General features: G+C 62.7%; 41 protein-coding genes (1 of these 41 running past the window's edge). 21 read left to right on the top strand and 20 right to left on the bottom strand.

Going from position 1 to position 42902, the window contains the following annotated elements; all coding sequences use genetic code 11:
- Nucleotides 1–647: 647 nt before the first annotated feature.
- From CEJ45_RS14275 to araD1, 10 genes are all read right to left on the bottom strand, one after another.
- A complete protein-coding gene (locus CEJ45_RS14275) occupies nt 648–1202 on the bottom strand; it encodes an acyloxyacyl hydrolase (RefSeq protein ID WP_088755739.1) in 555 nt (184 codons plus the stop codon).
- A gap of 159 nt (nt 1203–1361) precedes the next feature.
- On the bottom strand, nt 1362–2312 hold the full coding sequence (locus CEJ45_RS14270) for an SMP-30/gluconolactonase/LRE family protein (RefSeq protein WP_088755738.1): 951 nt from the start codon (nt 2310–2312) through the stop codon (nt 1362–1364).
- A 175-nt stretch (nt 2313–2487) separates the two neighbouring features.
- Nucleotides 2488–3252 (bottom strand): SDR family oxidoreductase, encoded by a 765-nt coding sequence (locus tag CEJ45_RS14265; RefSeq protein ID WP_088755737.1) that lies wholly within the window; start codon nt 3250–3252, stop codon nt 2488–2490.
- Nucleotides 3253–3268: 16 nt separating this feature from the next.
- A complete protein-coding gene (locus CEJ45_RS14260; RefSeq protein ID WP_088755736.1) occupies nt 3269–4444 on the bottom strand; it encodes a fumarylacetoacetate hydrolase family protein in 1176 nt (391 codons plus the stop codon).
- Nucleotides 4445–4692: 248 nt separating this feature from the next.
- Entirely contained in the window at nt 4693–6228 is a 1536-nt protein-coding gene (locus tag CEJ45_RS14255) for a UxaA family hydrolase (protein WP_088755735.1), read from the bottom strand.
- A 93-nt stretch (nt 6229–6321) separates the two neighbouring features.
- Complete coding sequence (locus tag CEJ45_RS14250; RefSeq protein WP_039786863.1) at nt 6322–7128, bottom strand: transporter substrate-binding domain-containing protein; 807 nt, start codon at nt 7126–7128, stop codon at nt 6322–6324.
- A 69-nt stretch (nt 7129–7197) separates the two neighbouring features.
- Nucleotides 7198–7932, bottom strand: coding sequence for an amino acid ABC transporter ATP-binding protein (locus CEJ45_RS14245; RefSeq protein WP_034333235.1), 735 nt, complete (start codon nt 7930–7932; stop codon nt 7198–7200).
- The gene (locus CEJ45_RS14240; protein WP_088755734.1) at nt 7916–8566 is read right to left on the bottom strand and encodes an amino acid ABC transporter permease; all 651 of its coding nucleotides are present in this window, start codon (nt 8564–8566) and stop codon (nt 7916–7918) included. The genes CEJ45_RS14245 and CEJ45_RS14240 overlap by 17 nt, the downstream gene beginning before the upstream one ends.
- 9 nt (nt 8567–8575) lie before the next feature.
- The gene (locus tag CEJ45_RS14235) at nt 8576–9259 is read right to left on the bottom strand and encodes an amino acid ABC transporter permease (RefSeq protein ID WP_088755733.1); all 684 of its coding nucleotides are present in this window, start codon (nt 9257–9259) and stop codon (nt 8576–8578) included.
- Nucleotides 9260–9431: 172 nt separating this feature from the next.
- Nucleotides 9432–10427, bottom strand: coding sequence for an AraD1 family protein (gene araD1 / locus CEJ45_RS14230; RefSeq protein ID WP_088755758.1), 996 nt, complete (start codon nt 10425–10427; stop codon nt 9432–9434).
- A 242-nt stretch (nt 10428–10669) separates the two neighbouring features.
- On the opposite strand from araD1, the gene CEJ45_RS14225 reads away from it, so the two are divergent.
- Together CEJ45_RS14225 and CEJ45_RS14220 are read left to right on the top strand one after the other, a co-directional pair.
- Entirely contained in the window at nt 10670–11653 is a 984-nt protein-coding gene (locus CEJ45_RS14225; protein ID WP_088755732.1) for a LysR family transcriptional regulator, read from the top strand.
- Between the two features lie 228 nt (nt 11654–11881).
- Nucleotides 11882–12667 carry a DUF3047 domain-containing protein gene (locus CEJ45_RS14220; protein WP_088755757.1) on the top strand — a complete coding sequence of 262 codons (786 nt, stop codon included), beginning with the start codon at nt 11882–11884 and terminating at the stop codon, nt 12665–12667.
- A 19-nt stretch (nt 12668–12686) separates the two neighbouring features.
- On the opposite strand, the gene CEJ45_RS14215 is transcribed toward CEJ45_RS14220, so the two are convergent.
- The 4 genes from CEJ45_RS14215 to CEJ45_RS14200 all read right to left on the bottom strand — a co-directional run bounded on the left by CEJ45_RS14215 (nt 12687) and on the right by CEJ45_RS14200 (nt 15778).
- Nucleotides 12687–13406 carry a DUF4088 domain-containing protein gene (locus CEJ45_RS14215; protein ID WP_088755731.1) on the bottom strand — a complete coding sequence of 240 codons (720 nt, stop codon included), beginning with the start codon at nt 13404–13406 and terminating at the stop codon, nt 12687–12689.
- Nucleotides 13407–13568: 162 nt separating this feature from the next.
- Entirely contained in the window at nt 13569–14087 is a 519-nt protein-coding gene (locus tag CEJ45_RS14210; protein ID WP_088755730.1) for a DUF695 domain-containing protein, read from the bottom strand.
- A 15-nt stretch (nt 14088–14102) separates the two neighbouring features.
- Nucleotides 14103–14453, bottom strand: coding sequence for a DUF1304 domain-containing protein (locus CEJ45_RS14205; protein WP_088755729.1), 351 nt, complete (start codon nt 14451–14453; stop codon nt 14103–14105).
- A 131-nt stretch (nt 14454–14584) separates the two neighbouring features.
- On the bottom strand, nt 14585–15778 hold the full coding sequence (locus tag CEJ45_RS14200) for a M20 aminoacylase family protein (RefSeq protein ID WP_088755756.1): 1194 nt from the start codon (nt 15776–15778) through the stop codon (nt 14585–14587).
- A 157-nt stretch (nt 15779–15935) separates the two neighbouring features.
- Between CEJ45_RS14200 and CEJ45_RS14195 the strand changes: the two genes are divergently transcribed.
- Complete coding sequence (locus CEJ45_RS14195) at nt 15936–16559, top strand: LysE family translocator (protein ID WP_088755755.1); 624 nt, start codon at nt 15936–15938, stop codon at nt 16557–16559.
- Here the strand turns inward: CEJ45_RS14195 and CEJ45_RS14190 are convergent.
- Nucleotides 16556–17365 carry an AraC family transcriptional regulator gene (locus CEJ45_RS14190; protein WP_088755728.1) on the bottom strand — a complete coding sequence of 270 codons (810 nt, stop codon included), beginning with the start codon at nt 17363–17365 and terminating at the stop codon, nt 16556–16558. The genes CEJ45_RS14195 and CEJ45_RS14190 overlap by 4 nt on opposite strands.
- Nucleotides 17366–17472: 107 nt before the next feature.
- Between CEJ45_RS14190 and CEJ45_RS14185 the strand changes: the two genes are divergently transcribed.
- The 3 genes from CEJ45_RS14185 to CEJ45_RS14175 all read left to right on the top strand — a co-directional run bounded on the left by CEJ45_RS14185 (nt 17473) and on the right by CEJ45_RS14175 (nt 22697).
- Nucleotides 17473–19575 (top strand): molybdopterin-containing oxidoreductase family protein, encoded by a 2103-nt coding sequence (locus tag CEJ45_RS14185; protein ID WP_088755727.1) that lies wholly within the window; start codon nt 17473–17475, stop codon nt 19573–19575.
- 9 nt (nt 19576–19584) lie between these two features.
- A complete protein-coding gene (locus CEJ45_RS14180; RefSeq protein ID WP_088755726.1) occupies nt 19585–20742 on the top strand; it encodes an aminopeptidase in 1158 nt (385 codons plus the stop codon).
- A 254-nt stretch (nt 20743–20996) separates the two neighbouring features.
- A complete protein-coding gene (locus CEJ45_RS14175; RefSeq protein ID WP_088755725.1) occupies nt 20997–22697 on the top strand; it encodes a long-chain fatty acid--CoA ligase in 1701 nt (566 codons plus the stop codon).
- A 731-nt stretch (nt 22698–23428) separates the two neighbouring features.
- On the opposite strand, the gene CEJ45_RS14165 is transcribed toward CEJ45_RS14175, so the two are convergent.
- Nucleotides 23429–24379, bottom strand: a complete 951-nt coding sequence (locus CEJ45_RS14165; protein ID WP_088755723.1) for a 2-hydroxyacid dehydrogenase — start codon at nt 24377–24379, stop codon at nt 23429–23431.
- A gap of 116 nt (nt 24380–24495) precedes the next feature.
- Entirely contained in the window at nt 24496–24930 is a 435-nt protein-coding gene (locus CEJ45_RS14160) for an acyl-CoA thioesterase (RefSeq protein ID WP_008331921.1), read from the bottom strand.
- A 167-nt stretch (nt 24931–25097) separates the two neighbouring features.
- Here CEJ45_RS14160 and CEJ45_RS14155 point away from each other — a divergent pair, with 167 nt between their 5' ends.
- The 9 genes from CEJ45_RS14155 to coq7 all read left to right on the top strand — a co-directional run bounded on the left by CEJ45_RS14155 (nt 25098) and on the right by coq7 (nt 36042).
- The gene (locus tag CEJ45_RS14155) at nt 25098–27002 is read left to right on the top strand and encodes an ABCB family ABC transporter ATP-binding protein/permease (RefSeq protein ID WP_088755722.1); all 1905 of its coding nucleotides are present in this window, start codon (nt 25098–25100) and stop codon (nt 27000–27002) included.
- A gap of 87 nt (nt 27003–27089) precedes the next feature.
- A complete protein-coding gene (locus CEJ45_RS14150) occupies nt 27090–28106 on the top strand; it encodes a LysR family transcriptional regulator (protein WP_088755721.1) in 1017 nt (338 codons plus the stop codon).
- A 329-nt stretch (nt 28107–28435) separates the two neighbouring features.
- Nucleotides 28436–29728, top strand: a complete 1293-nt coding sequence (locus tag CEJ45_RS14145) for a Glu/Leu/Phe/Val family dehydrogenase (protein WP_039786889.1) — start codon at nt 28436–28438, stop codon at nt 29726–29728.
- Between the two features lie 928 nt (nt 29729–30656).
- Nucleotides 30657–31604, top strand: coding sequence for an amino acid ABC transporter substrate-binding protein (locus CEJ45_RS14140; protein ID WP_088755720.1), 948 nt, complete (start codon nt 30657–30659; stop codon nt 31602–31604).
- A 187-nt stretch (nt 31605–31791) separates the two neighbouring features.
- Nucleotides 31792–32541 carry an amino acid ABC transporter permease gene (locus tag CEJ45_RS14135; RefSeq protein ID WP_088755719.1) on the top strand — a complete coding sequence of 250 codons (750 nt, stop codon included), beginning with the start codon at nt 31792–31794 and terminating at the stop codon, nt 32539–32541.
- A 3-nt stretch (nt 32542–32544) separates the two neighbouring features.
- Nucleotides 32545–33240 carry an amino acid ABC transporter permease gene (locus CEJ45_RS14130; RefSeq protein ID WP_006461962.1) on the top strand — a complete coding sequence of 232 codons (696 nt, stop codon included), beginning with the start codon at nt 32545–32547 and terminating at the stop codon, nt 33238–33240.
- An 85-nt stretch (nt 33241–33325) separates the two neighbouring features.
- Entirely contained in the window at nt 33326–34054 is a 729-nt protein-coding gene (locus CEJ45_RS14125; RefSeq protein ID WP_006461963.1) for an amino acid ABC transporter ATP-binding protein, read from the top strand.
- A gap of 230 nt (nt 34055–34284) precedes the next feature.
- Nucleotides 34285–35319 carry a dihydroorotase gene (gene pyrC / locus CEJ45_RS14120; RefSeq protein WP_088755718.1) on the top strand — a complete coding sequence of 345 codons (1035 nt, stop codon included), beginning with the start codon at nt 34285–34287 and terminating at the stop codon, nt 35317–35319.
- 96 nt (nt 35320–35415) lie between these two features.
- Nucleotides 35416–36042 carry a 2-polyprenyl-3-methyl-6-methoxy-1,4-benzoquinone monooxygenase gene (gene coq7 / locus CEJ45_RS14115; protein ID WP_039786897.1) on the top strand — a complete coding sequence of 209 codons (627 nt, stop codon included), beginning with the start codon at nt 35416–35418 and terminating at the stop codon, nt 36040–36042.
- 89 nt (nt 36043–36131) lie between these two features.
- Here coq7 and CEJ45_RS14110 read toward each other — a convergent pair whose 3' ends face one another.
- Nucleotides 36132–36590, bottom strand: a complete 459-nt coding sequence (locus CEJ45_RS14110) for an OsmC family protein (protein ID WP_034350979.1) — start codon at nt 36588–36590, stop codon at nt 36132–36134.
- A 633-nt stretch (nt 36591–37223) separates the two neighbouring features.
- On the opposite strand from CEJ45_RS14110, the gene rplM reads away from it, so the two are divergent.
- The 6 genes from rplM (at nt 37224) to erpA (ending at nt 40944) form a co-directional block, all read left to right on the top strand.
- Complete coding sequence (rplM, locus tag CEJ45_RS14105) at nt 37224–37652, top strand: 50S ribosomal protein L13 (RefSeq protein WP_013235788.1); 429 nt, start codon at nt 37224–37226, stop codon at nt 37650–37652.
- A gap of 9 nt (nt 37653–37661) precedes the next feature.
- Nucleotides 37662–38054: a 30S ribosomal protein S9 gene (rpsI, locus tag CEJ45_RS14100; protein WP_088755717.1), complete on the top strand. Its 393-nt coding sequence runs from the start codon at nt 37662–37664 to the stop codon at nt 38052–38054.
- A gap of 280 nt (nt 38055–38334) precedes the next feature.
- On the top strand, nt 38335–39372 hold the full coding sequence (gene argC / locus CEJ45_RS14095) for an N-acetyl-gamma-glutamyl-phosphate reductase (RefSeq protein WP_088755716.1): 1038 nt from the start codon (nt 38335–38337) through the stop codon (nt 39370–39372).
- 23 nt (nt 39373–39395) lie between these two features.
- Nucleotides 39396–40100, top strand: coding sequence for a DUF6776 family protein (locus CEJ45_RS14090; RefSeq protein ID WP_088755754.1), 705 nt, complete (start codon nt 39396–39398; stop codon nt 40098–40100).
- A gap of 9 nt (nt 40101–40109) precedes the next feature.
- Nucleotides 40110–40505 (top strand): bactofilin family protein, encoded by a 396-nt coding sequence (locus tag CEJ45_RS14085; RefSeq protein ID WP_088755715.1) that lies wholly within the window; start codon nt 40110–40112, stop codon nt 40503–40505.
- A gap of 73 nt (nt 40506–40578) precedes the next feature.
- Nucleotides 40579–40944, top strand: coding sequence for an iron-sulfur cluster insertion protein ErpA (gene erpA / locus CEJ45_RS14080; RefSeq protein ID WP_008331898.1), 366 nt, complete (start codon nt 40579–40581; stop codon nt 40942–40944).
- A gap of 164 nt (nt 40945–41108) precedes the next feature.
- Here erpA and hemL read toward each other — a convergent pair whose 3' ends face one another.
- Both hemL and thiD read right to left on the bottom strand, forming a co-directional pair.
- Nucleotides 41109–42392: a glutamate-1-semialdehyde 2,1-aminomutase gene (hemL, locus tag CEJ45_RS14075; protein ID WP_088755714.1), complete on the bottom strand. Its 1284-nt coding sequence runs from the start codon at nt 42390–42392 to the stop codon at nt 41109–41111.
- 34 nt (nt 42393–42426) lie between these two features.
- Nucleotides 42427–42902: the 3' portion of a bifunctional hydroxymethylpyrimidine kinase/phosphomethylpyrimidine kinase gene (gene thiD, locus CEJ45_RS14070; protein ID WP_088755713.1), read on the bottom strand. 373 nt of this gene lie beyond the right edge of the window; 476 of the gene's 849 nt are visible here — the last part of the coding sequence; its start codon lies beyond the right edge, outside the window; it ends in the stop codon at nt 42427–42429.

Genomic DNA, 42902 nt, shown 5'->3' with positions numbered 1-42902 from the left:
AGTGCTGCAACCAGTGTGAAAGTAGGTCATCGTCAGGCTTGTTATTCCCAAGAACCCTCGTTACGAAAGTAGCGAGGGTTTTTGCTTTGCGCGTTCGATTCTTTTTTTCTCTCCTAGCGGAGTGAATTCTGCTTTGTTGTGATTGCGGGCATTCGCGGCCAAGTGCGGTTCGGATGAGGGCAAAACAGGTTTGAACAGCACGAGAACCGATGCTCTGCGCTCATTCAGGCCGGTGCCAAGCGCAGTTCGCCCACCAACCAGCGCAGCGAGGACAGTTGCTACTGCCAACGCCTCCTGCTGACGAACAAGGTCTGTTCTTAGTTTTATTCACAGGCGAAAATGGTTTCCCTCGCCGCTGTGCAGTTTTTTATACACAGGCATTTAAGATTTGAAGCACTCAATCGGCCGCAAAACCGCGTGGCACACCACTGCTGGAAATCCAAACCTTAGATTTATGCACAGCCTGCGCCAACAGCGCCGGCAGCAGTTAATTTATGCACAGGTAAAAATCTAAGGATGGGAAGGAAGTCACACGCTGCTATGCAACAGCAGGCATTGGCAGTGCGCCCTCATCTTTCCCGAACAACAGACAATAAAAAAGCCGGCATAGCCGGCTTTTTTATTTTCAGCAGTACAAGCTCAGGTCATCAGAACTTGTAAGCCACACGTGCCACGGCAAAGTTCACGCCGCCGTTGGGCTGCTTGATGCCACCGTTGGAGAAGTGCTGCAGGCGGATGCCCAGGTCCAGGCCATTGCTGAACACATAGCCGGCGCCCACGTGGTCACCGAACTGGAAGGCAGTCGACAGCACCTTGTCGTTGTTGCGGTAGAGCTTGGAGAACAGGTGCACGCCGATGCCGGCTTCGCCGTAGAAGCCCTTGCCATCGTCACGCTGGAAGCGCAGCACCGGGGTCAGGCCCAGGTCGACCAGGTTGCCGCTGCTGCTGGTGTTGTTGTAGTGGTTCATGCGCCAGTTGGCCAGCGACAGATCCCAGTAGCCACCGATGTGGGTGCCGTTGGACTGCCAGAAATTCCAGTTCGGGCCCCAGTTGAACTGGGCGCCGATACGGGCCAGCTGGGTGCTGTTGCCGGTACCGTATTCCAGCGACATGCCGTCGATGGCATAGCTGGGCGACTGGATGGCAATGGCGGCGACGCCAGCAAAAGCGATCTTGGCGACCAGGCTCTTCATTTTAGTCATGGATTCTCTTTCAGCGCGTAAAGTGTTTTGAAGGATCTTTGCTTGTATTCGGCGCGGCGCCAGGGCATCCGCGAGGACGCGATATTCTCTCATAATCGTCACAAATGCATACTCGCGTGAAAGATTCTGCCGCGTCCTTACCACAGACAGCTTCCAGCCTCAGGGACGATAGCTGTACTCAAGTCTTCCCGGAACCGCCACACGGATGGCCAGCACATGGCCGGACAGGGGGTATTGCGCCAGCTCCGCATCGCTGCGGCCATTGCGCCCCGTGGTGATGAAGAGCGTGCGCAGGTCCTCGCCACCGAAAGCCACCATGGTCGGGCATCGCGCCGGCAGCCGGATCTCCTGCAGGATCTCCCCTTGCGGCGAGAGCCGCAACACCCGGCCCCCTTCAAACATTGCGCACCAGTAAGCGCCTTCACTATCGACCGCCGCACCATCGGGCCGGCCGCCATAGTCGGGCGCGCTCTTGTCGCTGTCGAACTGACGCAGCAGACGGCATTGGCTGGTCTGGCCCGTGGCGAGATCATAGTCATAGACATTGATGCGGTGTGCCGGCGTATTGGCGTGATACATGCGGCGCTGGTCCGGGCTGAAGGCCACGCCATTGGACGTCACCACCGCATGATGCGCATCGCGCAGCGCATTGCGCTCGAAGCTGTAGAGCGTGCCGCCATCGCGGTCACGCGGCTCATAGATGGTGCCGCACCAGAAGCGGCCGGCAGCATCGCAGCGGCCATCATTGAAACGAATGCGCGCCGTATCGTAGGGCGCCTCCAGCAGCAAGGACAGTGCGCCATTGCCGGTATTGAGATGGAACATGCCCGTGCGCAACGCCACCACCAGCCCGCCCTGGGCGTGCTTGACGATGCTGCCGGGTTCTTCCGGCATGTCCCAGCGCTGATGCTGCTGCGTACCCAACACCAGCTTGTGCACTGCCTTGCCTGGAATGTCGATCCAGTACAGCGCACCTTCCTCGGCGTGCCACAAGGGCGATTCACCGAGCAGCATCGGTTCGGAAGTCACGGGAGTGAGCGTGTCGGCAGAAAACGCCGGAGATGCCTGGGACATGAGCTTGCCTGTAAGCATGAATGAGGAAGCGCTCATTATGCCGCGAGCCTTCCTTTTGATAAACCTGATCCGCAACCGCGATGGAAGACGGACCGCTGCGATTCCGAAAAGAAAAAACGGCATGCGTGCAGCATGCCGTCCGACGTACCTGAGCGCTCGCTCCTCCGGGGCCGCGTGGCACCCGAACGGCAAACGCTGTTCAATCACCAGCTCAGTTGGACCATCCACCATCAATCATGTGGATCGATCCGGTGGTGAAGTTGGACTCGTCCGAGGCCAGGTACAGCGCCAAGGCCGCCACTTCCTCGGCCTTGCCGATGCGGCCCATGGGCTGGCGCGCCACGAAGGCGGCGCGTACTTCGTCTTCGCTCTTGCCGGTTTCCTTGGCTTGCGTGCTGATGCGCTGGTTCAGCGAGGGCGATTCGATGGTGCCCGGGCAGATCGCATTGCAACGGATGCCCTGTGCCACGAAGTCCGCCGCCACCGACTTGGTCACTCCCACCACGGCCGCCTTGGAGGCGCCATAGGCAAAGCGATTGGCCACGCCCTTCACGCTCGAGGCCGCCGAGGCGATGTTGACGATGGAGCCCGCCTTCTTGGCCAGCATGCCCGGCAGCACCGCGCGGATGGTGTGGAACATGGCCTTGGCATTGAGGTTGAAGGAAAAGTCCCAGGCCTTGTCATCGCACTCCAGGATGTTGCCCGCCGCCACATAACCGGCGCAGTTGAAGAGGACATCGACGCTGCCGACCTTGGCCACCAGCGCCTTGATGGCGGCGTCATCGGTCACATCCAGCAGATGTGTTTCCACACCGGCGATCGACGCCAGTTCATCCAGATGCGTCTTGCTGATGTCGGTAGCGATCACGCGCGCCCCTTCGCGCGCAAACAGTTCGGTCGAGGCGCGGCCAATGCCTTGGGCTGCAGCGGTGATGAGGACGGTCTTGCCGGCGAGGCGGCCAGTGGATGCGGACATGCTTGTTCCTTTGCGATTAAACGAGTTTGCGGTTGGCCAGGTTCTTGTACAGCGCGGTGAGCCCGAAGGTCCACGGTGCGGTCTGGTCGCTGAAGTTGACCGTGTTCACCAGCGCGCCCAGCTTCGGGGTGGAGATCGTCACGATATCGGCGACCTGGTGGGTGAAGCCCTGGCCGGGACCGAAACGGCCCTGGGTCGGAGCGAACATGGTCCCCAAAAACAGCACCAGACCATCCGGATACTGGTGATTGGGACCGATCGCATGTTCCACCAGCTGCAGCGGATCGCGGCTGATCATGGACATGGAGCTGCTGCCCTTGAGCGTGAAGCCTTCCGTGCCATCGACCCGCATTGTAAGTTCGGCGCGGCGCACGTCGTCAATTGAAAAGTTTGCGTCGAACAGGCGAATGAAAGGTCCGACCGCGCAAGACGCATTGTTGTCCTTGGCCTTGCCCAGCAGCAGGGCACTGCGGCCTTCGAAGTCGCGCAGGTTCACATCATTGCCCAGCGTCGCACCGACTACCTTGCCGCGGCTGTTGATGGCCAGCACGATTTCCGGCTCGGGATTGTTCCACGCCGACTTGGGGTGAATTCCCACCTCATCGCCCAGGCCCACAGACGACATCGGCTGTGCCTTGGTGAAGATTTCCGCATCCGGGCCGATGCCCACCTCCAGGTACTGCGACCACACGCCTTGCTCCAGCAGCACTTCCTTGAGGCGCGCAGCTTCCGGCGAGCCCGGCACCACGCTGGAGAGGTTGTCGCCGATCACGGCCGTGATCGCCTTGCGTACCGACTCGGCCTTGCCGGCGTCGCCGCGTGCCTGTTCCTCGATCACGCGTTCCAGCATGCTGGCCACGAAGGTCACGCCGCTGGCCTTGACGGCCTGCAGGTCGATGGGCGCGAGCAGCCAGGGCCGCGAGGTATCACGGCGGGCGGCGTCGGCATTGTCCAGCAACTCCTGCAAGGTGGCGATGCGGGTCATGTTGGTGGCCGCGCGCACGGCAGCGGCGGGGTCGTCCAGTTCCAGCAGTTCGCTGGAGGTGGCGGCGATGAGCGTGAGGTCATACGCACCGTCGGCATCGATCCTCACCAGCACCGGACCCACGCCGGGTTGCCAGAGCCGGCCGATCAGCGTGGCCTGCGCGTGGTCTTCAGGCAGGTGGGCCTGGAGCGAAAAAGTGTGTGCCATGTTCTTGGTTCCTTATGTTGGAGGCGGGCCCGGACTACACGGGAAGCGGGCATCGCCACGATCTTGGGTTCTGCAAGGGGAGACTGACTGCGGGCGAAACATCCTCCTCTTCGTGGATGCCCGAAGGCAAGGATGCTTGGCCGGCAGCCCGTATTACGTGAGCCGGGCCAGCGTAATACGGATCGGCATGGTTCGCTGCGGATGACATTAGCCCAGCCGCAGCCGGGCCTTGATGATCTGCATCAGCATCAGGTGTAGACGCCGATGTGCCAGGGCACGAATTCATCTTGCCCGTAGCCATGCAGCTCGCTCTTGGTCTTCTTGCCGGAGGCGGTATCGAGGATCATCTGGAAGAAGCGCTGGCCGATCTCCTGCGGGGTGACATTGCCGTCGGCAATTTCGCCGCAGTTGATATCCATGTCTTCTTCCTGGCGCTGCCACAGCGCCGTATTGGTGGCCAGCTTGAGCGAAGGCGCCGGTGCGCAGCCATAGGCCGAACCGCGGCCCGTGGTGAAGCAGATCATGTTGGCGCCGCCCGCGACCTGGCCGGTGGCCGAGATCGGGTCGTAGCCCGGCGTATCCATGAAGACGAAGCCGCGCGCGGTCACGGTTTCCGCATACTTGTAGACATCGACCAGGTTGGTGGTGCCACCCTTGGCGACCGCGCCCAGCGATTTTTCCAGGATGGTGGTCAAGCCACCGGCCTTGTTGCCCGCCGACGGATTGTTGTTCATCTCGGCATCATTCTTGGCGCAATACTCCTCCCACCAGGCGATGCGGGCCAGCAGCTTTTCACCGACTTCCGGCGAGACCGCACGGCGGGTGAGCAGGTGTTCGGCGCCATAGATTTCGGGTGTCTCCGAAAGAATGGCCGTACCGCCATGCCGCACCAGCAAGTCCACCGCAGCACCCAGTGCCGGGTTGGCGGTGATGCCCGAATAGCCATCCGAACCGCCGCACTGCAGGCCCAGCGTCAGGTGCTTGGCCGATACCGGCTCACGCTGGATGTCATTGGCCTTGGGCAGCATCTTCTTGATCTTCTCGATCCCCAGCGCCACGGTCTTGGCGGTGCCGCCGGTACCCTGGATGGTGAAGGTGTGGAAGTATTCGCCTTCCTTCAGGTTGTGGCTTTCCATCAGGCCCGAGATCTGGTTGGTCTCGCAGCCCAGGCCCACTACCAGCACGGCGGCGAAGTTGGGATGGGTGGCGTAGCCGGCCAGCGTGCGGCGCAGGATCTGCAGCGGCTCGCCTTGCGAATCCAGCGCGCAGCCCTGGCCGTGGGTCAGCGCCACCACGCCATCGATGTTGGGATAGTCAGCCAGCACTTCAGGGTGGATGTCGCGGCGGAAGTAATCGGCGATGGCACGCGCCGCGGTGGCCGAGCAGTTCACCGAGGTCAGCACGCCGATGTAGTTGCGCGTGGCCACGCGGCCATCGGGACGCACGATGCCCATGAAGGTGGCCGGCTCGGCGACGAAATCGACCGGCTTCACGTCTGCGCCGAAATGGTGTTCACGCGAGAACTCGGCCATGGCCAGGTTGTGCGTGTGCACGTGCTGGCCGGGCGCGATGTCCTGGCTGGCCGTGCCGATGATCTGGCCATAGCGCTTGACCGGCTCGCCGGTAGCGATGGCGCGGGTGGCCATCTTGTGGCCGGCGGGGATGAGGCCCTGGACCTTGAGGCCGCCTTCGTCCTGCAGCACGGTGCCGGAGATGAGCTGCTGGCGGGCGATGACGACATCGTCGACCGGGTTCAGGCGGATGACGGGAGAGTTGGCTTTCATGTTGGTCTCGGAGTTCGTGGATGCTGCAGGCTGGCCGCGCAGGCGGCGGGCGCATGCCGCGCTGGCGGGCGCGGCATGCCGGAAACGGCGGTCTTACTTGGGCGCGAACTGCGCCAGGTCAGGCATGGGGCTGCCGACCCATTGCTGGTAGATGCCGGGCAGCTTGCCATTCTTGAGGTTGGCGGTGATCCATTCGTTGAGCCACTTTTCCAGTGCCGGCTCGCCCTTGCGCAGGCCGATGGCATAGGGGATGTCCTTGATGGCGAACTTGGTTTCCAGGTTCTTGGACGGGTTCTGCTTGGCAATGGCCGAGGCCAGCGAATTGGGTGTGCACAGGGCATCGACCTGGCCCGAGATGATGGCCGCAGTCACGGTGGCATCATCATCGAAGCGCACGATGTTGGTCCCCTTCGGGGCCAGCGGGGTCAGCAGCGAATCCTGCATGTTGCCGCGAACCACTGCCACGCGCTTGCCGACCAGGTCATTGAGGCCCTTGATGTTCTCGCCCTTGGGCGCGGCCACCACGAACTGCGAGGCGCCATAGGGCTGGGTGAAGGCCACCACCTTCTGGCGTTCCGGCGTGATCGAGAAGGACGAGATCACCATGTCGGCCTTGCCGGTCATCAGGAAGGGAATGCGGTTGGGGCCGGTGACCTGCACGATCTCCAGTTCCACCCCCATGTCCTTGGCCAGCAGGCGTGCGGTTTCCACGTCCGAGCCCTGCGGCTCCAGCTTGGCGTTGGTCATGCCGAAGGGCGGCGCGCCGAGGTCGATGGCGATCAGCACCTTCTTGCGGGCCTTGATGTCGGCCAGGGCATCGGCATGCGCGGCCTGGGCAAAACAAGCCAGGCCCAGCACGACGGCGGCGGCCTTCCTGGTGAAGTTGAACAGTTTTTTCATTGATGTCTCCTGGGTGATTGTATGGATACTGCTGACAACAAAATCCATACAAGATGGATATGCGATCTTTTACAGATCGCTTGATACGAACTTCTGCAACTCGGCGGTCTTCGGGTTGCTGAAGAGTTCGTCGGGCGGACCGATCTCCCACACCTGGCCCTGGTGCATGAACACCAGCACATCGGCCAGCTTGCGGGCAAAGGCCATCTCGTGCGTGACCAGCACCATGGTCATGCCGCCACGGGCCAGGTCTTCCATGACCTTCAGCACTTCGGCGGTCAGCTCCGGATCCAGCGCCGAGGTCACTTCGTCGAACAGCATCAGTTCCGGTGCCATGGCCAGCGAGCGCGCAATCGCCACGCGCTGCGCCTGGCCGCCCGAGAGCTGCTCGGGGTAGGCTTCCTTCTTGTTCTCCAGACCCACCAGCTGCAGTACCTTGTGGGCGATCTTCTTCGCCTCTTCGGTCGACATCTTCTTGATGGTCGTCAGCGCCAGCGTGATGTTGCGCTCCACCGTCAGGTGCGGGAACAGGTTGTAGCTCTGGAAGACGATGCCGACCTGCTTGCGCAATTCGCGCAGGTTCAGCTTGTCCGGATGATGAATATCATGTCCGCATACATGGATGTTGCCGCCATCGACTTTCTCCAGGCCGTTCAGGCAACGCAGCAGCGTGCTCTTGCCCGAACCGCTCTTGCCGATGATGGCCACCATCTGGCCCTTCTGCACATCCAGCGAGACACCGTTCAATACCTTGTTGCTGCCGAAGCTCTTGTGCAGATCATTGATCTTAACGATGGCTGACATTCAATTTCCTTTCAAAGTGCTTGGACAGCGCCGACAGCGGGAAGCACAGGCAAAAATAGATGAGTGCGACGCAGCCGAACACGGTGAACGGCTGGAAGGTCGAGTTGTTGATGATCTGGCCGGCGCGCGAGAGATCGACAAAGCCGATCACCGAGGCCAGCGAGGTGTTCTTGACGATCTGCACCATGAAGCCCACCGTCGGTGGCGTGGCGATCTTGACCGCCTGCGGCAGGATTACTTTGGTGAGCTGTTCGAAGCGGTTGAAGCCCAGGCATTCCGAGGCTTCCCACTGGGTCTTGGGGACCGCCTGGATGCAGCCGCGCCAGATCTCGCCGAGGAAGGCGGCGCAGTAGATCGCAAAGGAGATCCCGGCTGCCACCAGCGGGGTGAGCTTGAAGCCGGCGATGGCCAGCCCGAAGTAGGCCACGAACAGGATCACCAGCAGCGGGATGCCTTGCACCACCTGGATGTAGGTACTGGCCAGGCCGCGCAGGAAAGCGTTGGGCGAGACCCGCCACAAAGCGATCACGAAGCCGGCCACACCGCCGAAGACGAAGGCTACCAGCGACAGCACCACGGTCCAGACCGCCGCTTGCAACAGGTACTCCACGTGCAGGAAACTGAATGCGTTCATCGCGCCTCCTTACAGGTTGGTGCCAAGCTTGCGCTTGCGCACGAAGGCCATCTGGCTGATTGCCCAGAATGCGCCACGGAACAGGAAGGAAAGAACGAGATACGCCACCGCGATGACCGCATACACCTCGAAGCTGCGGAAGGTTTCCGACTGCACCAGGTTGGCGGTGGCGGTCAGCTCTTCCGCCGAGATCTGCGAGGTGATGCTGGAGGCCAGCATCAAGAGGATGAACTGGCTGGTCAGCGAGGGATAGACGCGCTCCACCGCCGGCAGCAGCACCACGTGCCAGTACACGTGGAAGCGCGACATGCCCAGGCATTCGGCCGCCTCGATCTGGCCCGGATGGATGGAGTTGATGCCGGCGCGCATGATCTCGGTGGTGTAGGCGCCGACGTTGACGGTCAATGCAATGACGGCAGCGGTCTCGGCGGTGAGCTTCCAGCCGATGCTGGCCAGGCCGAAGAACACCAGGAACACCTGCACCAGCAGCGGCGTATTGCGGATGATCTCGACATAGGCCTGCACCAGGCCGCGCACCAGCGCCAGCCGGCTCTTGCCGGCAATGGCGCAGAGCGTGCCGACCACGAAGCCCAATGCAATGGACAGGGCCGAGAGCTGTATCGTCAGCCAGGCGCCCATCAAGAGGCGATCCCAGTTGGCGAACACGCTCATGAAATCGAAGGTGTAATTCATCGACGCTCCGTCCGGGCAGCATCAGGGCAAGGGGGATACAACAACATGAGGGTGGTCTCCTTTTCTGGTTTTCCTGGGGGCGGCCTCTTGTTGTGCGACGGTGAGGTCGGGGCCTTGGCATGATTGCCGTTACTGCTGCGCCTTGCGGCGCGCCTGGGTCCGGGCGGCGTGGCTACAGCGGCTTGACGCCACCCGGTCGCAAGGTCGATGGCACGTGCTGGATTCCATTGACCAGCGGTGCGCCGAAATCGGGAATGCTGATCTCGATGCTGTCACCATCTTCAGTGCGCACGCTGTAGGCGAAGGACAGGTTGGCCGCGCCCATGAAGTGCGCATGCACGTCGCCCGCATGCAGCAGGTGCGCATACTTGAAGGTGTGGTATTCGAGGTTCTCGATGGAGTGGCACATGTTGTCGGGTCCGGTCAGGAATTCCTGTTCCCAGATCACGCGGCCACGGCGACGGATGCGGGTCATGCCGGTCAGGTGCGCCGGTGGCAGGCCGACCAGCAGCTCCGGACCGAAGGCGCAGTGGCGCAGCTTGGAGTGGCCTTGGTACAGGTAATTGCGGCGTTCCATCACGTGATCCGAAAACTCGTTGCCGATGGCAAAACCGAGGCGGCGCGGACAGAGTGCGTCATCGATCAGGTAGAGCCCGACGATCTCCGGTTCTTCGCCGCCATCAAGGGCGAAATCAGGACGCGGCAAGGGCTGGCCGGGCGCGACGATGCAATGGCCATCGCCTTTGTAGAACCATTCAGGCTGAACGCCCACGCTGCCCGGCGCGGGGCGGCCACCGGCGATGCCCCATTCGATCATCAGTTGCGTATCGGTCTTGTCGAGCTCATCGCCTTCGATGCGGCGATGCATCTTGTCGCGCGTGGTGGCGCTACCCAGGTGGGTGGTGCCTGCACCGGAGACGCGGCAGTGGGCCGGGTCGGGATGATCCAGCGGCGCCAGGATGCGCCCCTCGGCCAGGATGGCGGCATAGTCTTCGCACTGGTCGGTATTGAGCAGCTGGGCCAGGCGTTCCAGCCCGGTATTGCGCGCGATGGCCAGCAAGCCCAGCTCGCGCATGGTGCCGACCTCGCCCAATACCTGGATGCTGGCGCCATTGACGATACCCACCCGGCGTTGGCCATGCAGGTCGCGATATTGAATCAGCCTCACCAGGTCTCCTTTGCCGTCGTCATCCACGTTGCCGCCTGTCAGGGGCGGTCAGGTATAAAAGGAGCGATGTGCAGAACAGGGGCTGTGATTCGCACGCGGCAGGAAACTGCCGCCAGGCCAAGCCACCTGTGGATCAATCTGCCCGTCGTCTCCTGAGCTTTTTTCACGCATCGCCGTGGGCAGGGGGCAGATGCGCTAGCATTGTGTTTTTTCCGGGACGACTATAAGAGGCTGAACCAAGGATGTCTAATGAGCTTAATTCATCGGGTGATAACCGACTCGACGAGGAGGGCGCGGCGGGCGGTGTGCTGCCTTCGGTCGGTTCCATCGTCAGCCGCCTGCGCTTTCGGCAGGTCGCGCTGCTGACGGCGCTCGACGAGCAGGGCTCCCTGCACAAGGCAGCCGAAGTGATGCACATGACCCAGCCGGCCGCCACCAAGGCCTTGCATGAAATGGAAGATGCCCTGGGCGTGACCCTGTTCGACCGCTCCCCGCGCGGGATCGAGGCCACCGAGCTGGGCCGCTGCGTGATCCGCTATGCGCGCCTGATCCAGAGCGACGTGGCCAACCTGCGCGAAGAATTGCAGAACATGATCAGCGGCCGCGGTGGCCGCTTGTCCATCGGCACCATCATGGGGGCGGCACCCTTCGTCACGCGGGCACTGTCGCGCCTGCGCGAGATCCAGCCGGACGTTTCCATCGAGATCAGCGAGGACACCAGTGCCCGCCAGCTGCTGCTGCTGGACCAGGGCCGTATCGACCTGATGATCGGGCGTTCCTCGGTCAGCTCGCAGCCCAACCTCTACCATTACGAAATGCTGCGCGGCGAGCCCATGTGCATCGTCAGCGGCATCGACCATCCGCTGGCCACGGCGCAGAAGGTGCGCCTGCAGGAGCTGGCCGACGCCTCCTGGATCCTCTATTCGAGCAACATGCCCATGCGCATCTGGATCGAGCATGAGTTCAAGCTGGAAGGCGTGAAGGTACCCGGCAACGTGATCGAGACCGCCTCCCCGTTCGTGACCATCACCCTGCTGGCGCAATCGAACATGGTGGCCGTGATGCCGCTGGACATCGCGCATTTCTTTGCCGCGCGCCAGATGCTGGGGATCCTGCCGGTCAACCTGAAGACCCGCATCGAGCATTACGGCATCGTCACGCGCAAGAACAGCACCCTGTCCTCGCTGGCCAAGATGTTCATCCAGATCCTGCGGCAGCAAAACTGAGCCAACGGCTGCGTTGCATTCCTGACGTTTTTTTACTGGCTAGGGTTTTTCCGGATGCCTTCAGGCGTGATTTTCCTGTTAGTGTTCGTCTGCGGTCGGGGTGGCCGCAGACTTTCCCTCAGAATCCGCTTTTTCCGGTTGGCCTTCATGAATTTGCGTCTTACGCGCGTGCGCGCGCGCCTTGCTGCTCTCGGTCGTGTTTCCCTGCCTGCCTTTGCTGCCCGTGCCGTGCTGGCCTCGCTCTGCGTGGGCGGCGCCCTGCTGCTGGCCGGCTGCGCCGCACAGAAGCCCGCGCCGCTCGATGAAGCTGCCCGGCAAGCCAAGCAGGCCAAGCTGGACCAGGCCCTGGCGCTGTTCTCGGCCAACCCGCCCGAAGGCTTGCCGGCTGGCTGGGAGCCGCTGGTGTTCACCCGCAAGAAGATTCCTACCGAATACCGCCTGGTGCAGGACAATGGCCGCAGCGTCCTGCACGCCTTTGCCGATCGCGCTTCATCCGGCCTGCGCCATGCGGTCGACATCGACATCAACAAGAAGCCCTGGCTGACCTGGAGCTGGAAGGCCGCCGGCCTGATTCCCACGGCCGATCTCACGCACCGGGAGACCGATGATTCGCCGGTGCGCATCGTGCTGGCCTTCGATGGCGACCACGACAAGCTCTCGCTGATGGATACCATCCTCTTCGATACGGCCAAGCTGTTGACCGGGCATGAGCTGCCCTATGCCACGCTGATGTACGTGTGGGATCCCAAAGCGCCTGTCGGCACGGTGATCGCCAATGGCCGCACCGGTCGCATCCAGATGCTGGTGGTGGAAAACGGTGCGGAGCACGTGGGGCAGTGGCGCAATTACCAGCGCAACGTCGCCGAAGACTATGAGCGTGCCTTCGGTGAAAAGCCCGGCCGCCTGATCGGCGTGGGCGTGCTCACCGATACCGACAATACGGTCCAGAAGATGCAAGCCTGGTACGGTGACATCCGCCTGATGCGCGATGCCCAGGCGGTTCCGGCACCCTGAGCACTGACCTGCTGCGGGCTCAGACCCCGCGCCACCAGGCGGCGACGTGGCCCCAGAAGCCCTTGGGGCCGGTCTCGAAGAGCCAGGGCTTTTCGCGCTTGAGCTTGTCCATCATGTCCTGCTCGGCCTTCTCCGAGACATTTCCATAGGCGCGCCCGAGTTTCAACAGGGTGCGCAGCGCCCCCAGCTTTTCCCGCGCCACCATGCCCGAGGCATGTTCGATGGCGATATGGGTCTCGCGCAATTCCTGCACCATCGCATGGGCCAGTTGCGAGGCCGGGGTCTTCAGGCGTTCCTGCACCACCGCGATATTGGTGGCGGACGCCTTGATCTGCGAGGCCAGCACGTCGATCTGCGTTTCATCGCCCTTGGCCTGCTTGATGATGGCGCCGGCCCAGGCGCGCGATGCATTGACCAGTTCCTCGGTGCCCCAGTCGTGGCGCACCGCAATCCAGAAACCGTAATTGGCTGCCTGTTCGATGAGGATCTGGACCACGTCCGGGAATTCCTTGTCCATCGCCCGGCGTGCCCACGCATACTGGCCCGAGAGCATCAGGTGCTGCACCGCCTCTTCGGTGAGGAAGTTGGTGTTCTCGGAGACCTTGGCCAGCAGGTAGCTGTCGAAGGAAGGTTTGACGAACCCCGAATCGATCTTGGTCGAGAGCCGCACGAAGTTGTGATAGTCGCGCTCCAGCGAGTCGTAGATATCATCCTTGAGGATGAGTTTGATCTGTTTCATGCGGCTTCCCCTCGGACCGTGTCCGATGTTGTTGTTGCGCCGGCAAGGCCATGCGGCGCGCCGGACTGGTTGTGATGACGCGGTGTCAATGCTGATGCTGCCAGGAAACTTGTTATCGGCAACTGTCGTGCCAAACTTTACGCCGCCCGTGCGGCAGGCACTTCAATAACTGCGCAAGCCATAGCGCTGCCGGGTTTCCCCGTCCGGCAACAATTGGTCGCGATACAGCGCCCAGGCCGGATCGGCCAGGATGGCGGTACTGGTCTTGCAGCCCTGGCAGAGCTGGGCATGCACACCTGCCACCACGGCTTCGAGGCCATTGGGATCTGTCACGTAGAACCAGGATTGCTGCTGGCCCTGGCTGAAGGCGGTGCCAGCGTAAATGCTGCGGGTCTTCTTGCCGATGGCGGCGGCCATCTGGTCGGACAGGGCTTCCAGCCGGTCCTGCTCGGCCAGCGCCGGCAAGCCGTCGGGCGTGCCCGGCGCATAGTTCACCCGCGTGACCACCACATATGGAAACCCGGACAGCGGGAAGCTGCGCCGCAGGCTCATGTCCAGCTTGACCACCTTGAGGCGATCGCCGCGCTGGGCCTGGTAGTTCCACCACTCCGGCTCAGGATCCTGCGCCAGCCCATGGCGCGCCAGCAGGAGCAGCAGGGTCAGGAGCAGGGCGCGTTTCATGGTCGCGTCGCCCGGTCAGCTGGCCAGCAAGGCCAGCAGCGCCAGCAGGGCGGGCAGGCCCTGGATGTAAAGGATGGAGCGTTTGGCGGTAAGTCCGCCGTAGATGCCGGCCACCAGCACGCAACTCACGAAGAAGATTTGCACCGCATGGTCGCCCCTGGCCAGGCTCCAGAACAGCCCGGCGGCGAGGAAACCGTTGTAGAGCCCCTGGTTGGCAGCCAGCACGCGGGTGGCTTCAGCGGCTTCGCGCGACTGGCGGAAGGTCTTCAGGCCCAGCGGCTTGGTCCACAGGAACATCTCCAGGATCAGGATCCAGACATGTTCGAGCGCAACCAGCAGGACCAGGATGGTAGCGAGCGTGTGCAAGGTTTCTCCCTGTTGTCGTTATGCGTTCCTGCCGCGCATTCCCGGCATGGCAGAGTGCACCGGGCGGCGGGCTTTGGCGATCATGCCTGAAATGCGTCCGCGCGCCAATGCCTGGCACACCGCTGCCGCGCTTACTTCGGCTGCAGGAATTTTTCGGCTAGCCGCACCCAGTACGTGGCGCCGATGGGCAGCAGGTCGTCGTTGAAATCGTAGCTCGGGTTGTGCAGGTTGCACGGCCCCAGGCCATGGCCCTGGTCACGGTGGCCACCATCGCCATTGCCGAGGAACACGTAGCAGCCCGGCTTGTGCTGCAGCATGAAGGCGAAGTCCTCCGCGCCCATGGTCGGTTCGGTGCGGGCGTCCACGTGGTCGGCACCGAATTGTTCCGTCAGCACCTCGACGGCGAAGGCGGTTTCCTCCGGATGGTTGATCAACGGCGGATAGTTGCGGTTGAAGCGGAAGTCGACCGTGGCATCGAAGGCGGCGGCGGTGTGCTCGGCGATCTCCTGCATGCGGCGTTCGATGAGGTCCAGCACCGGCAGGCTGAAGGTACGCACGGTACCGACCATCATGGCTTCGTCGGGGAGGACGTTGGTGGCGCTGCCGGTGTGGATCTGGGTGATCGACACCACCGCCGGATCATTCGGGTTGACGTTGCGTGACACGATGCTCTGCCAGGCCTGGGCGATGTGGACCGCCGTCATCACCGGATCGATGGCCTTGTGCGGCTGCGCCGCGTGCGAGCCACGGCCCTTGACGGTGACGTGGAACTCGTTGCTGGAGGCCATCTGCGGACCCGGCGTCACGCCGAAGTGCCCGGCCGGGATGCCGGGCCAGTTGTGCATGCCGAAGACGGCATCCATCGGGTACTTGTCGAACAGGCCATCCTGGATCATGCGCTCGGCGCCACGGCCGCCTTCTTCTGCGGGCTGGAAGATCACGTACACGGTGCCATCGAATTGGCCATGCTGCGCCAGGTAACGGGCCGCCCCCAGCAGCATGGCGGTATGGCCGTCATGGCCGCAGGCGTGCATCTTGCCGGGATGGCGCGAGGCATGGTCGAAGGTATTGATTTCGGACATGGGCAGCGCATCCATGTCGGCGCGCAGGCCGATGGCGCGCGGGCTGTCGCCCTTCTTGATGATGCCGACCACGCCCGTCACGCCCAGGCCGCGCACGACCGGAATCCCCCACTCGGTCAGCTTTTGCGCCACCACGTCGGCGGTGCGCACTTCTTCGTAACACAGCTCGGGATGGGCGTGGATGTCGCGGCGGATCTGCTGGAGTTCGGCGTGGAACTGGACGATGGGGTCGATGAGTTTTATGGGAGTCAGGTGCGCTGGCGTTGGTAACAAGTGTGCCTATCTTACCGCGCCTTGGCGGCACGGGAGCGCCTGTGCAATTTCGTTCAATACAGCGGCCGTGAGCCTGCCTAGCATGCGCATTTTTAACAGGGGCGCCGGGCAGGCGTCGACACACATGATGCTTTCTTCCGAATTCTTCCTGCTGGCGGGCGCGCATCTGCTGGCACTGGCCAGTCCCGGTCCGGATTTCCTCTTGCTGCTGCGGGGCAGCTTGCGCCATGGGCGCGCCTATGGGCTGGCTGCAGCCTTGGGGATTGCGCTGGCCAACGGACTCTACATCGCGCTGGCCATCGGCGGTTTCAGCCTGTTGCAGCGAGCGCCGCTGCTGCTGGCGGCCATGCAGTGGCTGGCGGCGTGCTACCTGGCCTGGCTGGGATGGGTCTTCTGGCGCGCCGGAGCTAACCCGGCCGTCTTGCCCACCGCTGCCCCCTCGTCCGCCAGGGCCGCACCATGGGCTGCACTGGGGACCGGCTTTCTCTCGGCCGCACTCAATCCCAAGAATGGCGTGTTTTACTTCGGCCTGTTCACCGTCATCGTGTCCGCGCAGACCGGTGCGTCGACCAAGTTCTTCTATGGCATCTGGATGTTCGGGGCTGTACTGGCCTGGGATGCGGCGCTGGTGTATTTCATCGCGCAGCAGCGCGTGATGCGCGCGCTCACACGCGCGCTGCCGCTCATTGAGCGGGGCGCGGGCTTGCTGTTGATGCTCGCTGCCGCCGCACTGGTGGCCAGCCGCAGCTAGGCGCGGCGATATTGCAGCGGTGTGGCCGCCACCCGCGACTTGAAGGCGCGATGGAAGTGGCTCTGGTCGGCAAAGCCGGTATCGAGCGCAGCATGAACGGTGCTGGCACCCTGCTGCAGCAGGGTTCGCGCCTGGCGGATCTTCATGTCCAGCTGCAGGGCATGCGGGGTCAGCCCGAAGCGGCGGCGGAACTGGCGGATCACCTGGTAGCGGCTGGTGCCGGCCAGTTCCGCCAGGGTCGCCAGCGAGACGCGGTCGCGGCAATGGGCCAGCAGGAAATCATGGGCACGCTGCAGGCCGTCGTCTTCGGGCGCATCGCCGTGCCGCGCGGGCGCGCAGGCATCGGCGCACGCGCGCATCACGTGCTGCAGGCAACGTATCACTTCGCGCTGCAGGTCCGGGTGGCCATGCTCCAGCGCATGCGTCATGCGGTCCAGCCATTGCAGTGCCTCCGGCGAACGCACGACCTGCGACGGCATGCGCGCCAGCAACCCGCATGTGGCCGGGGTTTGCGCCAGCAGGGCGGCCAGCCAGTTGGTGTCCAGATGGAACATGCGATAGCTCCAGCGCTGCAGGTCGGCCGGATTGCAGCTGTGCACATCGCCGGCCCGCACGAGGATCACGTCGCCAGGGAAAATGGGCTCGCTGCGATCGGCCAACGTAAAGATGCTGTGCCCGGCGTCGACGATGCCGATGGAAAAACTGTCATGCGTATGCGGCGCATAGCAGGACAGGCTGCCGGTGGCGCGACGGCCTTCGAAGAAGGGCAGGGCGGGAGGACGCCAGAAGTGCGGTGAAGGAGGCATGGCAGCACTACGGAAGAGTCGTGACGCGCCATTTTAAGATAAAGTAGCTGCTTGCCTCGCGCGCGCCGAGGGCTTCCGTTTTTTCTTTCCCCGCTTTCCTCTCTGCCATGACCACCACCATCGTCCGTGCCGCCTGTCCCCATGATTGCCCTGATACCTGCGCCCTGCTGGTGACCGTCAAGGACGGCGTCGCCACCGAAGTGCGCGGCGATCCGGCGCACCCGCCCACGGCCGGCGTGCTCTGCACCAAGGTCTCGCGCTATGCCGAGCGCACCTATCATCAGGACCGCCTGCTGCACCCCATGCGCCGCGTGGGCAAGAAGGGCGAGGGCAAGTTCGAACGCATCAGCTGGGACGAGGCCATCTCCACCATCGCGCAGCGCCTCGGCCAGATCGCCCTGCGCGATCCACAAGCCATCCTGCCCTACAGCTATGCCGGGACCATGGGCCAGGTGCAGGGCGAATCGATGGCCGCCCGCTTCTTCAACCGCCTGGGCGCATCGCAGCTGGACCGCACCATCTGTGCCTCCGCCGGTGGCGCCGGCTATCGCTACACCATCGGTGCGCGCATCGGTACCGACCTGGAGCAAGTCGATCACGCCAAGCTCATCATCATCTGGGGCGGCAATCCGATTGCCTCCAACCTGCATTTCTGGACCCGCGTGCAAGCGGCCAAGCGCAACGGCGCGCGCCTGATCGCCATCGATCCGTATCGCTCGCTGACCGCCGAGAAATGCCACCAGCACATCGCGCTCTTGCCCGGTACCGATGCCGCGCTGGCGCTGGGCCTGATGCACGTGCTGATCGCAGAAGACTTGCTGGACCACGACTACATCGCACGCTATACGCTGGGCTTCGAGCAGCTCAAGGAGCGCGTGGCCGAATGGACGCCGGCCCGTACCGCTGAAGTGTGTGGCATCAGTGCGGACGAAGTACGGAACCTGGCACGCGAATACGGCCGCGTCGCACTGGCCGGGGAGGGCGCCTTCATCCGCGCCAATTACGGCCTGCAGCGCGTGCGCGGCGGCGGCATGGCCGCGCGCAACGTGGCTTGCCTGCCGGCGCTGGTCGGTGCTTGGCGTCATGCCTCGGGGGGGATCCAGCTGTCGGTGTCGGACAGCTTCCCCAAGGATACGGCCGCCTTGAGCCGTCCCGACCTGGCCGCGCGTCATGGCAAGCCCAGCCGCGTCATCAACATGAGCACCATTGGCGATGACCTGTTGAAGCCGGCCTCGCCCGACTTCGGTCCCCAGGTGGAGGCGGTGATCGTCTACAACTCCAACCCCGTGGCGGTGGCCCCGGAGTCGGGCAAGGTGGCGCAGGGCTTTGCACGCGAGGATCTGTTCACGGTGGTGCTGGAACATTTCCAGACCGATACCGCCGACTACGCCGATATCCTCCTGCCCGCGACCACGCAGCTGGAGCACATTGACGTGCATGCCTCGTATGGCCACGTCTACATGATGGCCAACAATGCCGCCATCGCCCCGCTGGGCGAGGCCAAACCGAATACCGAGATCTTCCGCCTGCTGGCCGCAGCGATGGGTTTTGAAGAAGACTGCTTCAAGGACAGCGACGATCAGTTGGCCGCCGTGGCCTTCAAGCGCGACGATCCGCGCAGCGCCGGCTACGACTGGGAACAGTTGAAAGAGAAGGGCTGGCAGCGCCTGTCGGTGCCAGTGGCCCCCTTTGCCGAAGGCGGGTTTGCCACGCCCTCGGGGAAGTGCGAGTTCTATTCCGGGCAGATGAAGGCCGCAGGTCTCGATCCTTTGCCGACCTATATCGCGCCCTATGAATCGGTGGCCAGCAATCCGCAGCTGGGCGCGAAATACCCGCTGGCGATGATCTCGCCGCCGGCGCGCAATTTCCTCAATTCCTCCTTCGTCAACGTGCAGAGCCTGCGTGATACGGAGGGCGAACCGCACCTCGACATGCATCCGCAGGACGCCGCCGCGCGCGGCATTGCGCAAGGGGATACGGTACGCATCTTCAATGATCGCGGCAGCATGCAGGCACGCGTGCGCGTGACCGACAAGGCGCGTGTGGGACTGGTGGTGGGCCTGTCGATCTGGTGGAAGAAATTTGCTGCCGATGGCAAGAACGCCAACGAAGTCACCAGCCAGCGCCTGACCGACATGGGCAATGCGCCGACCTTCTATGACGTGCTGGTGCAGGTGGAAAAACTGCAGCAGCCGGTCGTGGCCGCCTGAGCGTTTTCCATGCTGCGCCGTGGCTTGCGTCGCTCTGTGCGCTGGGCACTCACACTGGGCGTGCTGGCAGCGGCGTGGGGGTTGACCGCCTGCTCCACCGTGTCGTATTACGCCCAGGCTGCCCACGGCCAGTTCTCGCTGCTGGCGCAGGCCAAACCGCTGGAGGACTGGCTCGATGACCCGGCCACCTCGCCCGTGCTCAAGGCCAAACTGCAGACGGTGCGCGAGATCCGCCGCTATGCCGTTACCGAACTCGATCTGCCTGACAACGGCAGCTACCGCAGCTACGCGCAACTGGACCGGCCCTTCGTGCTGTGGAACGTGGTGGCCGCACCCGAGCTGTCGTTGAAACCCCGGCAGTGGTGCTTCCCCATTGCCGGCTGCGTGGACTATCGCGGCTACTATCACCTCAATGATGCGCAGGCCTATGCCGAGACCCTCAAGGCCGAAGGGTATGACGTCCAGGTTGCAGGGGTGCCGGCGTATTCCACGCTGGGCTGGTTCAATGATCCGGTGATCTCGACCTTCATCCAGTATCCCGATGGCGAACTGGCGCGGCTGATCTTCCATGAGCTGGCGCACCAGACCGTGTATGCGCCCGGTGATACCTCCTTCAATGAAGGGTTTGCGGTGGCGGTGGAAGAGCTGGGTGTGGAACGCTGGCTGGCGGCGCGCCATGATCCGGCGATGGTCGAGGCCTACCAGCGCTTTGCCGCCCGCAAACGTGAATTCCTGGCCTTGCTGGACAAGTACCGCGCCCAATTGAAGGACAACTACGACAGCGACGCCAGCGATGCCGACAAGCGCCAGCGCAAGGCGGCCATCTTCGATGCCCTGCGTGCTGAATATGCCCGGATCAAGGTCACCCGATGGAATGGCTATGCCGGCTATGACCGCTGGTTCGCCATGCCGCTGTCCAATGCGCACCTCGCCTTGGTTGGGGCGTATCACGACCTGGTCCCCGCCTTCCGCCAATTGTTTGCCCGCAGCAGCGGCTTCCCGGATTTTTATGACAAGGTGCGCGCCCTGGCGCGCATGGACAAGGCGGCACGTCATGCCGCTCTCGGTGACATGCCCTTGACCACGGGCAAGGCTGAGGCAGAAATGTTTCCCGCCTGCACCAATGACCGGCCCAAGGACGGCGACCCGGCGTATCATGCCGGATGAATTTGCGCGCGCGACCGGCGGCCTGGACAAGGTAATGCACGCAGACCGGCCGTGATATCGCCGCCGTTGCCAGCCATTTTGCAAAAAATCTCAAATTTGGGGCGCAAAAAGCTTGCCCCGCAGTCGAATGCTGGATAGCATCTGCGATAAATAAAAAAACACTCGTGCTTTTTTTTGCTGTGCGCGCCAACGCGGTGGCTTTGCATCACCGTCCAGCCCCAGCGCACGTTATGACCGGAGACAGAGGACACACTATGGAAAGATTCTGGCTTGCATCGTATCCCGCAGGCGTTCCCGCTGACATCGATCCCAGCCGCTATCGTTCGCTGGTGCAGATGATCGAAGAGGCTTTCGCCAAGCATGCCGATCGCAACGCTTACGTCTGCATGGGCAAGTATCTCCGCTATGGCGAACTCGATGCCATGTCGCGCGCCATGGGGGCCTGGCTGCAAGGCCTGGGCCTGCAGAAGGGGGCCCGCGTGGCGATCATGATGCCCAACGTGCTGCAATACCCGATTGCCATCGCCGCCATCCTGCGTGCCGGCTACACGGTGGTCAACGTCAATCCGCTCTACACCGCCCGCGAGCTGGAACACCAATTGAAGGATTCCGGTGCCGAAGCCATCTTCGTGCTGGAGAACTTTGCCTGCACGCTGCAGAAGGTGGTGGCCCATACGCAGGTCAAGCACATCGTGGTGGCCAGCATGGGTGAGCTGCTCGGCACCCTCAAGGGGGCCATCGTCAACCTGGTGGTGCGGCACGTCAAGAAGATGGTGCCGGCCTGGTCGCTGCCCAATGCGATCTCCTTCAGCCGCGCGCTGTCGCAGGGCGAGGGCAAGACCCTGCAGAAGGTGGCGCTCACGCCCGATGATGTGGCCTTCCTGCAATACACCGGCGGTACCACGGGCGTAGCCAAGGGCGCCGTGCTGACCCATCGCAACCTGATCGCCAACGTGCTGCAGGCCGAAGAATGGCTGACCCCGGCGCTGAAGTCCGGCAAGCCCATCGACCAATTGGTGTTCGTCTGCGCGCTGCCGCTGTATCACATCTTTGCGCTCACCGTCTGCAACCTGCTGGGCACGCGTGAAGGCGCGCTGAACCTGCTGATCCCGAACCCGCGCGACATTCCCGGTTTCGTCAAGGAGTTGGCCAAGTACAAGGTCAATACCTTCCCGGCGGTCAATACGCTTTACAACGCGCTGCTCAACAATGTCGACTTTGCCAAGCTGGATTTCTCCGGCTATCGCTGCTGCGTGGGTGGCGGCATGGCGGTGCAGAAGAGCGTGGCCGACAAGTGGAAGAAGCTGACCGGCTGCCCCATCATCGAAGGTTACGGTTTGTCCGAAACGTCGCCGATCGCCAGCGCGAACCCCTGCACCATCGATGAATACACCGGCACCATCGGCCTGCCGCTGCCGTCCACCGAAATCGTCATCCTCGATGATGATGGCCATCCGGTGCCGCTGGGCCAGCCCGGCGAAATCGCCATTCGTGGTCCGCAGGTGATGCCGGGTTACTGGCAGCGTCCGGATGAGACGGCCAAGGTCATGACGCCGGATGGTTTCTTCAAGACCGGTGACATCGGTGTGATGGATGCGCAGGGCTACACCAAGATCGTGGACCGCAAGAAGGACATGATCCTGGTCTCCGGCTTCAACGTCTATCCGAATGAAATCGAAGGCGTGGTGGCGCAGCATCCGGCGGTGCTGGAGTGCGCCTGCGTGGGTGTGCCCGATGAACACACCGGCGAAGCGGTCAAGCTCTTTGTGGTTCGCAAGGACAAGTCGCTGACCAGCGAGCAATTGATGGCTTATTGCAAGGAGCAGTTCACCGGCTACAAGAAGCCCAAGTACATCGAGTTCCGGGATGAACTGCCCAAGACCAACGTGGGCAAGATCCTGCGCCGCGAGTTGCGGGATGATCCTGCGAAGGCGGCGCAGAAGCAGGCGGCGTGATGCAAGTGCTGCCGTAATCTGATTCCCTGAAGTTCGTCAGTCAGTTTTCTGCATCAAGGCCTGAGTCCGGTATTGCACCGGACTCAGGCCTTTTCAGTTTGGGCTCACAGGACATGGCTGGTGGTGAGTCGTCATTGTCCCGACGCTGGTACATCCGCGATCGCATCTCGATCAGGGAAATCTCCCGCCGGCTGGACATCTCTCGAAACACGGGTCATCGCTATACCCGATCCGGAGCGATCGAGCCCTCCTACCCTTCAAGGCAATCATCCAGTGCCCTAGATGAATTCGCGCCTCGACTTTCAGCCTGACTCAGCGCAGAGGTGGTCAAATCGTGCAAGCAGAGACGAACCCTGAAACAGATGTTCCTGGACTTACGAGGGCTGGGATATGAAGGGTCTTATGACCGCGTGGCAGGCTTCGGGAGGCAATGGAAGGTGGGGCAAATGGAGGGGGCAATTCTGCAAGCAAATCAGCAGGCCACTGTGCACCTGACGCTGCTCCGCATGTTCGGCGAGCCGACATTCCCATTCTCGCGGATCGACATTGAAGAGTGGCTTGACGAGGCAGACACGCAGTAGTGATAGCACACCCCAAGTCATCACCCAAGTACGGAATGACTCAGGACAAGACTCCTTGGACTGAAACCGCCCTCCCTGAACGCATCAGCAAAAAGCCGCTGCCCGTGAACTACTCCTCCTCCGGCAGCGGCTTTCCCCCTGTATGCAGCTTCAATCAGGTACCGGCGTCACCACCGGCTTGCCCGAGAAATGCGCCTGCAAATTGGTGAACGCCAGTTCCGCCATGGCCGTCCTGGTCACCAGCGTGCCGCTGGCCATGTGCGGCGTCAGCACCACGTTCTCCAGCGCGGCCAGTTCGGCCGGAATGTTCGGCTCGTTCTCGAACACGTCCAGCCCCGCACCGGCAATCGTCCCAGCCTGCAGCGCCGCAATGAGCGCCTTTTCATCCACCACCGAACCGCGCGCCACGTTGATGAGGAAGCCCTTGGGCCCCAGCGCCTCCAGGACCTCGGCATTGACCAGCGCCCGCGTCCCCGCGCCACCCGGCGTGATCATCACCAGGAAATCGACTTCGCGCGCCAGCGAGACGATGTCTTCCACATAGGTGTAAGGCACATCCTTGCGCGAACGGTTGTGATACGCAATCTGCATGTCGAACGCCGCCGCGCGCTGCGCAATGGCTTGCCCGATGCGGCCCAGGCCGACGATGCCCAGGCGCGCGCCGCTGACCTTGGTGGTGAAGGGGAAGGGGCCCTTCTTCCATTCGCCGCTGCGGGCAAAGCGGTCGGCCCGCACCACGTTGCGTGCCACGGCCAGCATCAGGGCAATGGCCATGTCGGCCACATCCTCGGTGAGCACGTCAGGCGTGTGGGTCACATGGATGCCGCGCTCGCGGGCAGCCGGTACATCCACGCCGTCATAGCCGACCCCGAACACCGAGACAATCTCCAGCGCCGGGAAGCGCGCCATGAATTCGCGCCCGACCTTGGCTTCGCCATTGGCGGCAATGCCGCGCACCTGTGGCGCGATGGCAGCCAGCGCTTCATCGGTGAGCGGATCGAGGATGAGGTTGTGGCAGGTGAAGTTCTGCAGCAGCAAGTCCAGCAGGTGCTGCGGCAGGCGCGCGACGATGAGGACGACAGGGCGGTTGGGGGATGTCATGGGCAGTATGAAGAGGAAGAGTATGAGGAACACAGTAAGGGAGGCATAACGTTACGTCTGTGCCGCACCCTGCGGGCTGAAAAATTTTCAAGCCCGCAGGCGGGGAAGGGCGGCGCTCAGATCGCCGGGCTGGCCCCCGCTTCGCGTACCGGATCCAGCGGCGGCAGTGGGCGCGGCTTGCGGTTTTCATCGGTGGCCACGTAGGTGAGGGTGGCTTCGGTCACCTTGACGATCTCGGTCTGCAGGCGATTGCGCTCTGCATACACTTCGACGTTGACCGTGATGGAAGTATTGCCGACCTTGACGATATCGGCATAGAAAGACAGCAGGTCCCCCACGAACACTGGATTCTTGAACAGGAAGGAATTGACCGCAATGGTCGCCACCCGCCCGTTGGCGCGGCGCGTGGCCGGCAGCGAGCCGGCGATGTCGACCTGGGCCATGATCCAGCCGCCGAAGACGTCGCCATACACATTGGCATCCGACGGCATGGGCATGACGCGCAGCTGCGGCGCCTTGCCCGGCGGAAGTTGGGAAACGGTGGATGACATGGAAGGCTCCTTTGCAGGTGATGTCCGGCGGCGCGCCGGGATGGCTCTTATAATTCGGGTTTGCGGGTGTGCGGCTGTGCGCCCGCAGGCGCGGCAACAGCCTAGTGTATCGGATGTTGCCCTCCTGCTGGTTTGCCGTGCCCGCCCCCTTTCAACCTGACCCGCCCATGCGCCGCTACCCCAATTCCGCCTCCTCACCGCAAGCCCCCATCAAACGCCAGCGCGGCGACTGGGAAGTCGTGCGCACCCTGCTACCCTACCTGTGGACCTACAAATGGCGCGTGATGCTGGCGCTGGCCTTCTTGGTCGGGGCCAAGCTGGCCAACGTGGGCGTGCCGCTGGTGTTGAAGAAGCTGGTCGATGCCATGACGATTACGCCGACCCATCCGCAAGCACTGCTGGTGCTGCCGCTGGGCCTGCTGGTGGCCTACGGCGCGCTGCGGCTGGCCACGGCGCTCTTCACCGAATTGCGCGAACTGATGTTTGCCCGCGTCACGCAGCGGGCGGTGCGGACCATCGCGCTGCAGGTCTTCCGTCATCTGCATGCGCTGTCGCTGCGCTTCCACCTGAACCGCCAGACCGGCGGCATGACGCGCGACATCGAACGCGGTACGCGCGGGGTCTCCACGCTGGTCTCCTATACGCTCTTCTCGATCCTGCCGACCATCATCGAGATCGTGCTGGTGCTGGCCTACCTGAGCACGCATTACGACATCTGGTTCTCGCTCATCACGGCCGGCGCGCTGGTGCTCTACATCCTCTTCACCATCACGGTCACCGAGTGGCGCACGCATTTCCGCCGCACCATGAACGAACTGGATTCGCACGCCAATACGCGCGCCATCGATTCGCTGCTCAACTACGAGACGGTGAAGTATTTCGGTAACGAGGAATTCGAAGCGCGCCGCTATGACGAAGGCCTGCAGCGCTATGAACGCGCGGCCGTCAAATCGCAGAGTTCGCTGTCGCTGCTCAACACCGGACAATCCGCCATCATCGCCATTGCCGTCACGCTCATCCTGTGGCGCGCCATCGCGGGCGTCATCGATGGCAGCATGACGCTGGGCGACATGGTGCTGGTCAATGCCTTCATGATCCAGCTCTACATCCCGCTCAATTTCCTGGGGGTGCTCTATCGTGAAATCAAGCAGAGCCTGGCCGATATGGAACGCCTGTTCTCGCTGCTGGAAGAGAACCGCGAAGTGGCCGACCGGCCCGGTGCCCAGCCCTTGAAGACGCAGGGCGCGGAGCTGCATTTCGAGCACGTGGACTTCAGCTACGAACGCAATCGCCAGATCCTCTTCGATGTCGATTTCAAGGTGCAGGCCGGCACCACCACGGCCGTGGTCGGCCACAGCGGCTCGGGCAAGTCGACGCTCTCGCGCCTGCTGTATCGCTTCTATGATGTCGACCAGGGCGCCATCCGCATCGATGGCCAGGACCTGCGCAACGTCACGCAAGCCTCGCTGCGCCAGGCCATCGGCATCGTGCCGCAGGATACGGTGCTCTTCAACGACACCATCGAATACAACATCGCCTACGGCAAGCCGGGCGCCACGCGCGAGCAGATCGTGGCAGCGGCCAAGGCGGCCTACATCCACGACTTCATCGAATCGCTGCCGGAAGGCTATGCCAGCATGGTCGGCGAGCGTGGACTGAAATTGTCGGGCGGTGAAAAGCAGCGTGTGGCCATCGCCCGCACCCTGCTCAAGGATCCGGCCATCCTCATCTTCGACGAAGCCACCTCGGCCCTCGATTCGCGTGCGGAGCAGGCCATCCAGCAGCAGCTGGAAGAGATCGCGCGCGAGCGCACCACGCTGGTCATTGCGCATCGCCTGTCCACCATCGTCAATGCGCAGCAGATCCTGGTGATGGATCACGGCCGCATCGTCGAACGCGGGACCCACGCCGGACTGCTCATGGCCAATGGCCTGTATGCACAGATGTGGCTGCGCCAGCAGGCTGGCGCGGAAGAGGAGGGCGCATCGGCGCTGCCGCAGCCGGGGGGCGTGGTGCCGGCAGCCGAGCCCGGTGCCGAACCCACGGTCCTGATGCCGGCCGAACGACGCTGATGCTTGAGCCCGCGCGCGCTGCTTGCGCCGGCGCGGGCACAGCGGCACAATTCGCGCATTCGACCTAGAACGGGAAGTGGGCGGGCAATGGAAAGCAAATGGCTTGAGGATTTCGTCTCCCTGGCGGAAACGCGCAGTTTCAGTCGCTCGGCGGAGTTGCGGCATGTGACGCAACCGGCCTTTTCGCGGCGCATCCAGTCGCTGGAGGCCTGGCTGGGGACCGACCTGATCGACCGCACCTCCTACCCCACGCGCCTGACCGCCGCCGGCGAAGTCTTCTACGAACAGGCCGTGGCCATGCTGGGCCAGATCAACAACACGCGGGCGCTGCTGCGCGGCAAGCGCCCCACGGCGCAGACCACCATCGACTTCGCCGTCCCCCATACGCTCTCGCTGACCTACATGCCCAAGTGGTTGAGCGCCCTGGAGTCCGGCTTCGGCTCCATCAACACGCGCCTGATCGCCTTGAACGTCCACGACGCCGTGATGACCATCGTCGAGGGCGGCTGCGATCTGCTGCTGTGCTATCACCATCCGCGCCAGCCGGTGCAGCTCGATGCCAGCCGCTACGACATGCTCACCATGGGCACCGAAACCCTGCGCCCGTATTCGCGCTGCGACCGCAACGGCAAGCCGGACTACGTCTTTCCGGGCAGCGCCAAGGCCCCCGTGCCGTTCCTCTCGTACACCAGCAATGCCTACCTGGGCCGCATGGTGGAGCTGATGATGGCCGATACCAAGCGCCCGCTGCACCTGATGAAGCACTACGAGACCGACATGTCGGAAAGCCTCAAGATGATGGCGCTGGAGGGCCATGGGGTGGCCTTCCTGCCGGAGTCCTCGGTGCTGCGCGAAGTGCGCAACCGCCAGCTGGCGCGCACCGACGGGCCTACCGGGGAGTGGGAAGTCGAAATGGAAATCCGCCTCTATCGCGAGCGTCCGACCGCCCAGCGCACCGGCAAGGCACTGGTGGCGCGGCTCTGGGAATACCTGGTGGAGCTGGATGCGCAGCGGCAAGAAAGGGCCGAGCGCAACGAACGCGGGGAGCGTCCCAAGACGCCTGGCGGAAAAAGTCCGCGAACTGCTGAAAAACGCGATTCCTGATCAAAAATTAACAGGTGAAAATGTCGCAATCCCTTATCCATCAAGGGATTTGCAAGGTTATGCATGCCTTGCATAATTGCATGCTCACAAAGCATTAGCCTTGTTTTGAGCGGCTGGCTACGATGGCGGCGCTGAATCGGACAGGCACGAATTTCCAGCAGGCGCACCCCGCGCCGCGCTGGCGGGCGCGCCTCCGTCGCCGCCTTCTTGCGCGCCTTGTGGTGCGGCTTGCAGGCCGCTGCCGACGGAGTAACATGCTTGGCGGACTTTCGGAATTTGCAGGCCTTTTGTCTTTGAACAGCACGGCTATCCAAAGGAGCGATTGCATCATGTCGAACGTACCTAATCACGAAGTGCCATCCTATCTCGTCCCGCACGGCATCGGTCCGTGGGGCGTCTATCTCGAACAGATCGACCGCGTCACGCCCCACCTGGGCTCGCTGGCACGCTGGGTGGAGACCTTGAAGCGTCCCAAGCGCATCCTGGTGGTCGACGTGCCCATCGAGCGCGACGACGGCACCATTGCCCACTTCGAGGGCTATCGCGTGCAGCACAATACCTCGCGCGGTCCCGGCAAGGGCGGCGTGCGTTTCCACCAGGATGTGACGCTGTCCGAAGTGATGGCCCTGTCGGCCTGGATGACCATCAAGAATGCGGCCGTCAACGTCCCCTATGGCGGTGCCAAGGGCGGTATCCGTGTCGATCCCAAGACGCTCTCCCGTGGTGAACTGCAGCGCATGACGCGCCGCTACACCAGCGAGATCGGCATCATCATCGGTCCCAACAAGGACATCCCGGCGCCGGACGTGAACACCGATTCGCAGATCATGGCCTGGATGATGGATACCTATTCCATGAACCAGGGCAGCACGTCTTCGGGCGTGGTCACCGGCAAGCCGATCTCGCTGGGCGGCAGCCTGGGCCGCCATGAAGCCACCGGTCGCGGCGTCTTCGTGGTCGGTTGCGAAGCCGCTGCCAAGCGCGGCATGGACATCAAGGATGCCAAGGTTGCCGTGCAAGGTTTCGGCAACGTCGGCGGCATCGCTGCGCGCCTGTTCGCTGAAGCCGGTTCCAAGGTGGTGGCGGTGCAGGACCACGTGACCACCGTCTTCAATGCCGGCGGCCTGGACGTTCCTGCACTGCAGGCGTACGTGGCCAAGCATGGCAGCGTGAAGGGCTTCGAAGGTGCGGATGAAATTACCGACCGCGCCCAATTCTGGTCGGTCGACTGCGACATTCTGGTGCCTGCCGCACTGGAACAGCAGATCACCGAAGCCAACGCCAATCACATCAAGGCCAAGATCATCCTGGAAGGCGCCAACGGCCCGACCACCCCGGCGGCCGACGACATCCTGCGCGACAAGGGCGTGCTGATCGTGCCGGACGTGATCGCCAATGCCGGCGGCGTGACGGTGAGCTACTTCGAATGGGTGCAGGACTTCTCCAGCTTCTTCTGGACCGAAGACGAAATCAACCTGCGCCTGACCCGCATCATGCGCGAAGCCTTCGCCGCCGTCTGGCAGCTGGCCGAAGAGAAGAACGTGTCGCTGCGTACCGCGGCCTTCATCGTGGCGTGTACCCGCGTGCTGCAGGCGCGCGAAATGCGCGGCCTGTATCCGTGATGCAGTGATGCAGTAAAAGACCGGTCCGGCGAGCACCGGACCACCCACGGCCAAAGACGGCGGCGCATTGCGCCACAGATCGTCGGTCGCATGATTCCAGAGCACTCTGGTTCGGAGGAGACGTGGTTGCTGTGCGCATGCGCACCGCAGGCCAACCAGCCTTGCGGCGCAAGATCTTCAGTGACGGACCCGGCATGACCATGCCGGGCGCTGCCGCATGTGCGCACGATTCGGCACGGGCCGCTGTGGCTTGCCATCCCGATGTCGTGCACGTAATGGGGCGGCGCGCGCTTGGCACATGGCTTCATGCGTGCCGCACTCGCATTGGCCGCCCTGGCGCTGGTATCCCTTCCTCCCTGCACTTTCCTGCACATCGCCCCGCAAGCGGCGTCCACACTGGCTCTCGGCCGGTGCTTCCTGATTCTTTCCGTTCCCCGGTTTCCCCTGTCACGATGCTGCCTTCCGCTGCACGCGTATGCGCTCGCGTGCAGCGTGCGGCGGGTTTTTCTGGCATGGATATTGCTGAACGGAATGGGGTTGCTGCCGTGCTGCCGAGGTCCGCGCCAGCGCTTCCTGCGAGGTGCGAAGTGCTCCTCATCGGGTCGGATCGTGGTACTGGCGCCATGAGGGTTTTTGCGGATTGCCAGCCCGGGCGGCATATGTCGTACAATGCGCCCGCCGACAGTTGCGCTTGGGTAATTTGCCAGTGTGTGCTCCACCGAGGGGGTGGTCATCGCCACAGATCGCCAGTGGTGGAGCAAACAATGCTGGCAAAGAACTGTGTTAGCACACAGAATAGGCGACACGGCAGAAAACAATAACAGGCTCGTCAATACGGCCGGCCAGCCCGGTAGGGGCAGCGCGCAAGCGGATTCGCTACCAGGCCATTTGAACCGTTACGTAAAAAATTTTTCCAGGAGGTCACACAATGAAGTTATTGAAGCTAGCAGGGGTTTTGGTTGGGGCAAGCGTACTGATGAGCTCGGTGCATGCTGAGGAATTCACCGGCCGTCTGAAGAAGATCAAGGACTCGGGCACCCTGACGCTGGGCGTGCGCGATTCGTCGATTCCCTTCTCCTATCTGGACGACAAGCAGTCCTACCAGGGCTACTCGATCGACCTGTGCCTGAAGGCCGCGACCGCGATCCAGAAGAAGCTGGGCCTGACCTCGCTGAACATCAAGATGGTTCCGGTGACCTCGGCTACCCGCATCCCGCTGATCGCCAACGGTACCACTGACATTTCCTGCGACTCCGCGACCAACAACCAGGAACGCTGGAACCAGGTGGCCTTCTCGGTGACCGAGTTCGTGACCGCCAACAAGTTCCTGTCCAAGAAGGCAGCCAACCTGAAGACGCTGGACGACCTGAAGGGCAAGACCGTCGTCTCGACCTCCGGTACTTCCAACCTGAAGCAGATCACCGCGCTGAACGCCGAACGCAACCTGGGCATGAACATCCTGGCTGCCAAGGACCACGCCGAAGCCTTCCTGATGGTGGAAACCGGCCGTGCCGCCGCATTCGTGATGGACGACATCCTGCTGTCCTCGCTGGCCGCCAACTCCAAGGCACCGGCTGACTACCAGGTTTCCTCGGAAGCCCTGTCGGTCGAGCCGTACGGCCTGATCCTGCCGAAGGGCGACAACGACTTCAAGAAGGTCGTCGACGATGCCCTGACCGTGGTCTACAAGGGTGACGACATCAAGAAGATCTACGCGAAGTGGTTCCAGTCGCCGATCCCGCCCAAGGGTGTCAACCTGAACGTGCCGATGAGCCCGCAGCTGCAAGCCGTCCTGGCCAAGCCGACCGACTCCTACGATCCGGCTGCCTACGCTGCCGTGCCGGAAGCGCAGAAGAACCTGGGCAAGAAGAAGTAAAAAGCGCATTGCTTCGTGCAATCGAACAAAACGGGGGCCTGTCCCCCGTTTTGTTTAGCCGGGACCGTCCCGCTTGCCTTGCGGCAAGGCGCGGAAAGAGCCGGCGCTGACCAGACAAGAAGCGGCGCGGCATTTGCCTGGTGACCGCGCCCGAGAACACAGACTTCGAACACAGACGAGGCCATTTATGCATTACAACTGGAATTGGGGAATCTTCTGGGAGATGTCTCCCGATGGCATCCCCTACATCGACACGCTGCTGGCGGGCCTGAAATGGACCCTGGCCACAGCCGCCTGCGCCTGGATCATGGCACTGATCCTGGGCACCATCTTCGGTACCCTGCGTACCACCACCAAACCTTGGGTGGTGCGCATTGCCAACGGCTACGTGGAACTGTTCCGCAACATTCCGCTGCTGGTCCAGATGTTCCTGTGGTATTTCGTGATGCCGGAGCTGCTGCCCGGCGCCATCGGTGACTGGATCAAGAGCCTGCCGGATGCGTCCTTCGTGACGGCGACCCTGGCCCTGGGTTTCTTCACCTCTTCGCGTGTGGCCGTGCAGGTGACCACCGGCATCCAGGCGCTGCCGCGCGGCCAGCGCATGGCCGGTGCCGCCCTGGGCCTGACCCCGGTGCAGACTTACCGCTACGTGCTGCTGCCGATGGCCTTCCGCATCATCATCCCGGCACTGACCAACGAGTTCGCCGCCATCATCAAAAACAGCTCGGTGGCCCTGACCATCGGCCTGGTCGAGCTGACCGCCGCGACCTACTCGATGCGTGAATTCACCTTCCAGACCTTCGAGGCCCTGACCGGTGCCACCATCATCTACCTGATCATTTCCGTGATCGCGCTGTTCATGGCGCGCCTGCTGGAAAAGATTACGGCCGTTCCGGGCTACATCACCGGCGGCAGCACCAGCGCAGGAGGGCATTGATCCATGTTCAGCAATTTCGATTTCGACGTCATCCAGCGCTCGTGGGTCTACCTCTTCACGACGGGCCTGAAGTTCACGCTCATCCTGACCTTCTCGGCCATGCTGGGCGGGATCATCCTGGGCACGCTGCTGGCCATGATGCGCCTGTCGTCCAACAAGCCGCTGTCGTTCATCGCGACCACCTACGTCAACCTGATCCGCTCCATTCCGCTGGTGCTGGTGATCTTCTGGTTCTACTTCCTGGTGCCCTTCATCGGCGCCTGGATCATCGGTGCCTCCGAACCCATCCAGGTCGGTGCGTTCCAGTCGGCCCTGATCACCTTCATCCTGTTCGAAGCCGCCTACTATTGCGAGATCATGCGCTCGGGCATCCAGTCCATCCCGCGTGGCCAGGTGTTTGCCGGCTATGCGATCGGCATGAACTACTGGCAGATGATGGGCAACGTGGTGCTGCCGCAGGCCTTCCGCAACATGACCCCGATCCTGCTGACGCAGACCATCGTGCTGTTCCAGGACGTCTCGCTGGTCTACGTGCTGGGCTCGGTGCCGGACTTCGTCACCAGCGCTTCCAAGATCGCGCAGCGTGACGGCCGCCTGGTGGAAATGTATCTCTTTGTGGCCGTGGTGTATTTCGTGCTGAGCTTTGGCCTGTCGACCCTGGTCAAGCGCTTCCAGAAGAAGATTGCCATCATCCGCTAAATGTCTTTGACGGCCGCCGCCCGCGCTCTGCAGCGCCAGGCTGGCGGCCAGTGAATCCAGAATTCAGAAATCCAGGAGAATCCAAATGATCGAACTCAACAATGTCAGCAAGTGGTACGGCAGCTTCCAGGTCCTGACCGACTGCTCGACCTCCGTCAAGAAGGGCGACGTGGTGGTGGTGTGCGGCCCGTCCGGCTCCGGCAAGTCCACGCTGATCAAGACCGTCAACGGCCTGGAGCCGTTCCAGAAGGGCACCATCACCGTCGATGGCGTCTCCGTCGGTGACCCCAAGACCAACCTGTCCAAGCTGCGCGCGCGCATCGGCATGGTGTTCCAGAACTTCGAGCTGTTCCCGCACCTCTCCATCCGCGAGAACCTGACCATCGGCCAGATCAAGGTGCTGGGCCGTTCCAAGGAAGAGGCCACCGAAAAGGGCCTGAAGTACCTGGACCGCGTGGGCCTCTTGGCGCACAAGGACAAGTTCCCCGGCCAGCTCTCCGGCGGCCAGCAGCAGCGCGTGGCCATTGCCCGCGCACTGTCGATGGACCCGATCGCCATGCTGTTCGATGAACCGACCTCGGCGCTGGATCCGGAAATGATCAATGAAGTGCTCGACGTCATGGTGGGCCTGGCCCAGGAAGGCATGACCATGATGGTCGTGACCCACGAAATGGGCTTTGCCCGCAAGGTCGCCAACCGCGTGGTGTTCATGGACAAGGGCCTGGTCGTGGAAGACTGCGCCAAGGACGAGTTCTTCGCGCAGCCGCGCTCGGAACGCGCGCGCGACTTCCTGGCCAAGATCATCACCCACTGATCGCGCTGGTTCGTATCGCAGCAAGGGCTGCCCCGGCAACGGGGCGGCCCTTGTCGTTTGTGCCAGGTCAAAAGCGGGTCAGGCCTTGCGTCCCGGGGTGCTTGACGGCTACGGTAGAATGTCGCCCTTGAAGACATCGCGGCTGGCTCTCCACAGCCCGCATCGGCCGGGATGCCTTGCCTGATCCGTAATCCTCAGACCGACACCACTCCAAGACCGAAAGATCCGCAATGAGCAACGTACTGACCATCACCCGCCCGGACGACTGGCACCTGCACCTGCGCGACGGCGCCACCATGCAGGACGTGCTGCCGCATACGGCACGCCAGTTCGCACGCGCCATCGTCATGCCCAACCTGAAGCCGCCGGTGACCACCACCGAACAGGCCGGTGCGTATCGCGATCGCATCCTGGCCGCCTTGCCGGCAGGCATGTCCTTCGAGCCGCTGATGGTGCTCTACCTGACCGACAATACCCCGCCCGAAGAAATCCGCCGCGCCAAGGAAAGCGGTTTCGTCAAGGCCGTCAAGCTCTACCCGGCCGGTGCCACCACCAACTCCGACGCTGGCGTGACGGACCTGTCGAAGTGCTACAAGACCCTGGAAGTCTTGCAGGAAGTGGGCATGCCCTTCCTGGTCCATGGCGAAGTGACCGATCCCGAGATCGACCTGTTCGACCGCGAAGCCGTCTTCATCGACCGCATCATGACGCCGCTGCGCAAGGCCATGCCGGAACTGAAGGTGGTCTTCGAGCACATCACCACCAAGGAAGCGGCCGACTACGTGCTGGCTGGCGTTGGTCCGACGGCCGCCACCATCACGGCGCACCATTTGCTCTTCAACCGCAACGAGATCTTCAAGGGCGGCATCCGTCCGCACTACTACTGCCTGCCGGTCTTGAAGCGCGAGACCCATCGCCAGGCGCTGGTAGCGGCAGCCACGTCGGGCAATGACAAGTTCTTCCTCGGTACCGATTCGGCCCCGCATGCCAAGGGTGCCAAGGAACACGCCTGTGGCTGCGCCGGCTGCTACACCGCGCTGCATGCGCTGGAGCTGTATGCCCAGGCCTTCGACAGCGCCGGTGCGCTGGACAAGTTCGAAGCCTTCGCCAGCTTCAACGGTCCGGACTTCTACAACCTGCCGCGCAACACCGGTACCGTCACCCTCAAGCGCGAGACCTGGGCCATTCCCGCTGAGCTGCCCATGGGCGATGCCACCGTGGTGCCCCTGTCGGCGGGCGAACAGATCCATTGGAAGATGGTCTGATCCGGTTCAGGGATCAGCCATGTTCCTTCGTCCCCGGCCAGCCCGCACGAGTGGCGCGGCCGGGATGTCCATCACAACGAGAGAAAGGCGAGCTGTATGCAAGTCGTCGATGAACTGATTACCGATTTCGACAAGGCGCTGCGCGTGATCAGCGGCGTGGTGTTCGAGAGCCGTCCCAACCCGGGACGTGGCCTGCCGGACGGTGTCATGAACGAGGCCGAGAAGCGCCACGCGGCCGGGCTGATGCGCGTCAACAATGTGGGCGAGGTCTGCGCCCAGGCGCTCTACGACGCCCAGGGCCGCTTTGCCCAGACGGAAGATATCAAAGCGGCCTTCAAGCGCGCCGGCATCGAGGAAGAGGATCACCTCGCCTGGACCGCCGAACGCCTGCGCGAACTGGGGTCGCATACCAGCCTGCTCAATCCGCTGTGGTACGGCGGCGCCTACGTGCTGGGCAGCATCGCGGCACGGCTGGGCGATGCGCGCAACCTGGGTTTCGTCTCCGAGACCGAGCGCCAGGTCGAGCACCACCTGCTGGGCCACCTGGACAAGCTGCCGGCCCAGGACAACCGCTCGCGCGCCATCGTCGACCAGATGCGCCTCGATGAGATCGAGCACGGCCAGGCCGCGCGTGACCTGGGCGCAGCCGAAGTGCCGGCACCGGTACGTGGATTGATGAAGGCCATGGCCAAGGTCATGACCACGGTGGCTTACCGGATCTGAACCCGGAAGGCGGCCGGATCGCCGGACATGAAAAAAGCGGCCTCGGCCGCTTTTTTTCTTGCTGCATCCTGCCTTGGCTGCCTTGGCACTTACTGCTGCTGGGCGGCTGCCGAGGAGGTATCGGTCAGGTCGTCGATGATCTCGAAGGAGTGCGTGATCTCGGCTGTCTTCTCCAGCATGATCGATGCCGAGCAGTACTTGTCGTGGGACAGCTTGATGGCGCGCTCGACCACGTTGGTCTTGAGGTTGCGGCCGCGCACGGTGAAGTGGAAATGAATCTTGGTGAACACCTTGGGATCGGTCTCGGCGCGCTCGGACTTCAGGGTCACGTCGCAGCCGCGCACGTCCTGGCCGCTCTTGCGCAGGATGACCACCACGTCGTAGGCGGTGCAGCCACCGGTACCGGCCAGCACCACTTCCATGGGGCGCGGCGCCAGGTTGCGGCCGCCGCCATCAGGGGCGCCATCCATCGTCAGCAGGTGGCCCGAACCGGTTTCCGCCGTGAAGGTCATGCCGGACAAGCCGGTCCAACGTACTGTGCATTCCATCTGTCTCGTCCCAATGGGTTCAATGAAGCTGCGTATTGTAGCTTTTGACGCGCCCGCCTGCAGCCGGTGCAGGGCAGGGCATATGAAACTTGGTGATTTTTGCGCTGCAGAAAAATTGACGAATGATTATTCCTGTTTCGCATTCCGGAAGGGCTTGCAGGAACTTGTAACCCAATAGTGACGCTGCTTGCAGACAGTTACAAATTTATTCGCCTCGCGTTATTGCGTTGCACAAACCGCTTTGCTATATTGAATTCAACGGAAGTTTTTGCAGCACGTAACGATGTCTCCTCCACCCTCCTCATTGGTGTGGATTAAACCCGGAACCTGAGTGTCCGGGTTTTTTTTGTCCATTTTCCGGCCAGGCGCTTCGCAAAGTTGCGCTGAGGGCAACTAAATGCCGTCTTCCGGCGATAAAAGCCAGGCAGAATGCCGGATCGACGCCACAATCCCCCAAAACCTTTTGACGCTAAGTCCTTGAAAAGGCTATACTTGCCGGCTTTCCCATGCGCTCGGGAAGATAAAAGGATGAGTCCGCGAAGCGAAGTACAAAGGACAGCAGGTTTCGGCCCGCTGGCCCGCATGAGCGGAACCGCCATTTGAGCGTTTATATACTGATAGAGAAAGTCAAACATGAAGACCTTTTCCGCTAAAGCCCATGAGGTTCAGCGCGAGTGGTTCGTGATTGACGCGACGGACTTGGTCCTCGGACGTGTTGCCAGCGAAGTGGCACTCCGACTGCGCGGCAAGCACAAACCCGAATTCACTCCGCACGTCGATACCGGTGACTTCATCGTCGTCGTCAACGCAGGCAAGCTGCGCGTGACCGGCACCAAGGCCACTGAAAAGACCTATTTCCGCCACAGCGGTTATCCGGGCGGCATCTACGAAACCAACTTCCTGAAGATGCAACAGCGTTTCCCCGGCCGTGCGCTGGAGAAGGCCGTCAAGGGCATGCTGCCCAAGGGTCCGCTGGGCTACGCCATGATCAAGAAGCTGAAGGTTTATGCAGATGGCAACCATCCGCACGCCGCGCAGCAACCGAAACCCCTCGCCCTCTAAGGAACAGACATGATCGGTAACTACAATTACGGAACCGGCCGTCGCAAGAGTGCAGTGGCGCGTGTTTTCATCAAGGCAGGTTCGGGCAACATCATCGTCAATGGCAAGCCCGCCGCTGAGTACTTCTCCCGCGAAACCGGCCTGATGGTGATCCGTCAGCCGCTGGAACTGACCGGCAACGTCGAGCGTTTCGACATCAAGGTGAACGTCCACGGTGGCGGCGAATCCGGCCAGGCCGGCGCTGTTCGCCACGGCATCACCCGCGCCCTGATCGACTACGATGCTGGCTTGAAGCCGGCCCTGTCCAACGCAGGCTTCGTCACCCGTGACGCGCGTGAAGTCGAACGTAAGAAGGTTGGTCTGCGCAAGGCACGTCGCGCAAAGCAATTCTCGAAGCGTTAATCGTTTCTTGCATTACGGAAAGCCGTCGGCATCTGTGCCGGCGGCTTTTTGCTTTTCTGCGTTGCCGCTGTGCTTTTGCATGGGGAGTTTTGCACTTGCTTGCGCAACGTCTCGTAGTGTGACGATAATTTCGGCTATTTGCGGAAATTACTGTCCGATCGGAAATCAGCGGGAAATATTCTCCTGCTAAAATTGACCGCTTTTCAGCGTGCCATGCACGCACGTCCGGCGCTCGTCCGCCACGGCGTTTTTTCTTCGCCTTTTCTCGCAAGGACCAGACATGATCAAGGTAGGTATCGTTGGCGGAACCGGTTACACCGGCGTCGAGTTGCTGCGTATTTTCGCGACGCACCCACAGGCCCGCGTGCAGGCCGTGACGTCGCGCAAGGAAGACGGCATGCCGGTGGCCGAGATGTATCCGTCCCTGCGCGGCCGCGTGGACGTGGCGTTCTCCTCCCCCGACAAGGCCCGCCTGACCGATTGCGACGTGGTCTTCTTCGCCACCCCGCATGGTGTGGCCATGGCCCAGGCGCCCGAACTGGTGGCTGCTGGCGTGAAGGTGATCGACCTGGCAGCGGACTTCCGCATGCAGGACGTGGCCGCTTTCGAGAAGTGGTACAAGCTGCCGCACAGCTGCACCGACCTGTTGAAGGAAGCCGCCTACGGCCTGCCCGAACTGAACCGTGAAGCCATCCGCAAGGCGCGCGTGGTGGGCAATCCCGGCTGCTATCCGACCACCATGCAGCTGGGCTTTGCGCCGCTGCTCAAGGCCGGCGTGATCGATGCCTCGCACCTGATCGCCGACTGCAAGTCCGGTGTCTCCGGCGCCGGCCGCAAGGCGGAACTGAGCCTGCTGTTCTCGGAAGCCTCCGACAACTTCAAGGCCTATGGCGTCTCCGGCCATCGCCACTCGCCCGAAACCATCGAGCGCCTGTCGCACCTGACCAGTGACAAGGTCGGCCTGCTGTTTACGCCGCACCTGGTGCCGATGATCCGTGGCATGCACTCCACCCTGTACGCGCGCCTGACCAAGGATATCGACAACGCCGCCCTGCAGGCCCTGTTCGAAGAGGCCTACAAGGATGAGCCCTTCGTCGACGTGCTGCCCTTCGGTTCGCATCCCGAGACCCGCACCACGCGCGCCTCCAACATGCTGCGCCTGGCCGTGCATCGTCCTGACAATGGCGATACGGTGGTGGTGCTGGTGGTCCAGGACAACCTGGTCAAGGGCGCTTCCGGCCAGGCCGTGCAGTGCATGAACCTGATGTTTGGACTGGATGAAACCACCGGCCTGCAGCAGGTCCCGGTCCTGCCGTGAAGTACCGCTTGTGGCGTCGGCGCATGAGCATTTCTGCGCCGAAAATGACCATCAAGCGTCATCTCCCGCTGCCGCTGCTGATCCTGCTGTGGGCAGCGGTGGTGGCCGTGGGTGCGGCGGCGGCGGTCTGGACCTACCAGCTGGGGCGCAACAACCTGCCTGGACTGCATGGTGACGCTGGCGAACAGATCGAGGAGCTCAGCGAACAGGTCAAGAAACTGACCGCCGAAAATGAGCGCTTGCAATCGGCCTCCAACGCGTCGCAAAATGAGCTGAAGATTGCCCAGACGGCGCAAGCCACGCTGGCCACCCAGGTCAAGAACCTGGAGGCGGAAATCAACCGCCAGAAGGAAGACCTGGCGTTCTTCGACAGCCTGCTGCCGACCAACCTGGGCGCACCCGGCATCACCATCCAGCGCTTCAAGGCCGAACAGGCCTCGCCCAACCAACTGCGCTATCGCGTGCTGGTCATGCAAGGTGGTGGGGGAACGCAACAGTTTGCAGGAAACCTGCAACTTAGTGTCAATATGGTGCAGGGCGGCAAAGGTGTTACCATCAACTTCCCGGAAAGCAATTCCTCTGACCAGGCGCGTTACCGGCTCGCATTCAAGTACTACCAGCGGGTCGAGGGCCTGCTGACCATTCCTGAGGGCGCCATCGTCAAGTCGGTGGCCGTCCGTGTTCTCGACCGCGGCCAGGTGCGTGCCCAGCAGTCGGTAGATCTGTGAGGTGATTCCATGTTTACACGCAAGACCAAAAGCACGATCGACAGCCTGATCGGCATGTCCACCAGCATCACGGGCGATGTCGGCTTCAAGGGCGGCCTGCGCATCGACGGCGCCATTACCGGCAACATCAATGCCGAAGCCGGACAGCCCAGCGTGCTGGTCATCTCGGAGCACGCCAAGGTGGTCGGTGAGGTGCGTGCGGCGCACCTGATCGTCAACGGCGAGATCGTCGGCGACGTCCACTCCAGCGAACTGCTGGAGCTGCAGCCCAAGGCTCGCATTACCGGCAATGTCTTCTACAAGGCGCTGGAGATGCATGGCGGCGCCCTGGTGTCGGGCAAGCTCAGCCATGACCAGCAGGTCGAGACGCCGCTGCTGAAGCTGGCTGCATCGTCGGAAGCATGAAAATCCGCAAGCGCTTATAATGGCTTTATCGATCTAATGTATTGATCCGCCTCAAGCCCAGCAGGAGCCCGAAATGAACGCCGTAGCCGAACTGCAACAAACCGACATGCCCGCCCCGATCAACTTCAGCGACAGCGCAGCCGCCAAGGTGGCCCAGCTGATCGAGGAAGAAGGCAATCCCGACCTGAAACTGCGCGTCTTCGTGCAGGGCGGTGGTTGCTCGGGTTTCCAGTATGGTTTCACCTTTGATGAAATCGTCAACGAAGACGACACCACCATGAGCAAGAACGGTGTCCAGCTGTTGATCGACTCGATGAGCTACCAGTACCTGGTGGGCGCCGAGATCGACTACAAGGACGACCTGGAAGGCGCGCAATTCGTCATCAAGAACCCGAACGCCACGACCACTTGCGGTTGCGGCTCCTCGTTCTCGGTGTAAGCGCCGCCAGATTCCCCGCCTGGTGCAGCTTTGCGGGGAGATGAAGAAAAAGGACGCCGCGGCGTCCTTTTTTCATTTCCAGAACCTTCATATGGCCCCGGACCCTCCATGCGACGGGCATTTCCGGGAGCGGCCCGCCGCCGCCGGAAACGCCCGCGCCAGCCTCAGCCCAGTTCAGTGAAGGCCTTGGTCGCAGCGGCGATGGTTTCCTCGATGATCGCATCGCTGTGCTGGGCCGACACGAAGCCGGCTTCGAAGGCCGAAGGCGCGAAGTACACGCCCGCATCCAGCATCTTGTGGAAGAAGCGGTTGAAGCGTTCCTTGTCACCCTGCATCACCTCCGCGTAACTGGTCGGCACCTTGGCATCGAAGTAGAGGCCGAACATGCCGCCGATGGCATCGGCTGCGAAGCTCACGCCGGCCGCCTTGGCCGCAGCGGTGAGGCCATCGGCCAGCTTGCGGGTCTGGGCCGTCAGATGGGTGTAGAAGTCCGGTTGCTGGATGATCTTCAGGGTCGCCATGCCGGCCGCCACGGTCACCGGATTGCCCGAGAGGGTGCCGGCCTGGTAGACGCCACCCAGCGGCGCCAGGTGCTTCATCACCTCGGCGCGGCCACCGAAAGCGGCCACCGGCAGGCCGCCGCCGATCACCTTGCCCAGTGCCGTCAGGTCGGGAACGATGCCGTTCAATTCCTGGGCGCCGCCGCGCGCCACGCGGAAGCCCGACATCACTTCATCAAAGATCAGGATGGCGCCGTATTCGGTACACAGGCGGCGCATGGTGCGCAGGAACTCGTCCGAAGCGCGCACCAGGTTCATGTTGCCCGCCACCGGTTCCACGATCACGCAGGCGATCTCGTTGCCGGCATTCTTGAAGGCCTCTTCCAGCTGGGCGGCGTTGTTGTAGTCCAGCACCAGGGTGTGTTTGGCGAAGTCTTCCGGGACCCCGGCCGAGGTCGGGTTGCCGAACGTCAGCAAGCCGCTGCCGGCTTTCACCAGCAGGGAGTCGGCGTGGCCGTGGTAGCAGCCTTCGAATTTGATGATCTTGTCGCGGCCGGTCGCGCCGCGCGCCAGGCGCAGCGCGCTCATGGTCGCTTCGGTACCCGAGGAGACCAGGCGGATCTGCTCGATGGAGGGCACCAGCTTGATGATCTCTTCGGCCATCTCGATTTCGGCCTCGGTCGGTGCACCGAAGGACAGGCCGCGCGCGGCTGCTTGCTGCACCGCCTTGACCACGTCCGGATGGGCGTGGCCGACGATGGCCGGGCCCCAGGAGCCGATGTAGTCGATGTAGCGCTTGCCTTCGGCATCCCAGAACCAGGGGCCTTCGGCGCGCTCGATGAAGCGCGGGGTGCCGCCTACCGAGCGGAAGGCGCGTACCGGGGAATTGACGCCGCCCGGCGTGCTTTGCTGGGCGCGGGCGAACAGGGATGCATTGGTCTTGGTCATGAGTGTGCGGACGATTCAGTCCGGATACAGAAAATCAGTTGATGGAAGGCGGCGCGTCCAGATCGGCAGGATCTTCCGATTCGCGCGCCCAGAAATAGCGGTCCGGCAGCAGCTTGCCCATGCCGATGCGCTGCGCATTGGCCAGCGCGGCCAGCGTGAACTCCTGCGCCTCGGAAGCGGCCAGCGGCACCTCCAGGTCATTGGCCAGCATCGCGGCCATGGCCGCCGAGAGCGTGCTGCCGGCACCCACGAAGGAGCCCGGCAGGCGCGGCCAGGCATCCTGGCGCACCAGGCCGGATTCGTCGAAGAGCGAATTGGCCACTTCCTGCAGGTCGGTCTGGGTATTGGTCACCAGCAGGTATTCGCAGCCCATCTCGATGATGCGCATGGCGTCCAGCTCCAGCGCATCGCCTGGCACCGGCTCGCGCCAGGTTTCTGCCAGGCGGGTCAGTTCACCGGCCGAGCAGATCAGCACGGTGGCTTGCGGGATCAGCAGTTCGCGGATGGCGA

Origin of the sequence: Herbaspirillum aquaticum (assembly GCF_002213425.1) — a bacterium.
Classification (GTDB): Bacteria; Pseudomonadota; Gammaproteobacteria; order Burkholderiales; family Burkholderiaceae_D; genus Herbaspirillum; species Herbaspirillum aquaticum.
This window is presented reverse-complemented; position numbering and strand designations above follow the sequence as displayed.

What these genes read in the sequence shown, in the direction of transcription:
- CEJ45_RS14275 (WP_088755739.1), bottom strand. Translation starts at nt 1,202, where the DNA reads ATGACTAAAATGAAGAGCCTGGTCGCCAAGATCGCTTTTGCTGGCGTC.
- CEJ45_RS14270 (WP_088755738.1), bottom strand. Translation starts at nt 2,312, where the DNA reads ATGAGCGCTTCCTCATTCATGCTTACAGGCAAGCTCATGTCCCAGGCA.
- CEJ45_RS14265 (WP_088755737.1), bottom strand. Translation starts at nt 3,252, where the DNA reads ATGTCCGCATCCACTGGCCGCCTCGCCGGCAAGACCGTCCTCATCACC.
- CEJ45_RS14260 (WP_088755736.1), bottom strand. Translation starts at nt 4,444, where the DNA reads ATGGCACACACTTTTTCGCTCCAGGCCCACCTGCCTGAAGACCACGCG.
- CEJ45_RS14255 (WP_088755735.1), bottom strand. Translation starts at nt 6,228, where the DNA reads ATGAAAGCCAACTCTCCCGTCATCCGCCTGAACCCGGTCGACGATGTC.
- CEJ45_RS14250 (WP_039786863.1), bottom strand. Translation starts at nt 7,128, where the DNA reads ATGAAAAAACTGTTCAACTTCACCAGGAAGGCCGCCGCCGTCGTGCTG.
- CEJ45_RS14245 (WP_034333235.1), bottom strand. Translation starts at nt 7,932, where the DNA reads ATGTCAGCCATCGTTAAGATCAATGATCTGCACAAGAGCTTCGGCAGC.
- CEJ45_RS14240 (WP_088755734.1), bottom strand. Translation starts at nt 8,566, where the DNA reads ATGAACGCATTCAGTTTCCTGCACGTGGAGTACCTGTTGCAAGCGGCG.
- CEJ45_RS14235 (WP_088755733.1), bottom strand. Translation starts at nt 9,259, where the DNA reads ATGAATTACACCTTCGATTTCATGAGCGTGTTCGCCAACTGGGATCGC.
- CEJ45_RS14225 (WP_088755732.1), top strand. Translation starts at nt 10,670, where the DNA reads ATGTCTAATGAGCTTAATTCATCGGGTGATAACCGACTCGACGAGGAG.
- CEJ45_RS14215 (WP_088755731.1), bottom strand. Translation starts at nt 13,406, where the DNA reads ATGAAACAGATCAAACTCATCCTCAAGGATGATATCTACGACTCGCTG.
- CEJ45_RS14210 (WP_088755730.1), bottom strand. Translation starts at nt 14,087, where the DNA reads ATGAAACGCGCCCTGCTCCTGACCCTGCTGCTCCTGCTGGCGCGCCAT.
- CEJ45_RS14195 (WP_088755755.1), top strand. Translation starts at nt 15,936, where the DNA reads ATGCTTTCTTCCGAATTCTTCCTGCTGGCGGGCGCGCATCTGCTGGCA.
- CEJ45_RS14190 (WP_088755728.1), bottom strand. Translation starts at nt 17,365, where the DNA reads ATGCCTCCTTCACCGCACTTCTGGCGTCCTCCCGCCCTGCCCTTCTTC.
- CEJ45_RS14185 (WP_088755727.1), top strand. Translation starts at nt 17,473, where the DNA reads ATGACCACCACCATCGTCCGTGCCGCCTGTCCCCATGATTGCCCTGAT.
- CEJ45_RS14180 (WP_088755726.1), top strand. Translation starts at nt 19,585, where the DNA reads ATGCTGCGCCGTGGCTTGCGTCGCTCTGTGCGCTGGGCACTCACACTG.
- CEJ45_RS14175 (WP_088755725.1), top strand. Translation starts at nt 20,997, where the DNA reads ATGGAAAGATTCTGGCTTGCATCGTATCCCGCAGGCGTTCCCGCTGAC.
- CEJ45_RS14165 (WP_088755723.1), bottom strand. Translation starts at nt 24,379, where the DNA reads ATGACATCCCCCAACCGCCCTGTCGTCCTCATCGTCGCGCGCCTGCCG.
- CEJ45_RS14160 (WP_008331921.1), bottom strand. Translation starts at nt 24,930, where the DNA reads ATGTCATCCACCGTTTCCCAACTTCCGCCGGGCAAGGCGCCGCAGCTG.
- CEJ45_RS14155 (WP_088755722.1), top strand. Translation starts at nt 25,098, where the DNA reads ATGCGCCGCTACCCCAATTCCGCCTCCTCACCGCAAGCCCCCATCAAA.
- CEJ45_RS14150 (WP_088755721.1), top strand. Translation starts at nt 27,090, where the DNA reads ATGGAAAGCAAATGGCTTGAGGATTTCGTCTCCCTGGCGGAAACGCGC.
- CEJ45_RS14145 (WP_039786889.1), top strand. Translation starts at nt 28,436, where the DNA reads ATGTCGAACGTACCTAATCACGAAGTGCCATCCTATCTCGTCCCGCAC.
- CEJ45_RS14140 (WP_088755720.1), top strand. Translation starts at nt 30,657, where the DNA reads ATGAAGTTATTGAAGCTAGCAGGGGTTTTGGTTGGGGCAAGCGTACTG.
- CEJ45_RS14135 (WP_088755719.1), top strand. Translation starts at nt 31,792, where the DNA reads ATGCATTACAACTGGAATTGGGGAATCTTCTGGGAGATGTCTCCCGAT.
- CEJ45_RS14130 (WP_006461962.1), top strand. Translation starts at nt 32,545, where the DNA reads ATGTTCAGCAATTTCGATTTCGACGTCATCCAGCGCTCGTGGGTCTAC.
- CEJ45_RS14125 (WP_006461963.1), top strand. Translation starts at nt 33,326, where the DNA reads ATGATCGAACTCAACAATGTCAGCAAGTGGTACGGCAGCTTCCAGGTC.
- pyrC (WP_088755718.1), top strand. Translation starts at nt 34,285, where the DNA reads ATGAGCAACGTACTGACCATCACCCGCCCGGACGACTGGCACCTGCAC.
- coq7 (WP_039786897.1), top strand. Translation starts at nt 35,416, where the DNA reads ATGCAAGTCGTCGATGAACTGATTACCGATTTCGACAAGGCGCTGCGC.
- CEJ45_RS14110 (WP_034350979.1), bottom strand. Translation starts at nt 36,590, where the DNA reads ATGGAATGCACAGTACGTTGGACCGGCTTGTCCGGCATGACCTTCACG.
- rplM (WP_013235788.1), top strand. Translation starts at nt 37,224, where the DNA reads ATGAAGACCTTTTCCGCTAAAGCCCATGAGGTTCAGCGCGAGTGGTTC.
- rpsI (WP_088755717.1), top strand. Translation starts at nt 37,662, where the DNA reads ATGATCGGTAACTACAATTACGGAACCGGCCGTCGCAAGAGTGCAGTG.
- argC (WP_088755716.1), top strand. Translation starts at nt 38,335, where the DNA reads ATGATCAAGGTAGGTATCGTTGGCGGAACCGGTTACACCGGCGTCGAG.
- CEJ45_RS14090 (WP_088755754.1), top strand. Translation starts at nt 39,396, where the DNA reads ATGAGCATTTCTGCGCCGAAAATGACCATCAAGCGTCATCTCCCGCTG.
- CEJ45_RS14085 (WP_088755715.1), top strand. Translation starts at nt 40,110, where the DNA reads ATGTTTACACGCAAGACCAAAAGCACGATCGACAGCCTGATCGGCATG.
- erpA (WP_008331898.1), top strand. Translation starts at nt 40,579, where the DNA reads ATGAACGCCGTAGCCGAACTGCAACAAACCGACATGCCCGCCCCGATC.
- hemL (WP_088755714.1), bottom strand. Translation starts at nt 42,392, where the DNA reads ATGACCAAGACCAATGCATCCCTGTTCGCCCGCGCCCAGCAAAGCACG.